This window comes from Streptomyces sp. NPDC060035 (assembly GCF_042736635.1).
GTDB lineage: Bacteria > Actinomycetota > Actinomycetes > Streptomycetales > Streptomycetaceae > Streptomyces.
Genome location: NZ_JBHWVO010000009.1, coordinates 228,278 through 278,835, shown reverse-complemented (window position 1 = coordinate 278,835; position 50,558 = coordinate 228,278). Strand labels below are relative to the sequence as shown.

General features: G+C 70.4%; 42 protein-coding genes, 6 tRNA genes, 1 pseudogene and 1 riboswitch (1 of these 50 cut by a window edge). Of the genes and pseudogenes, 20 read left to right on the top strand and 29 right to left on the bottom strand.

Annotated features, from left to right (window positions below):
- Positions 1-582 precede the first annotated feature (582 nt).
- From ACFWBQ_RS17455 to ACFWBQ_RS17440, 4 genes are all read left to right on the top strand, one after another.
- On the top strand, positions 583-2,076 hold the full coding sequence (locus ACFWBQ_RS17455; protein WP_385489151.1) for a sporulation protein: 1,494 nt from the start codon (positions 583-585) through the stop codon (positions 2,074-2,076).
- Positions 2,077-2,210: 134 nt separating this feature from the next.
- Positions 2,211-3,467, top strand: coding sequence for an L-2-hydroxyglutarate oxidase (gene lhgO, locus ACFWBQ_RS17450; RefSeq protein ID WP_385489148.1), 1,257 nt, complete (start codon positions 2,211-2,213; stop codon positions 3,465-3,467).
- Complete coding sequence (gene trmB / locus ACFWBQ_RS17445) at positions 3,460-4,287, top strand: tRNA (guanosine(46)-N7)-methyltransferase TrmB (protein ID WP_385489146.1); 828 nt, start codon at positions 3,460-3,462, stop codon at positions 4,285-4,287. The genes lhgO and trmB overlap by 8 nt, the downstream gene beginning before the upstream one ends.
- 157 nt (positions 4,288-4,444) lie before the next feature.
- The gene (locus ACFWBQ_RS17440) at positions 4,445-5,947 is read left to right on the top strand and encodes a PrsW family intramembrane metalloprotease (protein WP_385489143.1); all 1,503 of its coding nucleotides are present in this window, start codon (positions 4,445-4,447) and stop codon (positions 5,945-5,947) included.
- Positions 5,948-5,960: 13 nt separating this feature from the next.
- On the opposite strand, the gene ACFWBQ_RS17435 is transcribed toward ACFWBQ_RS17440, so the two are convergent.
- The 5 genes from ACFWBQ_RS17435 to ACFWBQ_RS17415 all read right to left on the bottom strand — a co-directional run bounded on the left by ACFWBQ_RS17435 (position 5,961) and on the right by ACFWBQ_RS17415 (position 10,774).
- The gene (locus tag ACFWBQ_RS17435; protein ID WP_385489140.1) at positions 5,961-6,905 is read right to left on the bottom strand and encodes an aldo/keto reductase; all 945 of its coding nucleotides are present in this window, start codon (positions 6,903-6,905) and stop codon (positions 5,961-5,963) included.
- A gap of 207 nt (positions 6,906-7,112) precedes the next feature.
- Positions 7,113-8,153 carry a M23 family metallopeptidase gene (locus ACFWBQ_RS17430; RefSeq protein WP_385489138.1) on the bottom strand — a complete coding sequence of 347 codons (1,041 nt, stop codon included), beginning with the start codon at positions 8,151-8,153 and terminating at the stop codon, positions 7,113-7,115.
- A gap of 11 nt (positions 8,154-8,164) precedes the next feature.
- A riboswitch (cyclic di-AMP (ydaO/yuaA leader) is annotated at positions 8,165-8,317 on the bottom strand.
- A gap of 234 nt (positions 8,318-8,551) precedes the next feature.
- Positions 8,552-9,709, bottom strand: a complete 1,158-nt coding sequence (locus tag ACFWBQ_RS17425; RefSeq protein ID WP_385489135.1) for a PP2C family protein-serine/threonine phosphatase — start codon at positions 9,707-9,709, stop codon at positions 8,552-8,554.
- Positions 9,710-9,840: 131 nt separating this feature from the next.
- Positions 9,841-10,587, bottom strand: coding sequence for a MerR family transcriptional regulator (locus ACFWBQ_RS17420; RefSeq protein WP_385489132.1), 747 nt, complete (start codon positions 10,585-10,587; stop codon positions 9,841-9,843).
- A gap of 113 nt (positions 10,588-10,700) precedes the next feature.
- Positions 10,701-10,774 (bottom strand) — tRNA-Met (locus ACFWBQ_RS17415).
- 214 nt (positions 10,775-10,988) lie between these two features.
- On the opposite strand from ACFWBQ_RS17415, the gene ACFWBQ_RS17410 reads away from it, so the two are divergent.
- From ACFWBQ_RS17410 to ACFWBQ_RS17395, 4 genes are all read left to right on the top strand, one after another.
- Positions 10,989-11,303: a hypothetical protein gene (locus tag ACFWBQ_RS17410; protein ID WP_385489129.1), complete on the top strand. Its 315-nt coding sequence runs from the start codon at positions 10,989-10,991 to the stop codon at positions 11,301-11,303.
- Positions 11,304-11,532: 229 nt separating this feature from the next.
- Positions 11,533-12,918, top strand: coding sequence for an FAD-binding oxidoreductase (locus ACFWBQ_RS17405; RefSeq protein WP_385489127.1), 1,386 nt, complete (start codon positions 11,533-11,535; stop codon positions 12,916-12,918).
- Between the two features lie 206 nt (positions 12,919-13,124).
- Entirely contained in the window at positions 13,125-13,295 is a 171-nt protein-coding gene (locus tag ACFWBQ_RS17400) for a hypothetical protein (protein WP_385489124.1), read from the top strand.
- 111 nt (positions 13,296-13,406) lie between these two features.
- The gene (locus ACFWBQ_RS17395; protein ID WP_385489122.1) at positions 13,407-13,628 is read left to right on the top strand and encodes a hypothetical protein; all 222 of its coding nucleotides are present in this window, start codon (positions 13,407-13,409) and stop codon (positions 13,626-13,628) included.
- Here ACFWBQ_RS17395 and ACFWBQ_RS17390 read toward each other — a convergent pair.
- Positions 13,625-14,395: an SDR family oxidoreductase gene (locus ACFWBQ_RS17390; protein WP_385489119.1), complete on the bottom strand. Its 771-nt coding sequence runs from the start codon at positions 14,393-14,395 to the stop codon at positions 13,625-13,627. The genes ACFWBQ_RS17395 and ACFWBQ_RS17390 overlap by 4 nt on opposite strands.
- 107 nt (positions 14,396-14,502) lie before the next feature.
- Between ACFWBQ_RS17390 and sigJ the strand changes: the two genes are divergently transcribed.
- Positions 14,503-15,387 carry an RNA polymerase sigma factor SigJ gene (gene sigJ / locus ACFWBQ_RS17385; protein ID WP_385489117.1) on the top strand — a complete coding sequence of 295 codons (885 nt, stop codon included), beginning with the start codon at positions 14,503-14,505 and terminating at the stop codon, positions 15,385-15,387.
- Between the two features lie 78 nt (positions 15,388-15,465).
- Here sigJ and ACFWBQ_RS17380 read toward each other — a convergent pair whose 3' ends face one another.
- From ACFWBQ_RS17380 to ACFWBQ_RS17335, 10 genes and pseudogenes are all read right to left on the bottom strand, one after another.
- A complete protein-coding gene (locus ACFWBQ_RS17380) occupies positions 15,466-16,809 on the bottom strand; it encodes an ABC transporter substrate-binding protein (RefSeq protein ID WP_385489114.1) in 1,344 nt (447 codons plus the stop codon).
- A 441-nt stretch (positions 16,810-17,250) separates the two neighbouring features.
- Complete coding sequence (locus tag ACFWBQ_RS17375; protein ID WP_385489111.1) at positions 17,251-17,538, bottom strand: hypothetical protein; 288 nt, start codon at positions 17,536-17,538, stop codon at positions 17,251-17,253.
- A gap of 106 nt (positions 17,539-17,644) precedes the next feature.
- Positions 17,645-17,718 (bottom strand) — tRNA-Lys (locus ACFWBQ_RS17370).
- Between the two features lie 92 nt (positions 17,719-17,810).
- Complete coding sequence (locus tag ACFWBQ_RS17365) at positions 17,811-19,367, bottom strand: amino acid permease (RefSeq protein ID WP_385489108.1); 1,557 nt, start codon at positions 19,365-19,367, stop codon at positions 17,811-17,813.
- A 61-nt stretch (positions 19,368-19,428) separates the two neighbouring features.
- Complete coding sequence (locus ACFWBQ_RS17360) at positions 19,429-22,548, bottom strand: FG-GAP-like repeat-containing protein (RefSeq protein ID WP_385489105.1); 3,120 nt, start codon at positions 22,546-22,548, stop codon at positions 19,429-19,431.
- A 271-nt stretch (positions 22,549-22,819) separates the two neighbouring features.
- Positions 22,820-25,126: a DEAD/DEAH box helicase gene (locus ACFWBQ_RS17355; RefSeq protein ID WP_385489102.1), complete on the bottom strand. Its 2,307-nt coding sequence runs from the start codon at positions 25,124-25,126 to the stop codon at positions 22,820-22,822.
- A gap of 198 nt (positions 25,127-25,324) precedes the next feature.
- Positions 25,325-25,882, bottom strand: coding sequence for a hypothetical protein (locus tag ACFWBQ_RS17350; RefSeq protein ID WP_385489099.1), 558 nt, complete (start codon positions 25,880-25,882; stop codon positions 25,325-25,327).
- 194 nt (positions 25,883-26,076) lie between these two features.
- Positions 26,077-26,448 (bottom strand): annotated as a pseudogene (locus tag ACFWBQ_RS17345) (fluoride efflux transporter FluC); the annotation flags it as partial.
- Entirely contained in the window at positions 26,445-26,951 is a 507-nt protein-coding gene (locus tag ACFWBQ_RS17340) for a fluoride efflux transporter FluC (protein WP_385489097.1), read from the bottom strand. The gene ACFWBQ_RS17340 and the pseudogene ACFWBQ_RS17345, both read right to left, overlap by 4 nt.
- Positions 26,948-27,298, bottom strand: coding sequence for a metallopeptidase family protein (locus ACFWBQ_RS17335; protein WP_385489188.1), 351 nt, complete (start codon positions 27,296-27,298; stop codon positions 26,948-26,950). Before ACFWBQ_RS17335 ends, ACFWBQ_RS17340 begins: the two co-directional genes overlap by 4 nt.
- A 145-nt stretch (positions 27,299-27,443) precedes the next feature.
- On the opposite strand from ACFWBQ_RS17335, the gene ACFWBQ_RS17330 reads away from it, so the two are divergent.
- The 4 genes from ACFWBQ_RS17330 (at position 27,444) to ACFWBQ_RS17315 (ending at position 29,341) form a co-directional block, all read left to right on the top strand.
- Positions 27,444-28,976, top strand: coding sequence for a metallophosphoesterase (locus tag ACFWBQ_RS17330; protein WP_385489094.1), 1,533 nt, complete (start codon positions 27,444-27,446; stop codon positions 28,974-28,976).
- A gap of 80 nt (positions 28,977-29,056) precedes the next feature.
- Positions 29,057-29,129 (top strand) — tRNA-Glu (locus ACFWBQ_RS17325).
- 38 nt (positions 29,130-29,167) lie between these two features.
- A tRNA-Asp gene (locus ACFWBQ_RS17320) sits at positions 29,168-29,242 on the top strand.
- A gap of 22 nt (positions 29,243-29,264) precedes the next feature.
- Positions 29,265-29,341, top strand: a tRNA-Phe gene (locus ACFWBQ_RS17315).
- A 38-nt stretch (positions 29,342-29,379) separates the two neighbouring features.
- Here ACFWBQ_RS17315 and ACFWBQ_RS17310 read toward each other — a convergent pair.
- The 3 genes from ACFWBQ_RS17310 to ACFWBQ_RS17300 all read right to left on the bottom strand — a co-directional run bounded on the left by ACFWBQ_RS17310 (position 29,380) and on the right by ACFWBQ_RS17300 (position 31,386).
- Positions 29,380-30,225 (bottom strand): cytochrome c biogenesis CcdA family protein, encoded by an 846-nt coding sequence (locus ACFWBQ_RS17310; protein ID WP_385489091.1) that lies wholly within the window; start codon positions 30,223-30,225, stop codon positions 29,380-29,382.
- Complete coding sequence (locus tag ACFWBQ_RS17305; RefSeq protein WP_385489089.1) at positions 30,222-30,977, bottom strand: DsbA family protein; 756 nt, start codon at positions 30,975-30,977, stop codon at positions 30,222-30,224. The genes ACFWBQ_RS17310 and ACFWBQ_RS17305 overlap by 4 nt, the downstream gene beginning before the upstream one ends.
- 61 nt (positions 30,978-31,038) lie before the next feature.
- Positions 31,039-31,386 carry a hypothetical protein gene (locus tag ACFWBQ_RS17300; protein ID WP_385489086.1) on the bottom strand — a complete coding sequence of 116 codons (348 nt, stop codon included), beginning with the start codon at positions 31,384-31,386 and terminating at the stop codon, positions 31,039-31,041.
- Between the two features lie 189 nt (positions 31,387-31,575).
- Here ACFWBQ_RS17300 and hrpA point away from each other — a divergent pair, with 189 nt between their 5' ends.
- The 3 genes from hrpA to ACFWBQ_RS17285 all read left to right on the top strand — a co-directional run bounded on the left by hrpA (position 31,576) and on the right by ACFWBQ_RS17285 (position 36,170).
- A complete protein-coding gene (gene hrpA / locus ACFWBQ_RS17295) occupies positions 31,576-35,496 on the top strand; it encodes an ATP-dependent RNA helicase HrpA (RefSeq protein WP_385489083.1) in 3,921 nt (1,306 codons plus the stop codon).
- A gap of 115 nt (positions 35,497-35,611) precedes the next feature.
- Positions 35,612-35,686, top strand: a tRNA-Asp gene (locus ACFWBQ_RS17290).
- Positions 35,687-35,828: 142 nt separating this feature from the next.
- On the top strand, positions 35,829-36,170 hold the full coding sequence (locus ACFWBQ_RS17285; RefSeq protein WP_385489081.1) for a DUF6274 family protein: 342 nt from the start codon (positions 35,829-35,831) through the stop codon (positions 36,168-36,170).
- A 611-nt stretch (positions 36,171-36,781) separates the two neighbouring features.
- Here the strand turns inward: ACFWBQ_RS17285 and bldC are convergent.
- A complete protein-coding gene (bldC, locus tag ACFWBQ_RS17280; RefSeq protein ID WP_003949541.1) occupies positions 36,782-36,988 on the bottom strand; it encodes a developmental transcriptional regulator BldC in 207 nt (68 codons plus the stop codon).
- A 664-nt stretch (positions 36,989-37,652) separates the two neighbouring features.
- Positions 37,653-38,498, bottom strand: coding sequence for a hypothetical protein (locus tag ACFWBQ_RS17275; RefSeq protein ID WP_385489079.1), 846 nt, complete (start codon positions 38,496-38,498; stop codon positions 37,653-37,655).
- 176 nt (positions 38,499-38,674) lie between these two features.
- Here ACFWBQ_RS17275 and ACFWBQ_RS17270 point away from each other — a divergent pair, with 176 nt between their 5' ends.
- Together ACFWBQ_RS17270 and ACFWBQ_RS17265 are read left to right on the top strand one after the other, a co-directional pair.
- Entirely contained in the window at positions 38,675-39,757 is a 1,083-nt protein-coding gene (locus ACFWBQ_RS17270) for a Leu/Phe/Val dehydrogenase (RefSeq protein WP_385489076.1), read from the top strand.
- Between the two features lie 362 nt (positions 39,758-40,119).
- Positions 40,120-40,377 (top strand): DUF3073 domain-containing protein, encoded by a 258-nt coding sequence (locus tag ACFWBQ_RS17265; protein ID WP_376372000.1) that lies wholly within the window; start codon positions 40,120-40,122, stop codon positions 40,375-40,377.
- 129 nt (positions 40,378-40,506) lie between these two features.
- Here the strand turns inward: ACFWBQ_RS17265 and purM are convergent, their stop codons facing one another.
- Together purM and purF are read right to left on the bottom strand one after the other, a co-directional pair.
- Positions 40,507-41,574, bottom strand: a complete 1,068-nt coding sequence (gene purM / locus ACFWBQ_RS17260) for a phosphoribosylformylglycinamidine cyclo-ligase (protein WP_385489073.1) — start codon at positions 41,572-41,574, stop codon at positions 40,507-40,509.
- A gap of 60 nt (positions 41,575-41,634) precedes the next feature.
- Positions 41,635-43,161 carry an amidophosphoribosyltransferase gene (purF, locus tag ACFWBQ_RS17255; protein WP_385489070.1) on the bottom strand — a complete coding sequence of 509 codons (1,527 nt, stop codon included), beginning with the start codon at positions 43,159-43,161 and terminating at the stop codon, positions 41,635-41,637.
- Between the two features lie 719 nt (positions 43,162-43,880).
- On the opposite strand from purF, the gene ACFWBQ_RS17250 reads away from it, so the two are divergent.
- Together ACFWBQ_RS17250 and ACFWBQ_RS17245 are read left to right on the top strand one after the other, a co-directional pair.
- On the top strand, positions 43,881-43,973 hold the full coding sequence (locus ACFWBQ_RS17250) for a putative leader peptide (protein ID WP_385489067.1): 93 nt from the start codon (positions 43,881-43,883) through the stop codon (positions 43,971-43,973).
- A 198-nt stretch (positions 43,974-44,171) separates the two neighbouring features.
- A complete protein-coding gene (locus ACFWBQ_RS17245) occupies positions 44,172-45,638 on the top strand; it encodes a sulfatase (RefSeq protein ID WP_385489065.1) in 1,467 nt (488 codons plus the stop codon).
- A 22-nt stretch (positions 45,639-45,660) separates the two neighbouring features.
- Here ACFWBQ_RS17245 and ACFWBQ_RS17240 read toward each other — a convergent pair whose 3' ends face one another.
- The 6 genes from ACFWBQ_RS17240 to purL all read right to left on the bottom strand — a co-directional run.
- Positions 45,661-46,494 (bottom strand): META domain-containing protein, encoded by an 834-nt coding sequence (locus ACFWBQ_RS17240; protein WP_385489062.1) that lies wholly within the window; start codon positions 46,492-46,494, stop codon positions 45,661-45,663.
- A gap of 31 nt (positions 46,495-46,525) precedes the next feature.
- Entirely contained in the window at positions 46,526-47,329 is an 804-nt protein-coding gene (locus tag ACFWBQ_RS17235) for a sterol carrier family protein (protein WP_385489059.1), read from the bottom strand.
- A gap of 51 nt (positions 47,330-47,380) precedes the next feature.
- Complete coding sequence (locus ACFWBQ_RS17230) at positions 47,381-48,673, bottom strand: hypothetical protein (RefSeq protein ID WP_385489057.1); 1,293 nt, start codon at positions 48,671-48,673, stop codon at positions 47,381-47,383.
- A 44-nt stretch (positions 48,674-48,717) separates the two neighbouring features.
- Positions 48,718-49,542 (bottom strand): M23 family metallopeptidase, encoded by an 825-nt coding sequence (locus tag ACFWBQ_RS17225; RefSeq protein ID WP_385489054.1) that lies wholly within the window; start codon positions 49,540-49,542, stop codon positions 48,718-48,720.
- Between the two features lie 25 nt (positions 49,543-49,567).
- Positions 49,568-50,092: an ArsR/SmtB family transcription factor gene (locus ACFWBQ_RS17220; protein ID WP_385489051.1), complete on the bottom strand. Its 525-nt coding sequence runs from the start codon at positions 50,090-50,092 to the stop codon at positions 49,568-49,570.
- A 106-nt stretch (positions 50,093-50,198) separates the two neighbouring features.
- On the bottom strand, positions 50,199-50,558 hold the final stretch of the coding sequence (gene purL, locus ACFWBQ_RS17215) for a phosphoribosylformylglycinamidine synthase subunit PurL (protein WP_385489048.1). Its footprint extends 1,890 nt past the window's final position; 360 of the gene's 2,250 nt are visible here — the last part of the coding sequence; its start codon lies off the right edge, out of view; its stop codon occupies positions 50,199-50,201.

The window sequence follows — 50,558 nt, the reverse complement described above, 5'->3', positions numbered from 1 at the left end:
TCCCGGGGGGCGGGCCCCCCCCCCGTCGGGGCGGCCCGACGTGTCCGGCCCCTGCCTGCCTGCCCTTCAACGCACAGTCCGGGAGGTGTTCGCCACCTCCCGGACCGGTTCGCCGCCCGCGGGGATTGGGGCGGCGGTCTCCCCCAGCCCGCTGAGTCCAGTGCAGCGGGCCGACCCACGCAGCACCCATGGAAGTGCTTCCGCACAGGCCGGACCAGAGCGCACGGCCGGGCGCACGGCCACACACCAGGAGCACGGCGGACACGTCCGCCGCCGCACCGCGGCCCCGCTCGGCGCACCGCCCGCACCCCAGGCGCGCGTCCGGCACCCGGACGGGCAAGGGCCGCACAGTCCGCCCGGACGCACAACATTCCCGCCATACGGACGTCTGCCCCTTAACGGTAGGGATGCGGCGAACTACGCTGGGTTTACTGATGTTCTCGGCAGGGCGGCATATTCCACGGGGCTCGGCCAAATGCGTGTGCGGCCGGAGTGCCCGGGACCGTACCTGGGGAGAACACGGTACGAATGCCGCGCGCCTCACGGTGACGCGGCTGCCGTCTGTGTGTCGAGGGGTGGCGCATGTCCAGGGAGCAACGCGGGCCGAACGAGAAGCTCGGCACAGTTCTCGCCCTCGCGGGAATCAGTAACGCCGGGCTCGCCCGGCGGGTCAACGACCTCGGAGCGCAGCGCGGTCTGACACTTCGCTACGACAAGACCTCGGTGGCCCGCTGGGTCGCCAAGGGCATGGTGCCGCAGGGTGCCGCGCCCCATCTCATCGCCGCGGCGATAGGGGCCAAACTCGGCCGCCCCGTGCCGCTGCACGAGATCGGGCTCGCGGACGCCGACCCGGCGCCGGAGGTCGGGCTGGCCTTCCCGCGCGATGTGGGTGAGGCCGTGCGGTCGGCGACGGATCTGTACCGGCTGGATCCGGCCGGGCGCAGGGGCGGCGGGATCTGGCAGTCGCTGGCAGGCTCCTTCGCCGTGAGCGCGTATGCGACGCCCGCGTCCCGATGGCTGATAACCCCCGCCGATCCGTCGGTCGCGCGGGACTCGACGACAGCCGAGGCCGCGATCCTCGGCGCCCCGGGCGCACCCGGGGCGCAGGGCGGGGTGCCCGTCCAGCCGGGTCCGGACACGTCGTCCGACGCCTCGCCCCTGCGCGTCGGCCACAGCGATGTCGCCAAGCTGCGCGAGGCGGCCCAGGACGCCCGCCGCTGGGACTCCAAGTACGGCGGAGGGGACTGGCGTTCCTCCATGGTTCCGGAGTGCTTACGCGTCGACGCAGCACCTCTGCTCCTCGGTTCGTACAGCGACGAGGTGGGCCGGGCGCTCTTCGGCGCATCGGCCGAGCTGACCCGGCTCGCCGGGTGGATGGCGTTCGACACCGGTCAGCAGGAGGCCGCGCAGCGCTACTACATCCAGGCACTGCGGCTGGCCCGGGCCGCCGCCGACGTACCGCTGGGCGGATACGTACTGGCGTCGATGTCCCTGCAGGCGACCTACCGCGGCTTCGCCGACGAGGGCGTGGACCTGGCGCAGGCGGCGGTCGAGCGCAACCGCGGGCTCGCCACCGCCCGGACCATGAGCTTCTTCCGCCTCGTGGAGGCGCGCGCCCATGCGAAGGCGAGCGACGCACCGGCCGCGGGGGCGGCACTCAAGGCGGCCGAGAGCTGGCTGGAGCGCTCCCGGGCCGGCGATGCCGACCCGTCGTGGCTCGGCTTCTACTCGTACGACAGATTCGCCGCCGACGCCGCCGAGTGCTATCGCGACCTGAAGGCCCCGCGGCAGGCGCGGCGCTTCACCGAACAGGCCCTGTCCAAGCCGACCGAGGAATTCGTCCGCTCCCACGGGCTGCGGCTCGTCGTGTCGGCCGTCGCGGAACTGGAGTCGGGCAACCTGGACGCGGCGTGTGCGGCCGGGACGCGGGCGGTCGAGGTGGCGGGGCGCATCTCCTCGGCGCGCACCACGGAGTACGTACGCGATCTGCTGCACCGCCTCGAACCGTACGGGGACGAACCCCGCGTCGCCGAGCTCCGGGAGCGGGCCCGTCCGCTTCTGGGGGCCCCCGCCTAGGCGCAACGCCGTAACGCCCCGGTATGCCCGGACCCGGGGACGGCCTCGGGGCCATGACGCGCCACGCCCCTGGCTCCGCTGGTTTGAGCCCGTTGTCAGTGGGTCAGTGCACTATCGGGGTGGGAGGTGGCGTGATGATGACGCACGCGGCGTACGACTGCGATGTGCTGGTGATCGGCGGCGGGATCGTCGGTCTGTCGACCGCGTACGCGATCACGCGCACCGCGCCCGGCACCCGGGTCACGGTGCTGGAGAAGGAGTGGGGCCCCGCCCGCCATCAGACGGGGCGCAACAGCGGGGTGATCCACAGCGGCATCTACTACCCCCCTGGCTCCCTCAAGGCGCGCTACGCCGTGCGGGGCGCCGCGGAGATGGTCGACTTCTGTGCGCAGCACGGCATCGCGCACGCCGTGACCGGCAAGCTGATCGTGGCGACCGGCAGCGGCGAGCTGCCCCGCCTGCACAGCCTGGTCCAGCGGGGGCGGGAGCACGGACTGCCGGTCCGGGAGCTCGGCCCCGCCCAGATCGCGGAGTACGAGCCGCAGGTCCGCGGGCTCGCGGCGATCCGGGTCGGGACGACCGGGGTGTGCGACTTCGGGGCGGTGGCCGCACGGCTCGCGGCCGAGGTGAGCGGGGCGGGCGGGCAGGTCCGGTTCGGCGCGGAGGTCGTCGCTGTGGACCGGCGCCCCTGGGGTGTGGCCGTGCGGACGGCCGACGGGCAGGTGGTCCGCGCCCGTGTGCTGGTCAACTGCGCGGGGCTGCACTGCGACCGGGTGGCACGGCTCGCGGGCGACGACCCCGGGGTGCGGATCGTGCCGTTCCGCGGGGAGTACTACGAGCTGGCCAGGCCGGAGCTGGTGCGTGGCCTGGTCTATCCGGTGCCGGACCCGGCGTTCCCCTTCCTCGGGGTCCATCTGACCCGGGGTGCCGACGGCGCGGTCCACGTCGGGCCGAACGCGGTGCCGGCGCTGGCGCGCGAGGGATACGGCTGGCCGGTCGTCCGCCCCCGCGAACTGGCGTCCACCCTGAGCTGGCCGGGTTCCTGGCGGATCGCCCGGCAGCACTGGCGGTACGGGGCGGGCGAGGTGCACAGATCGCTGTCGAGAAAGGCGTTCACCCGGGCCGTCCAGCGACTGCTGCCCGAGGTGACGGAGGACGATCTGCGGCCGTCCCCGGCCGGGGTCAGGGCCCAGGCGGTGCTGCGGGACGGCACGCTGGTGGACGACTTCCTGATCCGCGAGGCGCCGCACACCGTGCACGTACTGAACGCACCGTCGCCCGCGGCCACGGCCTCACTGCCCATCGGGAGGGAGGTGGCGCGACGGGCTCTGCTGCGGGCTCGCGCGACGGGCTGGAAGCCGCCCGCCGTAGAATCGGGGCATTGTGTCTGAGTCTGTGAACCCCACCCCCAAGACGCCCGGCGTCCCCGCGGACGCGGATGCCGAGGCACTGCGCGCCGCCTCCTTCGAGCGGCAGCGCAGGCTGCGCCAGGAGCCGCGCTTTCCCGGCGGACCCGCTGCCGACCCGGCAGGATCGCACCACGAGCGCCGGATCCGCAGCTTCCAGCCGCGCCGCAGCCGGGTCACCGCGGGCCAGGAGGACGCCCTCCAGCGGCTGTGGCCGAAGTGGGGCCTGGACATCGACGGCCTCCACGTCCTCGATCTGCCCGCGCTGTTCGACGGTCTCCCGGTGGTCCTGGAGATCGGCTTCGGCATGGGCGAGGCCACCGCGCAGATGGCGGCCGACGACCCCGGGACCGGGATTCTGGCCGTCGACGTGCACACCCCGGGCCAGGGCAATCTGCTCGGTCTCGCCGACCGGGCAGGTCTGTCCAACATCCGGGTCGCCAACGGTGACGCGATCATCCTGCTGCGCGAGATGCTGGAGCCACAGGCGCTGGACGGGCTCCGGGTGTACTTCCCCGACCCCTGGCCCAAGAAGCGGCACCACAAGCGCCGGCTCATCCAGCCCGAGTTCCTCGATCTGGTGGCGCAGCGGACGAAGCCGGGCGCGGTGATCCACTGCGCCACGGACTGGGAGCCGTACGCGGAGCAGATGCTGGACGTGCTGACGGCGCACCCCCTGTTCGAGAACACACAGGCGGACGGCGGCTACGCGCCACGTCCCGCGTTCCGGCCGCTGACCCGCTTCGAGGGGCAGGGCCTGGACAAGGGACACGTCGTGCAGGACGTGCTGTTCACCCGCCGGTGAGCCGGCGGGACTACTTACGTACCCCCGGTTGCCGCCGGTTGCCCCGGGGCGCAGCCGATTGCTCCGGTTGCCGCCGGGGGTCGCTGATCAGCCACTGAACGGTGCCGGGCGCTGGGCACCATGGCCAGGTGTCAGTCCTCCTCGTTAGGGTCATCGGGTGTCCGAGGGGTTCGTACAGCACCAGCAGCCGGCCGTCCCGGTTCTCGAGGAGCAGCGGCTCGACGAGTTCCTGGGCGCCGTCCCGGAGCGTGGCCAGTGGCGTTACCGGCCGCGCCGCGTCGGCATGGTGTGGCGCAGCAAGACATTCCGGGCCGGCACGGTGATCGTCGTGCTCGCTCTGTGCGGTCTGCTGATCCTGTCCATGGTCCGCGAACAGACCGGCACCGAGGGGTTCCTGGTCGGGCTGGGGCTGGCCGTACTGCCCGTGCCGCTGCTGATGGCGGCGTTCCGCTGGCTCGACCGGGTCGAGCCCGGACCCTGGCGCAATCTGCTGTTCGCCTTCGCCTGGGGGGCGTGCGCCGCCGCACTGGTGGCGATCATCGCGAATACGTTCGCGACCCGCTGGATAGCCACGGCCACCGCCGACCCGGCAAGCGCCGACACCCTGGGGGCCACGGTGATCGCCCCGGTCGTCGAGGAGAGCGCCAAGGCCGCCGCCGTTCTGCTGATCTTCCTGTTCCGCAGACGGGAGTTCAGCGGTGTCGTGGACGGCATCGTGGTCGGCGGATTCACCGCGACCGGCTTCGCCTTCACCGAGAACATCCTCTACCTGGGCACCGCCTTCGGCGAGGACCAGCAGCTGGGCACCACGGGCCTCGCGTCGGTGACGGCCGGGACCTTCTTCGTACGGGTGGTGATGTCGCCGTTCGCGCATCCCCTGTTCACGGTGCTCACCGGTATCGGTTTCGGAGTCGCCGCGCTGGCCGGGCGGCGCCACCGGGTGCGCCGGATCCTGCTGCCCTTGCTCGGCCTGCTCCTCGCCATGGGCATGCACGCCCTGTGGAACGGCTCGTCGACCTTCGGCCCCTACGGCTTCTACGCGGTGTACGGGGCGTTCATGATGCCGGCCTTCGGCCTGGTGACCTGGCTGGCCATCTGGACGCGACAACGCGAACTGCGCACCCTGGCCACCGAGCTGCCCGTCTACGCGGCGGCCGGCTGGCTGACTCCCGCCGAGCCACTGGCGCTCGCCTCGATGCGGGCCAGGGGCATGGCGCGCGACATGGCGCGGCACTGGCACGGAATCCACGACCGGACCAGGGGCAAGGCCGCGGCACAGGCGGTCGCGGAGTACGAGGCGTTCGCGACGTCCCTGGCGGTGCTGCGCCGCAGGGCCCGCCGCGACACACCCGGCCCGGACTTCGCCGAGCGCGAGCAGGAGCTGCTGCACCACCTGTGGCAGCGCCGGGAAGTCGCGGGCCCTGCCCTGACGTACGCGGCCCGTGCGACGGGCCGGTTCCGCGCCCACCGCGGCCCGGCGCCCATGGGCCCGGCCACGGTCCCGTCCCCCCGCAGGTTCCCGCAGCCGGATGCGTACCCGCAGCAGCAGCCCGCCCCGTACCCGCAGCAGGTCCCCGCACCGCACCGGCACTACGGCGGGTACAACCCGTATCTGGACGACGGCCACCAGCAGGGCAGCCGCCCCGTACCCCCCGCGTAGCCACGGCGAGGCGTCAGGCGGATGCCTCCGTGAGCTCCGCCAGCTCCTTGTCGGTCAGCTGCAGGCCGGCCACCGCCACCAGTGCGGGCAGCTGAGCGACCGTGCGGGCGGACGCGATCGGCGCGGCGACGGTCGGCCGGGCGGCCAGCCAGGCCAGCGCGACCGTGGCGATCTCCGCGTCGTGCTCCTGGGCCGCCTTGTCGAGCGCGGCGAGCACCTTGCGGCCGCGTTCCGACTCCAGGTGCCGGGCCGCACCATCGGCCCGCGCGCTCTCGACCGCCGTGCCGGGCCGGTACTTGCCGGTGAGGAAGCCCGAGGCCAGTGCGAAGTACGGGACGGCGGCGAGTCCTGCCGCGGCCGCCGTGTCCTGGAGCTCGCCCTCGTAGGTGCCGCGCGAGACGAGGTTGTAGTGCGGCTGCAGCGCGACATAGCGGGCGAGGCCCTCGCGCTCGGAGAAGTCCAGGGAGGCCCGGAGCCGCTCGGGGCTGATGTTGGAGGCGGCGATCTCACGCACCTTGCCCTCCTTCACCAGCTGGTCGAGCGCGGTGATGATCTCCTCGACGGGGACGGTCTCGTCGTCGAAGTGTGTGTAGTAGAGGTCGATGTGGTCGGTGCCGAGCCTGCTCAGCGAGGCCTCGGCCGCACCCTTGATGGTCGCGCCGGAAAGTCCCTTGAATTCGGGGTGGGCGCCGACCTTGGTGGCGACGACGATGTCGGCGCGGTTGGAGCGGGACGCCAGCCACGTGCCGATGATCGTCTCCGACTCGCCGCCCTCGTTGCCCGGGGCCCAGGCGGAGTACGAGTCGGCGGTGTCGATGAAGTTGCCGCCGGCCGCGGCGTACGCGTCCAGGACGGCGAAGGACCCGTCCTCGTCGGCCGTCCAGCCGAAGACGTTGCCGCCGAGTGCGAGCGGGAAGACCTGGAGGCTCGAGGAACCGAGTGTGCGCAGTGAAGTCATACCTGGAACAAACCAGTCCGCTCAGGCGACTATTCCTGTGACTGCGGGTCACCGGCAGACCGGCGGCCCTGGCGTCGGGGGGTGTGCGTCAGGGCCGCCGGGGTTCAGTGGGCCGTCCGCCTGCGCACTCGCACGGCGGAGGATCGGCAAGGGCTCGACCGAAGCTCCGAGGAGACTTCGGATCGAGAGACCCTTGCCGAGGAGACGTCAGATCGTGAGGCCCTTGCCGCGCAGCCAGCTCATCGGGTCGACGCCCGAGCCGTCCGCGGTGTGGACCTCCAGGTGGAGGTGAGGACCCGTCACATTGCCGGTGGCGCCGACGCGGCCGATGGTGTCGCCCGTGGTGACCCGCTGGCCGGCGGTGACGTCCATCGAGGACTGGTGGCAGTACCAGATCTCCGTGCCGTCGTCGAGCTCCAGGACCGTGCGGTAGCCGTACGAACCCGAGTAGGCGGCCGACTTCACCGTGCCGCTGTGCACGGCCTTGACCGGGGTGCCGGTCGGGGCCGCGAAGTCGAGACCGGTGTGGTAGCCGGAGGACCACATCGAACCGGCCTGGCCGTAGGTCGAGGTGATCGTGTACGAGGATGTCGGGATGGCGTAGCTGGCGGCGAGCTTGGCAAGACGCTCGGCCTCCGCCTTCTTCTTCGCCGCGACTTCCGCCGCCTTCTTCTCGGCGGCGGCCTTCGCCTCGGCCTCGCTCTGCTGCTTCGCGGCCTGGGCCGCGGCCTCCTCGGCTGCCGCCTTCTCCTCCGCGGCCTGGGACTCGGCCTCGGCTCCGGCCTGCTGCTGCTCGGCCTGCTGGAGGATGCGGGCACGCAGCGCCTCACCGGCGTCGGTGGTGCCCTGCTCGGCCTCGGCGGCCGTGATGCCGGCAGTGGTGAGCGGGGAGGACGCGGCGACGGTCCCGTTGTCGGCGTCGGAGTCGTCGGACAGGAAAGCACTCACGCCGGGAAGGGACTTGGCGTCGGGGAGATTGTCCGCGATGGAATCGGGAAGAGAGATGGAGACCGGCGGCTTGCTCTGCGCGGTGGCCATGCCACCCGCACCGACGGCCGCGATGACGCCGACGCCGAGGACGGTGGAGCTACGGGCGAGGCCGCGCTGCTTGGCTACACGGTGCCTGCCGCGTACGGGACGGATGGACTCCTCGGTGGGGTTCCATTCCTCCCACGTCCTGTCCTCGTCACCGACGATGTCGGACCTGAAGGGTGACGGGGCCTCGGGGGCAGGCTGATTGGACGCCACGTGGGCGCACTCCTTTCCTTCCTTCTCGCCTACCGGGTTAGCTGACGGGTTCGGAGCAGGAAGGTCTCCTACGGGCCTCTCTGTCTCTCACGAGACACAGGTGACCGATTCACCCCATGTAGGTGGTTCCCCGGTTCCCTTGCGGAATTCGGCGCTCGCGCACGGTGCCGCCTCTTGCGACGACTGGGACAACCGCGCTGCGTTATCGAACGTTAATAGACACCCGGGTCCGATTCCAAGCTGTTGCCGTTGATCATTCCCGACTTTGACGTGGACTTTCAGGGAATTAACGGCCCGAATCGGGCGAGTTGAGCACCCCCCGCCCAGCCATCAGTTTCTGACGTTGCGTCAAATGTTATGCGGAGCGGTGTCCTTCGACTACACACCGTGGCAACGGCTCATCCATCGCCCCGCCCCACGATCTTCACAGTCGTCCGACGCTCCGGCTGCCCCCGGGCCGGCCGGCCGACCGCGAGCAGTGCCATGTCGTCCGTGGAACGGCCGCCCGTGTGCAGCCGTACGTCGTCGGTGAGCGCGGAGAGCAGTTCGTCGGGCCCCGGGAAGATCCGGCCGCGCAGCCGGGCCGCAGGATCGTAGAAGGCCCCGTCCGCGTCCCGCGCCTCGGAGAGGCCGTCCGTGAACACCAGGAGCGTCGCCCCGGCCGGCAGCTCCCACTCGTCCGACCGGTCCGGCCACACCCCCAGGTCCATCCCGATCGGCAGCGCGGGCACGGTCGGCGCCAGCACCTCGAGCGCCCCGTCCGCGTGCAGCAGGATCGGCTCCGGGTGACCGCGGTTGACGATCCGCAACGTGCCCGAACCGGCCGGGATCTCGGCGAGCACAGCGGTGACGAACCCCTCCATGGAGTCGAGCCCGCCGCGCCGAGTCCCTTCCCGCGCCAGCGCCCGCTCCAGCCGCTGCGCCACCCCCTCCAGCGACAACTCCTGCTCGGCGGCCTCCCGGAACGCCCCGATCACCACGGCCACCGCCTCCACGGCGGCCAGCCCCTTGCCCCGTACGTCCCCGACGACCAGCCGCACCCCGTGCGGGGTGTCCGCGACGGCGAACAGGTCACCGCCGACGAACTCGTCCGCCTGCGCCGCCTCGTACCGCGCCGCGACCAGCAGCCCGCCGATCCGGTCGTTCGGCGTCGGGAGCACCGCGCGCATCGCGGTCTCCGCGATGACCCGGGCCGAGGCCAGCTGGTCGTTGCTGCGCCGGACGACGCCGTTGATGACGAGGGCGAGCACGGAAACGGTGACCAGGGTGAGCAGCTCGGTGACCGGGGCGACATCCGAGATCGTGCCGTCGTCGATCCGGATGGCCAGGACCGTCAGAATCGCGGCCACACCCGTACGGATCGTGCTCGCCAGCGAGAAGAACGGCGCGGCGATCAGCGGGGCCGCGGCGAACAGGGGGACGGCACTGACCGCGGGCGGCGTGGCGAGGTCGAAGACCAGCCCGCCCACGATCATCAGGGCGGGCAGCATACGCACGAACCGCCGGGCGCGGGCGCCTCCAGCAGCTCCGCCGCGCCCTTTCTCCCGCTTCCCCACCTGTGCACTCCTGCCCGGTCCGCCCACGGCTGCGGACGGTACCGCGCTCCGCCCAGGCTGGCCGGAGCCGCGCCGTGCGGCGACTCGTCATCGGCCAAAGGGAGGAGCGCCCCAGCGCCGCACTCCGATGGTCAGTCGGAGAGCGTGCCCTGCGCGTAGATCGTCAATGCATCCCGTACGAAGACGGCGGTGCCGTCTCCGTACCGATCGTAGTTCTTCCCGTAGCGCGGATCGGCGGCGTACATCTCTCCGAGGCCGATCACGTACGACCGGGTGGCCGTCATGGTCACCGACAGCCACGCACAGTGCCGCCGCGCGATGTCCTGCACCGTCTCGCTGCCCGGGTCCATGCCCGCGGCCCTGGCCTGCCCGTAGTCACGGGCGATGGCCTCGTGCACGCCCTGGAAACTGTCGCGCTCCGCCCGGCTCAGCGAACGCCACCACCGGTCGCCCTTCTCGTACGCCTCCCTTCCCCAGCGGTCGGTGACCTCCTGCTCGTACACCGTGTGATCGAAGCCGTCGAACACTTCCTCGGCCATGAGCTCTCTTCCCTCCTCGGTCTTGTGGAGAGTGGTCCGCACCGAGGCGATCTGCCGCCCGATGCGCTCCCGCTCCTGCTCCAGCAGGCACAGATGGGCCCGGAGCGCCACGGAGGTGTCCCGCTGCCCCTCCAGTACGTCCTTGATGGCGGGCAGCGAGAGACCCAGCTCCCGCAGCAGCAGAATGCGCTGCAGCCGGACAAGGGCGTCCTGGTCGTAGTAGCGGTAGCCGTTGGACCCGATCCGGCTCGGCACGAGGAGACCGAGATCTCCGTAGTGCCGGAGCGTGCGGCTCGTGGTGCCGGCCTTTCTGGCGATTTCCTGGATGGACCACTCCATGCCGTGAACGCTAGATCTTTACGTTGCGTCAAGGTCAAGCACGGCAGCTGTGGCGTACGGCGGCATACGACAGAGGCCCGGATCCTCAAAAGGATCCGGGCCTCTGTCTTCAGTAGCGGGGACAGGATTTGAACCTGCGACCTCTGGGTTATGAGCCCAGCGAGCTACCGAGCTGCTCCACCCCGCGCCGTTGTGAGTGCAACACTACGCCATCCGGGAGGGGGTCCCGACCACGTACGCCGGCGACCCCCGGCCCACCGCCCCGGCAGGGGCGTCCTCCGCACGGCAAAGGACGTCAACGCGTCGTATAAATCAGGCAGTTGCCATGAGTGGCGCTTTACCCAAAGATGTTGCCGCATCTCCCCGATCTTGCGTCACCGCCTGCCTGGAGGGCCCCCGACATGACCACACCACTCAGACCTGCCCGCACTGCTTCCCCTTCCCCGGCGCCGTCACCCCTGCGCGGATCCCTGATCAGTGGAGTCCTCGGCGGCGTGTTCGGGGCGGTGATGAGCGCCGCCGTCAACTACCTGGTCATCGGCATGCCGGGCAGCGCGTCGGTCAACGCGGTGAACCACGCGATATCGGGTCTGATCAGCGGGTTCCTGGCAGGGTTCATCGGGCTGATGATGCACATGCGCAAGGCGGCGGCAGCGCCGGAGGCCGACGCGGTCGCGGCGGAGAACACCGGGGCCGGGTCCGCCCGGAACGCCTGACTCCCCGGCCCGCCCGGAGGCATCTGCGGCACGGTGCGTATGCCCCCGTATGCGCGGGCGGGCCGGAATGCGCACCCCCGCAACCGGCGGGACGCTGGACCTATCAGTCCTGCGGTGTCCGCTTCCGCTTGCGACCGAGGTTGCCGGAGCGCCGGCGCACACCCGCACCGAAAGTCCGGCACAGGCGGACCGGGCAGCGTGCGGCACGCGTTACGGCAAGGAGACGGTCATGGACGGCAGCACACTCGAAACGATGAGGACCGAACTACGCGGCCCGGTCATCGGCCCCAGTGACCCGGAGTACACGCAGGCCCGCACGATCTACAACGCCATGATCGACCGGAGACCGGCGGCCGTGGTCCGGTGCCACGACACGGCGGATGTCATGGCAGCCGTCGACTTCGTACGCACGCACGGCCTCGAGGTGGCCGTGCGGGGCGGCGGGCACAGCGGCCCGGGTCTCTGCCTCGTCGAGGACGCCGTCACGGTCGACCTGTCGCCGATGCGCGGCGTACGCGTCGACCCGGCCACCCAGACCGCACAGGTCGACGGCGGCGCCAAGCTGGGCGATCTCGACCACGCCGCCCACGCGTTCGGCCTCGGCACCCCGGCGGGCATCATGTCCACGACGGGAGTAGGAGGCCTCACCCTCGGTGGCGGACACGGCTACCTCACCCGTAAGTACGGCCTCACGGCGGACAATCTGGTGTCCGCGGACGTCGTCCTGGCCGACGGCAGCTTCGTCACGACGAACGCGAGCGAGAACGCCGACCTGTTCTGGGCCCTGCGCGGCGGCGGCGGGAACTTCGGCATCGTCACGTCGTTCGACTTCGAGCTGCACCCCGTGGACACCGTGGGTGTCGCCATCACCGTGTGGCCGATGGACCTCCTCCCCGACGTGATGCGGTGGTACCGCGAGTTCCTGCCGCAGGCGCCCGACGACCTGTACGGCTTCTTCGCGTCGCTGACCGTCCCGCCCGGCCCCCCGTTCCCCGAGGAGATCCACGGACAGAAGATGTGCGGCGTCATCTGGTCCTCGACGGCGGACCCGGACGCCCTGGGCGAGACCCTCGCGGTCGTGAACGAACCGGGAAAGCCCGCCTTCCACTTCACGACGCCGATGCCCTACCCGGCCCTGCAGGCCCTGTTCGACGAGCTGATACCCACGGGCCTCCAGTGGTACTGGCGCGGCGACTTCTTCGACCGGATCACGGACGAGGCCGTCGACGTACACGCCAGGTTCGCGGAAGCTCTCCCCACCGGCCTGTCGACCATGCACCTCTACCCCGTCGACGCGGCCGCGAGCCGTGTCGGGGCCGACGACACCGCATGGGCCTACCGCGACGCCGTGTGGTCCGGCGTCATCGCCGGCATCGACCCCGACCCGGACAGCGCAGAGGTGCTGCGCCAGTGGGCCGTGGACTACTGGGAGGCGCTGCACCCGTACTCCATGGGCGGCGGGTACGTGAACTTCCTCGGCGCCGGCGAGTCCCAGGACCGGGTCCGGGGCACCTATCGCGGCCACTACGACAGGCTCGCGGAGATCAAGCAGGCCTACGACCCGCACAACCTCTTCCACGCAAACCAGAACATCGGGCCCAACCCGGGCCACTGACCCTCACATCGGCCACGGCAATACAGAGGGAAAGCCGTGCTCCGAGGGTTACAGTCTGCATGCACCGCATGATGATCCGGCCGCCCCCGGAGCGGCGCGACACCGGAAGCGGCACATCGTCGCCGTACCGGTCGGGACCAGTCCGGCATCACACCATCGGCTCGGTCACGGGGCTCTCACCGCACACCTACGTACAAGGACACTCGATGACCGACATGCCCGCACGCACGACGCAGCGGCACTCCAACGGCACGGCCGCGGACACGGGCGCGCAGCTCGCCGCCCCGGGCACGGCCGTCCCCCTTCCTTCACCTCAGTACGCGGGCCTGTTCATCGAGCCCGATCTGCCGCCGCTCCTCGACGAACCGAGTGAGTGACTGTCCGGAGTGAGCGGCGGGCCGGGGTGAACCGCGGAGCCGGGTGAGCAGCGGGGCACGGTGAGCCACGGTCCCGAGTGACCGGCCGGGCCGCATGGTCGTTGGGAGACCATGCGCATCCGTATCGCCGTCGTCGCCCTCGCAGCGGCCCTTCTGCTCGCCGCGTACCTCTCGAGCATGCCGTCCGAGGCCGAGACCGAAGCGGCCTGCCAGCGTGCCCTCGACAACACGTCGACCGCCACCCTGCGGCCCGACATCTGTCTGGACGTGGCAGGCGACACGTACCGGACGTTCCTCCTGATGTACGCGTTGCGGGCGGAGGGCCTCGACTAGGACCTGCCCACGCGCTCCGCCAGGAAGTCCTCCCACGTCCGCCCGCCCACATCGGTCCCGTCGAGAGACAGATTCTCGCCGGCACGGTAGGCGCGGCCGGCCTTTCCCGGCATCCGGACGGGCAGCGTCATCCGGCGCTTGCCCCGTGCCCGCAGATAGCCGTGGATCAGGCCGGACATGTCGTACACCGTGGGCCCGGTCAGGTCGGGCACCCGTCCGGCGGGCACACCGAGCGCCAGTTCCACGAGCCGGGCAGCCACGTCGTGCGGATCGACGGGCTGGAGCCTGAGCCCGCCGGGGACGGGAACCACGGGCAGCACGGCCATCTTCCGTACGACGGCCAGGGTCAGGTCGTGGAACTGGGCGGCACGCAGCACCGTCCACGGCAGGCCGGACCCGGTCACGGCCCGTTCCGCTTCCAGCTGCGCCCTGAGATAGCCCAGCGGGACCCGGTCCGCCCCGATGACCGAGATGTACACGAGGTGCCGCACCCCGGCGTGCGAGGCGGCCCGCACCAGGTTCCGGGTCGCCTCGTCGTCGCTCTTGGGGCCGCCCGCGAGGTGCAGGACGATCTCGGCGCCGTCCACCGCGGCCTGGACGCCCTCGTTCTTGAGCAGGTCACCGGTCACGTACTCGATGCCCTCGTCCCCGGACTCGTGAGGGTGCCGGCTCAGCACCCGTACCTCACAGCCCGCCTGCCGCAGCAACGGCACCACGAGGCGCCCCAGGGTGCCCGTGCCGCCGGTGACCAGGATGGGTGATGTCATGATCTCTCCAAACTCGGGTGCGGCCCGGAAGCCGTCCTCCCGGGTCACATCAACCCTGTTTCGTGGGTCTACTGCTATGACCCGCCGCGAGGAAGGAATGTGACCGGGTGGACGAGCACGAATGGCTGACGGATCGTTTCGAGGAGCACCGTCCCCGGCTGCAGGCGGTGGCCTACCGCATGCTCGGCTCGGTGAGCGAGGCCGACGACGCCATGCAGGACGCCTGGCTCCGCGTCGGCCGCGCCGACACCCGAAGCGTGGAGAACCTCGGCGCGTGGCTGACCACGGTGGTGGCGCGCGTGTGCCTGAACATGCTGCGCTCGCGCGAGCACCGGCGTGAGGACCCGCTGGACGTGCACGTGCCCGACCCGGTCATCAGCCCCGTGTCCGGGGGCGACCCCGAGCAGGAAACGCTGCTGGCCGACTCGGTCGGGCTGGCACTGCTGGTCGTGCTCGAGACACTGGCACCGGCCGAACGGCTCGCGTTCGTGCTGCACGACATGTTCGCGATGCCGTTCGCGGAGATCGCCCCGATGATCGACCGGTCGCCCGCCGCGACACGCCAGCTCGCGAGTCGCGCACGCCGCCGGGTACAGGGGCAGGCCCCGGTCCCGGACCCCGATCCCACGCGCCAGCGCGAGGTCGTCGACGCCTTCTTCGCCGCCGCCCGCGACGGCGACTTCGACGGACTCGTCGCCGTACTGGACCCCGCCGTCGTCCTGCGGTCCGACGGCGGAGGCGCCCAGGCCCGCCACACGGCCGTCCTCACCGGGGCGCACACCGTGGCCTCACAGGCGCTGACGTTCGGACAGCTCTCCCCGTTCGCCCGGCCGGCGCTGGTCAACGGAGCAGCAGGTGTCGTGGTCGCCGCGCACGGGAAGCCGTTGTCGGTCATGGGCTTCACCGTCACGGACGGGAGGATCATGGCCATCGACGTACTGTCCGACCCGGAACGACTGCGCAGGCTCGATCTGACGGTCCTGGACGACTGACGGGAACGGCAGAGCGCCCTGCTCGCGGCCGGGCGCCCTGCTCGTGGTCGGGTGAGTGGCCGGGTGAGTGGCCGGGTGTCAGCTGCCCTGCTGCTGCTTCCACTCCGCCTGAGCCTCGTTGAGCCGCTCGGCCAGGGCTCCCAGGAACTCCTCGGCGCTCATCTTGCCGAGCAGTACCTTCTGGAAGTTCGCCTCGCTGTCCGCCTTGGACAGGGTGTTCCAGTCGGGCAGGTAGTACGGAAGCTGGACGATCTTGGTGTTGCCCGAGAACAGCGCCTCCGCGCCGAGCTTCGTGGTCTCGGCCTTGTCGATCCAGGCGTCCCCGGCAGCTTCCTCGTTGGCCGGGATCAGGCCCGCCGACTCACTGAACTTGGAGTTCGCTGCGTGGGAGGCGGCGAACTCGATGAACTTCCAGGCCGCCGCCTTGTGCTCGGACGACTTGAACAGGCCGAGACCGGAGACCGGGTTGGAGACCATCACCCTGGTTCCGTCGGCCAGTTCGGGCTGCGGGATGCCGCGGAACTTGTCGGCGCCGAGCGTGCCCATGTGGTCCTGGTAGGAGCCCAGGTTGTGGTTGAGCATGCCGATGTCGCCGGAGTCGAACTGGGCGACCATCTTGGTGAAGTCGTTGTTGAGGTCGGCCGCGGGAGTGGCCTTCTTGTACAGGCCGACGTACTTCTCCAGCGCCTCGACGTTCTTCGGGTCGTCGACCGTCGTCCTCTCCCCGGCCGCGTCCCAGAAGGAGTCGATGCCGGACTGCCCGTACATCGCGTCCAGCGCCTGGGCGATGGAGCCGGGGCCGCCGCGGATCGTGTACCCGAACACGTTCTTCTTCTTGTCCGTCAGCTTCGCGGCGGCCTTGTAGAACTCGTCCCAGGTGCCGGGCTCGCCCAGGCCGGCCTTCTCGAACAGGTCGGTGCGGTAGTACAGGACGCCGTTGGTGGCGGAGATCGGCACCGTGTACATCGCGTCCCGGCCGCCGGCCGACTTCACGTTCTCGATCATCGCCTCGTTGAGCTTGCCGCTGAGGCTGCTCTTTGCGAACCGCTCGTCCAACGGCTCCAGCGCGTCCTGCGCGGCGATGCCGGCGACCATCGCCGCCCCCACACCACCGACGTCCGGCAGACCGCCGCCCTGGATGGCGGTGTCGTACTTGGACTGCGCCTCCGTGGATGCCAGGCCCACGTACTCCACATCGAGATCCGGGTTGGCCTTCTCGAAGTCGGCGATGATCTCCTTCCAGACCGCTGTGCGGACCCCTCCGTTCTCGTCCCAGAAAACGATGCTTCCGGTACCCGTGCCTTCGCTGCCCGTCGCGCCGGCCATACCGCTGCCGTCGTCACCGCAGGCGGTGGCGGTCAGAGCCAGGGCGGAAACCAGGGAGATCGCGGAGGCGAGGCGGCGGCTGCGGTGCTTGCTCATGGTCGGCTCTCTTCTCTGAGTGCTCACTGTCAGGGATCCCCGGGGCGAGCGGGATGCCGCAGGCCGAAGCCGTACGGGACGCGCTCGGGGCGCCGTCGGGGGAATCGGATGGTGGTCTGTCAGCCCCGCGCGGCAGGCGACGTCCACGTCGCACAGGGCCCCGGCCGTCTGCCCGAACCGGCCGGAGGCTTCGGCGCCTGCTCGCGGCGCAGCCGTCCGGTGCGGGAGGGGACCGGGCTCGGGCCTGTCTGCATGGCAGATCTCAGATCTCTCGTATCGCGTCTCATATATGACATACGAAGAACAACGCGATGAAGGTAAGTCGGCCTCGTGCCGCCGTCAATGCACTGGACAAAAGAAGTTCCCGCGGGCCCGGGAGAGGTACGTGCCTGCGGGAACGTCAGACACCGGGCCGGGAGCAGGAACACGAAGCCCCTCCGCTCACGCACGGCCGGGTCCTACCGGGCCTCCGGACACACCCGCCGACGACAGCGCGAAGCGCCGGCCCGACTCCGGGGCGGGCCCGTGGGACGGGACTCCGCTGTCGCGGCGGCGGCAGCGTCGACGGGCGGCTTCGGCGGGGTGGTTGGGTTCGGCGGGGTGGTTGGGTTCGATGTGGCGGCCGGTGTGCTGGTTGCGGGCACTCAGGACGCGAGCGGGTGGGCGGGGATCGCTCAGCGCGCGGAGCGCGGCCCCTCCGTAGCGCCTGCCGTCGGACCATCCGCTCACGCATCACTCATGCCAGAGGCCGGAAACGACGGAGCGCCCCGACCGGCCGAAGCCGATCGAGGCGCTGAGCCGCAGGTCAGAGGGTGTTCCCTCGCCCCGCATCAGGTAGGCCGTGTGGGACTCGAACCCACAACCAACGGATTAAAAGTCCGCTGCTCTGACCAATTGAGCTAACGGCCCCTGAGCGATCACCCCCCGAGCATAGCCCGCCCGGACCCGGCAGCCGATCGGGTATCGGGTGCCGGGCCCTGTCGTGCCGGGGGCCGGGTGAGTCAGCCCTCCGTTTCGTCCGCAATCGCGGCCTTGTGATCCGGATCGGCCGGTTTCAGGAACCAGTGGCGGGCCGATGCCAGCCACCAGGTGGCTGCGAAGCCGAGCACCACCAGGACGGCCAGCGGGGCGTAGTTGAAGGTTTCCCAGGTGACGGGGGACACCTGGGGCAGCATGAACAGCACCGTGATCACGGCGACCCAGGCCACCGCGACGATGCCGATGGGGCGGGACCAGCGGCCCAGGTGCCAGGGGCCCGGGGTGAAGTCGTCGCCGCGCAACAGGCGGAGCAGGGTGGGGATGACGTAGGCGATGTAGAGGCCGATGACCGCGATGGACGTCACGGCCGCGTACGCGGTGACGTTGATCAGGTACGGGAGTCCGAGCGCCAGGGCGCCCAGCGCGGCCAGCCAGACCGCCGCGACGGGGGTGCGCGTGCGGGGGCTGACCGTGTGCCAGACGCGGGAGAAGGGCAGGGCTCCGTCGCGCGAGAAGGCGTAGATCATGCGGCTGTTGGCGGTGACCGAGGCCATGCCGCAGAACAGCTGGGCGCCGATGACGACGAGCAGCAGGAGCTTGCCGGTGGTGGCGCCGAGCGCGTCCAGGAGGATCTGGGCGGGTGGTGCGCCGGTCGGGGAGCTCAGCGCGCCGTCGTACGACTGGATGGCGAAGGTGAAGCCGAGCAGCAGCACGAAGCCGGCGATCCAGGAGGTCCAGATGGACTGCACGATGCCGCGCGGGCCCGCCACGGCCGCGTCGTGGGTCTCCTCCGTCATATGGGCGGAGGCGTCGTATCCGGTGAAGGTGTACTGAGCCATCAGCAGGCCGATCATCACGACGTAGAAGCCGCTGCCCCAGCCGGTGTTGTTGACGAACTCGGTGAAGACGAACGACGCCGACTGGTGCGAGTCGGGTACGAAGGTGAGGGCGCCGACGATGACGGCGACACCGACGACGTGCCACCAGACGCTGACGTTGTTGAGGACGGCGACGATGCCGACGCCGAAGGTGTTCAGCAGCCCGTGCAGGACCAGGATCGCGGCGAAGAGCAGGATCGTACGGCCGGGCGTGATCTCGAAGCCGAACTGGAGGTTCAGGTACGCCCCGAGGAAGGACGCCGCCCCGAAGTCGATCCCGGCGGTGACGGCGACCTGGCCGAGCACGTTGAACCAGCCCGCGAACCACGCCCACGCCGCCGCAGAGCGCGGCGGGGCGAGGCGGTGGGCCCAGAAGTACAGGCCGGCGGACGTCGGGTACGCCGAACAGATCTCCGCCATCGCCAGGCCGACGAACAGCGTCATCAGGCCGACGCCGACCCAGCCCCAGGTGATGAGGACCGGGCCGCCGGTGTTCATGCCGAACAGGTACAGCGTCAGGCAGCCGGAGAGCACCGAGATGATCGTGAACGAGACGGCGTAGTTGGAGAAGGCGGACATCCGGCGCGCGAGCACCTGGGTGTAACCGAGCTGGGCCAGCCGCTCCTCGTCCGTGGTGGGGGCGGGGGGACCTGATGAGACATCCGGTGGGGGCTTCGCGACCGCTGCTTCGTCGTTTGTCATGCCCCCAGCGATGCCCTCGCCGGGGGCACGGCATGCGCCCCTCACCCCACCCGTTGCCCCGCTAGAAGATCGCGGGGTAGGTGTTCCAGCCCGGCCCCACCTTGGCCCGCGCCACGAACGTGCCCGTCCCCGTGCCGTTGTACCGCCAGAGCACCCCGGCCTTGTCCCTGGCGAGCAGGTCGTTCCTGCCGTCACCCGTGATGTCACCGACGGCCGCGATGGCGTTGTACGCCTGCCAGCCGGAGCCGATCCGCACCTTGGGTGCGACCCTGCCCTTGCCCGTTCCGGCATAGCGCCACAGCACCCCGGCGCTGTCGCGGACCAGCAGGTCACCGAAGCCGTCGCCGGTCAGATCGCCCGCTCCCACGACCGTGAGTCCCTTCCAGCCGACCCCGATCTGGGTACGGGCCTTCAGCCTGCCCTTGCCGTCGCCCGGGTACAGGAAGAGGTCGCCGGTGGACTGCTGGCGGGCCAGCAGGTCCGCGATCCGGTCGCCGTTGATGTCACCGGGCGCGAACATGTCGTACGACTTCCAGCCGGAGCCGATCGTCACGTACTCCCTGGGAAGGTCGTTGCCGTCGTCCCCACACGTGCCGTCCAGCCGCATCAGCGTGCCGTCGTTCTTCGCGGCCAGGTAGTCGTTGCACCCGTCACCGGCGAGGTCGCCGGTCGGAAGGATCCTCTTCGCGGCCGTGTCCTCGAAACCCCAGTAGGCGTTGAGCGGGCCGACCGTGCCGGGGAGCTTTCCCCGGCGCTGCCCGAGCATGCCGTCCTCCACGGCGACGAAGAGATCACCGAGCCCGTCCCGGCCGAAGTCCCGCCAGGCGGGGGCGCCCTGGCTCAGGGCGACCTCGCCGCTGCGGACCAGCGCGGCGCCGTGACCGTCGGCCGGCTGCACGGTCAGTCTCCAGCCGTAGCGGCCGTTGACGGCGAGTGGGCCGCCGTCGGTGCGGCCGTCCCAGTTCGCCGGGAGCAGGCCCCGCACCTCGCCCCCCGTGACCGTGCGGACCACCTTCCCGGTCCGCAGGTCCGTGAACACGGCCGCCCAGGAGGCGGCGGGCTTGGAGAGCTTCGCCTCGTACATCCAGGGATGCTCCCGGCCGGGCTGGCCCGCCCAGGACTCCACGCCGGCCGACAGCGGCTGGGTAGGTACCCCGGTCGGCACGATGTGCACCCGCTGCCCGGCGTCCACGTAGGCGAAATGGCCGCCGTACTTGTCCACCGTCCACGCCACCCGCCGCTGCGGGTTCTCCGTCGCGGGCAGGTCCCCGACCACGCGGGTCACCGCCGCGCCGGTCGCCGCCGAGGACACCAGGTCGGTCAGCACCAGCTTTCCGGCCGCCTTGTCGTGGCGTACGAGATATCCGTCCCCCAGGAGTGCCTCGCCGACGGGCACGACCTGCGACTTGCCCGTCGTACGGTCGAACACCCCGGCGCCGCCGGTACCCGCGCACGTCCAGTACAACCAGCGTCCGAGTGCCTGCAGTTCGTCCGGGGCGCAGTTCGATCCGAGGGAGAGTGTCGCCGTGGTCCGGCGCGTGGCGAGGTCGTACGAGGTGACCGTGCCCGGCGTCGTCCCGGCGCTCCACAACGTGCCGTCCCATACGGCGGATGCCACAGGCGTCCTGGTCAGTACCTTCTCGGCGCCGGCACTCCGGTAGACGATCTGCTGATTCGAGACCTGGTGCGTGTAGACGGTGTAGGCGCCGTCGGTGTCGGTGATCGTTCCGCCGGAGAGGCCCGTACGGAACGAGACCGTACGGGATATGTCCACTTCATCACCACCTGACGCATGCCGCCTCAGGAACACGGGTTCGCCCGCCGAAGTGCCGTGGATCGCGTAGCAGTCCGGGTCCTGCGGTCCACATTCGGTCTCGAACGAGATGAACGAGTCGGACGCGGGTCCGTAGGTGGGAGTTCCCTGGACCGCGAGCTCCCGCTCGGTGCCTTTACGAAGCGATACCGGACGGGAGACGGCGGTCAGCCTGCCCGCGGCAAGGCCGATTCCCTCCAGCCCCACCGGCAGTGCGGACAGGTCGACCGCACGGGTGGCCTGCGGAACCCCGTCCGGCCCCTCCACGACGCGGTACATCCCCCACATGGTGTCCGTCGCGTAGCCGGTGGCTCCGCCGACGACCGCGGCGGAACCGTCCTGGGCCGCCGCGATCTCCGTCCTGGCGTTCTTGAGCACCTGCCGGGGCGCGCCACCGTCGAGAGGCGTGGCCATCAGGGAGCTGCCCCCCTTGTTGTGCAGCAGCCAGTCGCCGACGACGGCGAGGTGGTAGCCACTGCGCTCGGTGGGCGCCGGTGAGGTGAGGACCTTCGGCGTGGCCCCCAGGTCCGAGCGGGGAACCACGCTGATCGTGGAGTCCGCGCCGTACGAGTACCAGACCACGTACCGGGGCGTCAGAAGGTATCCGGGCGCGACCCCCTGTATGCGGGCGGAGCTACCACTCAGGTGCGCGGTCTCGAGGTCGACCAGCGCCATCCGGCCGACCCCCTCGTGGATGAAGCGCAGCAGGACGCCGTTCTCGTCGCCTGCCGCGGCCGTCGAGGACAGCCAGTACGTGGCGCCCTCGGGGAGGCCGGTGACCGTACGGTCCCGCGTCGTGCCGTCCGCCCGTACGTCGAGGAGGTGTGCCTCGGGAGTCGCCGTGGTGGTCGTCCCGCCGGATTCCGTGGTCACCAGTTTCACGGCGACGACCGTGTGCCCGTAGACGCCGGAGAAGGTGAGTCCCTCGGGGATCGTCACGAACGTCGTGGTGCCCGCCACCATGTCGCGCAGCTCGACCTCGTCCGCCCGCTGATAGGCGATCGTGTCGGTTCCGGTCCCGTACACCCGGTTGACGGTGCCACTGCCCGTCGGGCCCGCGGGGAAGTGGGCGCCGTCGGAGAAACGCGTCCAGCGGTAGCCGACCGCGCCGGATGCGCGGTTGAAGACGCCCAGTTCGCCCACGCCGTCCGCCTCGCGGGCACCGCCCGTGGAGACGAGGTTGAAGGGCTGCACGGAGCCGCGCAGCGTGGCCGGCACCACCACGGGGTCGGCCGCTGCGGCCGTCGCGGCCGGGGCAGCGTTCCGTGCCGCCTGCGGAGCACCGGCGGCCGCCGGTGACAGGCCCGCGGTGACGGACAGTACGAGTGATGCGGCGATGACGCCGGAGCTGAGGGCACGGTGGGCCACTCGGGTTCCTCCCCTGGACTGATGAGCACGCAGGCATGGAGGAGGAAGGAAAAGCGGTCATCGGAACTGAACGGCTTCCGGGCGCATTCGGCCGCTCGGGCCTGCCCCCCTGCACGTACCCCCCACGCGAGTGGACGGATCCTAACAGGATCTTCACAGAGATGGGGGGAAGTTTCGAACCCGTTCAACACCGCAGGGCCGTACAACACCGCAGGGCCCGTACAACACCGAAGTGTCGTACGGGCCCTGCGGATCAGTCGGTCAGCGACGGTCAGCCGTTGCGCTTCCAGCGCGGCTTGTCGTCACGGCGGCCGAAGGTACCGGTGCCGGTACCCGTGCCGGTGCCACCGCGGTGGCCGGCCGGACGGTCGGAGCCGCCACCGGCGCGGAAGCCGCTCGAGGGACGGTCGTCGCGGCGGTCACGGTTGACCGGACGGTCGCCGCTGCCGGAGCGGAAGCCGCTCGAGGGACGCTCGTCACGACGGTCACGGTTGAACGCCGGGCGGTCGTTGTCACGGTTGAACGCCGGGCGGTCGTTGTCACGACGCTCGAAAGGACGGCCACCACGGTCGTCACGACGCTCGCCGCCACCGGAGCGGAAACCGCCCGAGGGACGCTCGTCACGACGGTCACGGTTGAACGCCGGGCGGTCGTTGTCACGACGCTCGAAAGGACGGCCACCACGGTCGTCACGACGCTCGCCGCCACCGGAGCGGAAACCGCCGGACGGACGGTCGTTGCTGCCGCGGAACGACGGACGGTCGCTGCTGCCGCGGTAGCCGTTGCCGCCGGCGGGACGGCCACTGCGCTCGCCGACACGGTCGTTGCTTCCGCGGTATCCACCACGGTCGCCACCGCGGTCGCCACCACGGTCGTCACGGCGGCCGTAGTTGCCCCGGTCGTCGCGACGGTCGTCGCGCGCGGCCGGCTGCTCGGGGACGGACACAGCGGCGATGAGCGCGGCCTCGGCCTCGGCGGCGACCTCGGCCACCGCTGCCTCCGGGTCGTCGCCCCGCTCGCGGGCGGCACGGGCGACCAGGCGGTCGGCCTCCTCGCGCAGCTCGACGGCGCGGCGCTGGATGCGCTCCAGCTGCTTGGTGAGGTCGGCGGCCTCGCGCTCGGCCTGCTTGGCCGCGTTGTTCGCGGAGTCGGCCTGGACCTCGGTCAGCGAACGGGCGCCGGTGATCTCGGCGACCTCCGGCTCGAAGACGCCCGCGCCCTGCACGATGTGGCGCGAGGCGTCGACGCCCGCGTCCTCCATGAGGCGGAAGATCTGACGGCGCTGGTGCGGCAGCGCCAGCGAGACGACGACACCGGACTTGCCGGCGCGGGCGGTACGGCCCGAGCGGTGCAGGTAGTCCTTGTGGTCGCCGGCCGGGTCCACGTTCAGGACCAGGTCGATGCCGTCGACGTGGATGCCGCGGGCGGCGACGTCGGTGGCGACGAGCGCGTTGACGAGGCCCTTCTTGAAGTCCTCGAGCACACGGGTACGGGCGCCCTGCGTCATGCCGCCGTGCAGCGCGTCGGCCTTCACGCCGGACTCGATGAGCTGCTCGGCGATACGGTCGGCGCCCAGCTGGGTGCGGACGAAGATGATCGTGCGGCCCTTACGGGCGGCGATCGCGGCCGTGACCGGCGCCTTGTCCTTCGGCTTCACGACGAGGACGTGGTGCGACATGGTCGAGACGTTGCCCTGGGCGCTGTCGACCTCGTGGGTGACCGGGTTGCTCAGGTAGCGCTTGACGAGCGTGCCGATCTCGTTCTCCATGGTGGCGGAGAAGAGCATGCGCTGGCCGCCGCCGGGGATCTGGTCGAGCAGCTCGGTGACCTCGGGCAGGAAGCCCAGGTCGGACATCTGGTCGGCCTCGTCGAGGACCGCGACCTGAACGTTCGCCAGGGAGCAGGCGCCGCGGTTGATGATGTCGCGCAGACGGCCCGGGGTGGCGACGAGGACGTCGACACCGCGCTCCAGCGCGTAGATCTGGTTGCTCATCGACGTACCGCCGCAGACGACCTTCATCTTCAGGCCGAGGACGTCGCCGTAGGGCTGCAGTGCGTCCGCGACCTGCATCGCGAGCTCACGGGTCGGCGTGAGGATGATCGCGCGGGGCTTCTTCTTCTCGGTGTGACCGCCGGCCAGCGAGGCCAGGGTCGGCAGACCGAAGGAGAGCGTCTTGCCGGAGCCGGTACGGCCGCGGCCGAGGATGTCCTTGCCGGCCAGGGCGTCCGGAATGGTCGCTGCCTGGATCGGGAAGGGGGCGGTCACACCGTTCTGAGCGAGCTTGCGGACGATGCCGTCCGGCAGTCCGAGCGAGGAGAACGTGACGGTCGGCTCGGCGTCGGCGGCGTCCTCGATGACCTCGGAGGCCTCGTCGGACGCCTCTGCGGCGTCGGCGGGGACCTCTGCGGCGTCGGCGGGGACCTCTGCGGCGGCAGGGGCCTGGGGCTCGGCGGGAGCCTCCACGACGGCCTCAGCGGCCTCGGGAGCCGCGGCCACTACGGCCTCGGCGAGCTCCACGAGCTCGTTGTTCTCGACGTTCTCGGGCATGACGGTGTTCTCAGAACTGGAAATTGACATGCGAAATGCGAAACCTTCCGGAGTCTCGGCACGCGCCCATAACTCCGTGATTCGCAATTTCGACCGCCTCAATGCGGTCCAGCCACGGCAAGGGAGAGTACGCGCCACACGGCGCTCTTCTGTGTCGGCGCCGGGCAATGGGATCAAGCGATCTACTACCATACGCACCCTCCCCCACTTTGCGCAAACCACACCCACTCACACCCGCGTGACCTGCGGTGATGTCTCCGGAGTGGGCGACGCCTCCACTCTCTCCCGCACGCCCAGCGCATCATCGCGGAACCGTGCGGCGGGCGAAGCGGAGGGCTCCTCCGGCGGCTGTGAAGGATCGGGGTCGGGAGCGGGCGGGGGCTGCTCCGGAGTCACCGGCGGGGGCGGCGGCTCGCCGGGTCCCGGGGTGCTGGGCTCCGGGGTGGACAGATGCCCGCCCAGGGTCGGCACCGGGGTGCCGGGGGCGGGTGCCGGACGGGAATCCCCCGCGGCTGCGGACGAGGCTGCCCCGGACGCGGCCGGGGCCGGCTTGCGGGCGCCGTGCCGTTCGGACTGCGCCCCGGCGTGGCCACCGCCGCCGAAGCCGGCCCGGCCCGAGCCGGGCCCGGTGTCACCGCCCGGCTCGGCCGACGCCCCCTTCTGCCCGGCCGGACGCGAGGGAACCGGTTTCCCGGCGTCCCCGCCGACGCTCATACAGCCTGTGGACACGGCGATCGTCAGCGCGGTGACGGCTGCCCAACGGACGGGGGCGGACAACTGGCGCACGGGGTGGCACCTCCGGGGCGGGAGACTGCGGAGCAGGGAACAGATCGGGGGCGATGTGTTCAACTCCCCCGACCCCGCCGGGGACACGCGCGGACACAACACCCGCACACGCCCCGGGCGCTCCCGGGTCACCCGCCGAAGCCGCCGAAGCCCGCCGAGCCACCCGAGCCCGCCGAGCCCGCCGAGCCCGCCGAGCCATCGAAGCCCCCTGCGAGTTCCGCGCCCAGGAACACAGCCCCGAGCCCCACCAGCAGGGACGCCACCACATTGGCCGCCGCCAGGAAGCCCCGGCCGGTCTCGGCCAGCCGCAGCGTCTCGTACGAGAACGTCGAGTACGTCGTCAGCGCCCCGCACAGCCCCGTACCCAGCAGTGCGTACGTATGTGCGGATACAGCGGCCCCCGTCAGCACCCCGAGCAGCAGGCTGCCCGCCGCATTGACGGTGAAGGTCCCCCACGGGAACACGTACGGCAGTCCCGCCCCGTGCCGGGCCTGCACCGCACGGTCCGTCAGATAGCGCAAGGGCGCACCGACGGCACCTCCGATGACGACCAGCAGCCAGTTCACGCTGCCCGCGCCCGCCGGCGCCCGTCCACCAGTACCCGCGTGAGCGCGGCCGCCCCCCACACGGCCCCGAGCGCCGCCAGGACCGTCGCCAGCGCGTACGCCATCGCCACGAACACCTCCTGACGCACCATCAGTTTCGACACGTCGGCGGCGTACGTCGAGAAGGTGGTGAACCCGCCGAGCACCCCGACCCCCAGGAACGGCCGTACCAGCGGATGGGTGACCGTCCCCCGCTCGGCGACCAGCACCATCAGCACCCCGATCAGGGCGCAGCCCGTCACATTGACGACGAAGACGGCCCAGGGGAACGCCCCCTCGGCAGCCGGCCACGTCAAGGACGCCGCGTACCGGGCCGTGGCACCCAGCGCGCCCCCCGCCGCGATCACCGCCGGAACCTGCCACCTACCGGCCCCCTCGGTCTCCGCGCGCTGCGCAGGTACGGAGAGATCGACGTCCGGGTCGATGACCGGCCGGCGGCCGGGGGCGGGCTCCTGCGTGCTCACCCGTACCCCAGCGCGTGCAGCCGCTCGTCGTCGATGCCGAAGTGGTGGGCGATCTCGTGGACCACCGTGACCTCGGTCTCGGCGACGACGTCCTCGCGCGACTCGCACATCCGCAGCGTCGGCCCGCGGTAGATGGTGATCCGGTCCGGCAGCACCCCGGCGTACCACTCACCGCGATCGGTGAGCGGCGTGCCCTCGTAGAGCCCCAGCAGATCGGGATCCCCGGGCTCCGGTTCGTCCTCGACGAACACCGCGACGTTGTCCATCAGCCGCATCAGTTCCGGCGGGACCCGGTCAAGAGCCAGGCTCACCAGCTCTTCGAACTCCTCGCGCGTCATCTCCAGCACCCCGCCATTGTCACGTACGAGCGGTCGCAGCGGGCGGGCCGCACCGGCCGGATCGGCAGCCCGCACCGTCCGGACAGCCACCCGCCCGGCCCACGCCTCCCACGCGGTCCGCATGCCCGGCATCCAACCGGGGCATACGGGCCCAATGGCCCGCGACCCGTTCCGCGCCGCAGTCGTCCGCATCCGGCACCACTACAGCGCCCGCTCCACCGCCCCCGTCAGCACGCTCGCCGCCGCCCCGCACCCGTACACACGCGTGCTCGGCCTGCTCGCCGTCGTCGTGCTGGGGGCCTGGCTGGGGCTGCTGATCGTCGGCAGTGTGCGTACGCCGGTGGGGCCCATGGACACGACCATGACCCTGCGCCCCTCACTCAGCGGCGGCACCAAGATCAACGTGTCGCCGCTCGGCGCCCTGGAACTGAAATCCCACATCGCCCCGGTCCGGCTCGACGTCGACGTCGACCAGCTGGATCCGGAGCGCTCCCAGGACCTGGTCAAGCACCCCGAACGCCTCTCCGGCCTCCAGGACGAGGTCACCGGGGACGTCGCCGCCGGCACCCGGGAGCTCGCCGTCCGCTCCTGCGTGGCCGTCGTCTCCGGTGCCACCGCACTCGGCCTCGCCGTCTACCGCCGCCCGCGCCGCGCACTGGCCGCCGGAGGGCTCGCACTGGGCCTCCTGGCCGCATCGGGCGTCAGCGCGTACGCCACCTGGAATCCGAAGTCCGTCCTGGAGCCCAAGTTCTCCGGGCTCCTCTCCAGCGCCCCCTCGGTCGTCGGTGACGCCCGCTCGATCGTCACCGAATTCGACGTCTACCAACAGGAACTGGCCCGGCTCGTCACCAACGTCACCAAGCTGTACGACGCCACGTCCACGCTCCCCGTGTACCGGCCGGACCCCGCCACCATCCGGGTCCTGCACGTCTCCGACGTCCACCTCAACCCCGCCGCCTGGCACATCATCGACTCGCTCGTCGAGCAGTACGAGATCGACGTGATCATCGACTCGGGCGACACGATGGACCACGGCGCGGCTGCCGAGAACGGCTTCCTGGACCCCATTCGCGACCTCGGCGCGCCCTACGTGTGGGTGCGGGGCAACCACGACTCCGACATCACCCAGGCCTACCTGAAGAACCTCAAGAACGTGCACGTCCTCGACGAGGGCAGCGCCGTGAACGTCGCCGGCCTGCGGATCGCGGGTACGGGTGACCCCCAGTTCACCCCCGACCGCTCGCGCCCCACCGGCGGCAGGGCGGCCGAGGAGCTGGCGGGCATGCGGCTCGCCTCCGCACTGCGCGACCAGCAGCGGGCAGGCACCCCGGTCGACATCGCGGTGGCCCACGACCCGAACGCGGCACGGCAGACCGACGGCACCGTTCCGCTCGTCCTGGCCGGCCATGTGCACCACCGGGTGAACGAACTGCTGAAGCTGGGTACGCGACTGAAGGTCGAGGGCTCCACGGGCGGCGGCGGGCTGCGCGCCGTGCAGAACGAGAAGCCGGAGAAGGTGCGCGCCTCGGTGCTCTATCTGGACCGCGCCACGCGGCACCTGCAGGCCTGGGACGAGATCACCCTGGGCGGTCTGGGCCTGACGACGGCCGAGGTCAGCCGCCATCTTCCGGAGGAGAACCTGGCGAGTCCCTCGCCCTCCCCGACGCTCCCCACGCCCTCTCCGTAAACCGTTTTGGCGATACCTCCCCGCATCCCATATGCTTCTCACGTCCCCGACGCGCTGGAAAGCGCGCAGGTGGGCCCTTAGCCCTCATCGTCTAGTGGCCCAGGACGCCGCCCTTTCAAGGCGGTAGCACGGGTTCGAATCCCGTTGGGGGCACGCTTTACTGTGTGCGAGACTCGTCTCGCACATTGCTTGGTCCTGTGGAGCAGTTTGGAGTGCTCGCCACCCTGTCAAGGTGGAGGCCGCGGGTTCAAATCCCGTCAGGACCGCTGCAGCCCGTACGAGCTGCGTGGCTGGGTAGCTCAGTTGGTACGAGCGATCGCCTGAAAAGCGATAGGTCGCCGGTTCGATCCCGGCCCCAGCCACCACCCGAAGGCCCCGTCCGATGGACGGGGCCTTCGTCGTGTCAGGCCACTTCCTCTTCCTTCCGTCCGTTGCGCCGCCGCCACGCCTGCCCCCCGAGGATCAGCAGCACCACCGACGCCACGGCTCCCAACGCCAGTGCGTCGGGCACCCGTCGGCCGATGCGCTGGGCCCACTGCTCGACGGCGAACGAGTCGTCGACGTCCAGCAGCCCGGGCAGCGCGGTCGTCCCGTCGTACAGGAGGAAGAGCACCCCGAGTCCGGCGAAGAACAGACCGGAGAGCAGGGACGTGGTGTGCAGTTCGAAGCGGCCTGCTCGCAGGGTCCGGCCACGCAGCCAGGCCCGGCGGCCGAGATCGAAGCGTTCCCAGAGCAGCGCGAGCACGAACAGCGGAACGGCCATGCCCAGCGCGTAGACGGCGAGCAGCAGTCCGCCGTAGACGGGGCTGCCGCTGACGGCCGCTACGGTGAGGACGCTGCCGAGGATCGGGCCCGCGCAGAAGCCGGCCAGCCCGTAGACCGCGCCCAGGGCGTAGACGGAGAGCGCGGTCGTGGGGCGGATCCGGCCGCTGAGGGCGGCGATCCGGCGGGAGGCGAAGCCCAGGCCCACGATCTGCGCGAGGCCGAGCCCGATGATCAGCCAGCCCGCACCGAGGACCAGGGCATCGCGGTGCCCGTGGAAGAGCCGTCCGGCGTACGAGCCGGCGGCGCCGAGCGGTACGAGGGTGGTGGCGAGGCCGGCGTAGAAGATGCCGGTGCGGGCCAGGAGCCGTGAGGCGGAGTCGATGGAGTAGGCGAAGAAGGCGGGGAGCAGCAGCGCGCTGCACGGGCTGACGAGGGCGAGCAGCCCGCCGAGCAGGGCCGCGAAGTATCCGATGTCCGGGGTCACTTCGCGGGGTCCCCGGCGCTGCCCACATTGGCTGCCTCGGCCGCTGCCGCTTCGATCGCCCGGGTGAAGACGGCCATCGGCTGGGCTCCGGCCACGGGGCGGCCGTTGATGAGGAACGACGGAGTGAACGTGGCGCCGATTCCGTACGCCTCTTCCTGGTCCCTGCCGACCGCTTGCGCGGCGGCCTTGCTGTCGGTGTCGCGCACGAAGCGGTCGAGGTCCTTGACGCCGGCCTGCTGGGCGATGGCCCTGAGGCGGTCCTTGCCGAAGCCCTTCTCCTTGGCTCCCTCGGCGTACGCGGCCCGGTGGAAGGCCCGGAAACGGTCCTGCTGTCCTGCCGCCCAGGATGCGCGTGCGGCGGCCTCGGACTCCTTGCCGAAGATCGGGAAGTTGCGCCACTCGATGCGCAGGGTGCCGTCGCCGACGTACTTCTTGATCAGTGCGGGTTCGGTGTCCCGGGCGAACTTTCCGCAGTAGCCGCACTTGAAGTCGGCGTACTCGATGACGACGACGGGGGCGTCGGTGCGGCCCTGGGCCAGCTTGTCACCCGCGTCGCGCCGGGCCAGTTCCGCCAGTTCCGCGTACATGTCGGCGTCCGGTTCCGCGCTCGTGCCGGCGGCGGTGGTGCCGGAGGCGGCGCCGTCGGGGGCGGTGGCCCGGTAGGAGACGTAGCCGAGCAGTCCTGCGGCGAGGACGACGACGGCGCCGAGGGCGAGCGGCTTCTTGGATGTCGGGCGGGTGGGCGTGGGCATGCGGCACTCCGTGCTGGTGCGTGGGGGTTCTGCGGGAGAAGGAAGAGGGAGGCGGCTCCGCCTACACCCTCAGCACGGAGAGTTCGACGGGTGTGGGTGTGGCGGGACCCGGACCGCGTACGGCGAGCCGCACCGGCAACGGGACCCGGCCCCGGTCGGTGGCGGGCAGGCCCCCTGCGGCGGGACCGGGCGCCTGGTCGTGCGGGGCGCGGGTCCGGGCCGGGAGGACGGGGTCGGTGCCGTCGTGGTCCCTGTTCCGGTCGCAGCCCGGTATGCCCGTGTTCCCGGCGGCGCTCACGGCCCGGACGGTGCCCGTGCCGGTGTCCACCGCCGTCGCCGCGGGCGCGCAGAACAGCCCCAGTACGACTGCGAGCACTGCCGTCAGGCAGCACCACCGCGCACGGGACATGGGACCGCCTTGGGCGAGGTACGGATGATCAGTTGCCCGAAATGGTACGTGCTGTGATCCCGCGCGCCCTCTCGGTCACCGACGCGGTGCCCGATCGCTCCACCGGCCGTGTGACGGAACCCGCGTGAAATGCGGTCGTGGGGAATTCGTTCGCCACTCTTCGTGCCCGGGTGAGATCCTGGGATCCGTATGTCTACTTCCTTTGCCGATCTCCAGTCCCAGCTCGGGCAGCTCTCACTCCGCGACGCGCACCGGCTCGGCCGTCGTCTCGAGGGTGCCCGCCGCATCCGTAAGCCCGAGGACCGACAGTCCGCGCTGGACGAGATCGCGGCCGAGGCCGGAAAAGCAGCCGGGCGGCTCGCAGGACGCGCCGCCCGGATGCCGGTCCTGTCGTACCCGGAACAGCTCCCGGTCAGCCAGAAGAAGGACGAGATCCTGGAGGCGATACGCGACCACCAGGTCGTGATCGTCGCGGGTGAGACCGGCTCCGGCAAGACCACGCAGATCCCCAAGATCTGTATGGAGCTGGGGCGGGGCGTCCGGGGCATGATCGGGCACACCCAGCCCCGCCGGATCGCGGCCCGTACGGTCGCCGAGCGGGTCGCCGACGAGCTGAAGACCCCGCTCGGCGAGGCCGTCGGCTGGAAGGTGCGTTTCACCGACCAGGTGAACCCGGACGCGACGTTCCTGAAGCTGATGACGGACGGCATCCTGCTGGCCGAGATCCAGACGGACCGCGAGCTTCTCGCGTACGACACGATCATCATCGACGAGGCCCACGAGCGGTCACTGAACATCGACTTCCTGCTGGGCTATCTGGCCCGGCTGCTGCCCAAGCGCCCCGATCTCAAGGTCGTCATCACTTCGGCGACCATCGACCCGGAGCGCTTCGCCAAGCACTTCGGCGCGGCGCCGATCGTGGAGGTCAGCGGGCGTACGTACCCGGTCGAGGTGCGCTACCGGCCTCTCCTCGAAGAGGACAGCGAGGACTCCGACCGCGACCAGATCACCGCGATCTGCGACGCCGTCGACGAGCTCCAGTCGGAAGGGCCCGGCGACGTCCTGGTCTTCCTCTCCGGCGAGCGGGAGATCCGCGACACCGCGGACGCGCTGAACAAGAGGAATCTCAGACATACCGAGGTGCTCCCCCTCTACGCGCGCCTCTCGCACGCCGAGCAGCACCGCGTGTTCCAGCGCCACACAGGCCGCCGGATCGTTCTGGCAACGAATGTCGCGGAGACCTCGCTGACGGTCCCCGGCATCAAGTACGTGATCGACCCGGGCAACGCCCGTATCTCCCGCTACAGCCACCGCACCAAGGTCCAGCGGCTGCCGATCGAGCGGATCTCGCAGGCCAGCGCCAACCAGCGCAAGGGCCGCTGCGGCCGTACCTCGGACGGCATCTGCATCCGGCTGTTCTCCGAGGACGACTTCCTGACCCGTCCGGAGTTCACCGACCCGGAGATCCTGCGCACCAATCTCGCCTCCGTCATCCTCCAGATGACCGCGGCAGGTCTCGGCGACATCGAGAAGTTCCCCTTCATCGACCCGCCGGACCACCGCAACATCCGCGACGGCGTGCAGCTCCTCCAGGAGCTGGGTGCGCTGGATCCCGAGGAGAAGGATCCGAAGAAGCGGCTCACCCCGCTGGGCCGCAAGCTCTCGCAGCTGCCCGTGGACCCGCGCCTGGCCCGCATGGTCATCGAGGCCGACACGAACGGCTGCGCCCGCGAGGTCATGGTGATCGCCGCGGCGCTCTCCATCCAGGACCCGCGCGAGCGGCCCTCGGAGAAGCAGACGCAGGCCGACCAGCAGCACGCCCGTTTCAAGGACGAGACGTCCGACTTCCTGGCGTTCCTGAACCTGTGGCGCTACATCCGGGAGCAGCAGAAGGAGCGGGGCTCCTCCAGCTTCCGCCGGATGTGCAAGCAGGAGTACCTGAACTTCCTGCGCATCCGGGAGTGGCAGGACATCTACGCGCAGCTGCGTACGGTCGCCAAGCAGATGGGCATCCAGCTCAACGAGGAGGACGCGCCGGAGCAGTCGGTGCACACCTCGCTGCTGGCCGGCCTGCTGTCGCACATCGGGCTGAAGGACACCGAGAAGAACGAGTATCTGGGCGCCCGCAGCGCCAAGTTCGCGATCTTCCCCGGGTCCGCGCTGTTCAAGAAGCAGCCGCGTTTCGTGATGTCGGCGGAGCTGGTCGAGACGTCCCGGCTCTGGGCGCGGGTCAACGCGAAGGTCGAGCCGGAGTGGATCGAACCGCTCGCCCAGCACCTGCTGAAGCGCACCTACAGCGAGCCGCACTGGGAGAAGGACCAGGCGGCGGTGATGGCGTACGAGCGGGTCACGCTGTACGGAGTACCGATCGTCGCCCAGCGCAAGATCAATTTCGGCCGCATCGACCAGGAGGCGTCCCGCGATCTGTTCATCCGGAACGCCCTGGTCGAGGGCGACTGGCGTACGCACCACCAGTTCTTCCATGACAATCGCAAACTGCTCGGCGAGGTCGAGGAGTTGGAGCACCGCGCCCGGCGCCGCGACATCCTCGTGGACGACGAGACGCTCTTCGATTTCTACGATCAGCGGATCCCGGAGCACATCGTCTCGGGGGCGCACTTCGACTCCTGGTGGAAGCACAAGCACCGCGAGGAGCCGGACACGCTCGACTTCGAGCGCTCGATGCTCATCAACGAGAAGGCATCCGCGGTCACCAAGGACGACTACCCGGACTCCTGGCGGCAGGGGAAGCTCAAGTTCCGGGTGACGTACCAGTTCGAGCCGGGGGCGGACGCGGACGGCGTGACCGTCCACATCCCCCTCCAGGTGCTCAACCAGGTCACCTCCGAGGGCTTCGACTGGCAGATCCCGGGGCTGCGCGAGGAAGTGGTCACCGAGCTGATCCGCTCGCTGCCCAAGCCGATCCGCCGGCACTACGTCCCGGCCCCGAACTACGCGACGAAGTTCCTGGACCGGGCCGTCCCCCTCCAGGAGCCCCTGCCGCTCACGCTCGCCCGTGAGCTGCAGCGGATGGTCGGCGTCCCGGTCACGGCCGACGACTTCGACCTCTCCCGCATCCCGGACCACCTGAAGATCACCTTCCGGATCACCGACGAACGGCGCCGCAAGGTCGCCGAGGACAAGGACCTGGAAGCACTGAAGGTCCGGCTGCGCCCGAAGGCCCGTCAGGCCCTCTCCCAGGCCGCGGCGGCCACCGCGGGCCCCTCGGGCGAGTCCATCGAGCGTTCGGGCCTCACGGACTGGACGATCGGCACCCTGAACCGGATCTTCGAGACCCGGCGGGCCGGCCAGCCGGTGAAGGCGTACCCGGCGCTGGTCGACCAGGGCGCGACCGTCGCCGTACGGCTCTTCGACACCGAGGCCGAGCAGCAGCAGGCGATGTGGCGCGGCACCCGCAGGCTGATCCTGCTGAACATCCCGGTGAACCCCGCGAAGTTCGCCTCGGACACGCTCACCAACCAGCAGAAGCTGGCCCTGTCCCGCAATCCGCACGGCTCCATCCAGGCGCTCTTCGACGACTGCGCGACGGCTGCCGCGGACCGGCTGATCGCCGCGCACGGCGGCCCGGCCTGGGACGAGGCGTCCTTCCGGAAGCTGTACGACAAGGTGCGCGCGGATCTGGTGGACCTGACCGTGCGCACGATCAAACAGGTGCAGCAGATCCTGGCGGCCTGGCAGGCCTGCGAGCGCCGGCTGAAGGCCACGAACAGCATGGTCCTGATCAACAACGTCACGGACGTACGGGACCACCTCGCCCGCCTCGTACCGCCGGGGTTCGTCACCGCGACCGGACTGCGCAGGCTGCCCGACCTGATGCGCTACCTGGTCGCAGAGGACCGCCGGCTGCAGCAGATGCCGACGAACGTCCAGCGCGACACCACGCGCATGGAGAAGGTCCACGAGATGCAGGACGAGTACGCCTGGCTGCTCGAACAGATGCCGCAGGGACGGCCGGTGCCGCAGGACGTCCTGGACATCCGCTGGATGATCGAGGAGCTGCGGGTGAGCTACTTCGCGCACGCCCTGGGCACGGCGCAGCCCGTTTCGGACAAGCGGATCGTGAAGGCGATCGACGCGGCGGCACCGTGAATCGACCCCTTTCAGCGCCGTAACGGGTCCGCCACCATGGGTGAGTTCGACCTGGCCCTCGGACCTCCTGTAGAGTCTGTTTTCGCAGCCAGCCGCAAGGCAGCCGCGAAAACCTGGTCCTGTGGAGCAGTTTGGAGTGCTCGCCACCCTGTCAAGGTGGAGGCCGCGGGTTCAAATCCCGTCAGGACCGCATAGGACGAAAGCCCGGATCCAATGGATCCGGGCTTTCGTGCGTCTTGACGTCGCCATCCGTCCCGGGTAACCCCTTAGAACAGAGACTGCCCCTGTTTCCTTCGGCGCGGGGCAGCCCGGCCCACCGGGAGGTCGCACGCATGTCTGCGCCCGCGGCACGGCACGAGACCCGCGCGCTGCTGCGCGCCCACCTGGCGGCCTCATCCGGCTACCGGCACCTCACCAGCCACTGTCCGATCTGCCATCGCCTGCTGCGGCTCGCCATGGAGCCCGTGACGGCCCCACAGGCGCCGTACGCAACCCCGGGGCACGGCAGTGCCCCTGAACCGACCGGCGCGTCCGAAAACTCCGCCCAAGCCCCCGAGAGGGGTGCCGGCGCGGCACCCGCACCCCCCGCCCCACCGACGCCGGACGGGAACGGGCCAGGGGCCGGAGAGGGGAACGAGGGTGGGGGCGGCGACGAAGGCCCTCGCGCGACCTGACCATCGGCCGCCGTCATCCGCCTCCGGGCGGTGAAAGGCCTTTAGTTGGCCGGGCGCACCGTTGGCAAGACAGGGCCGGTGTGACGGGAGTCACCGAACGGGTTTTGAGAAGTGGGGACTTTACTCCCTTCCTACAACTAGCGAATTTAATATGTGCAATTGCACTGCTCATGAGGCACATCCCGGACCGTTCCGTCCGAGCTGCCCCACGACGTCCGGGACCCACCCGAACAGGCCCGAACAGGCCCGCCCACAGTCATACGCCGACCCTCGCGGAAACCGACCCGTCGGCCCGTTCGGGCGCCCACGGAGTGGCAGGCAGGCAAACGGGCGGAGGAGCGGGCGGAGCGGACGGACAGGGGCGGACGGGCAGGCAGGGACGGACAGCCGGGCAGAGGCGCGCAGGGGGAGACCGGCAGGCGGACGGACATGCGGGCATAAAAAAAGATCGCGCTGGACCCGGCGGAGTCCAGCGCGATCAAACGACGCACCCTTATTGCGCAGGTATGACGCCCGTTGGGGCAGGCGTCCGTCGTGTGGAGCTATAGGCGGGCACTGAGGGTTGGGGGACCCGGCAGTAACCCTGTTATGGCTGCGGCGGCAGGGGTGTGTCAGGCCTCGCTGCGCTGCTGCGGAATACCCGCAAGCAGTGCGCGGACCTCTGCCTCGCGGTACCGGCGATGTCCACCGAGCGTGCGGATGGACGTGAGCTTGCCAGCCTTGGCCCACCGGGTGACCGTCTTCGGGTCCACGCGGAACATCGTGGCAACCTCAGCCGGGGTCAGCAGCGGCTCGGCATCAGGGGTGCGAGCGGTCATGAGCGGCCTCCTCGGGAGAACCGAACCATCTCGGTTCTTTCCTCTAAATTCTGCACCTTGACCCGCGTTGCCCGAAATGGCGGACGCGGGCCGAGTCGGTTATAGGACGAACGGCTTGTCCTCGGCACTACAACTACACCATCCGTCCAGCCACGTCGGCCAAACCGATGGAATTGCCCTCCCAGGTGTTCATCAGCGACGGAAGCCGATGGACCATGCCATAGCGGACAGTCACGCCCCAGTAACGATCAGTCACAGGACGATCAGGAGTCATCAGAAGTCGTCAGACCCCCCATAGCGTGCAATGTCGAGCATTCCACCCATAGTTGGGCGAACAGAGTCCTCCCCGGACTCCTTGTCCTATTTTGGCATGAGGAGTAGGGAAGGACGCAAGGGCCCCGTAAGTGCTATCCATCACGCTTGAGGCAAAGGCCCGGTTCAGGACGTAGGTCCTGGGCCTCGCGGAGCAGCCTCCCGCCCCGCATGTCACACGCGTCACACAGGTTGCGGGTTCACGGCTCGTCAGTTCCCCTCAGGGCATCCCGTTCACCTCCGCCCGGCACCTTCGGCATCCGCCTATGCCGGACACCTCACGGGATGTCTCTTCCCTGCCGATCACACCCCTATGCGACGGTTGGTGTGATTTCACACAGGTTGGGAGTCGTCAGTTGGCGGACTGCCGGTCCCGTACCGCCCGCCACCGCTCGGCGAGACGCCCGTACGCGACACCCGCCGCGTCGCTGTCGCCGGCCCGCAGGGCCGCGATGCCCTCGGCCACATCCGCTGCCGACCGGTCGCCGGCGAGCTGCTCACGGGGCAGCGCGTGCACCAGGCCGCCGTAGTCCAGTTCCACCAGGGCGCGCGGATGGAACTCCTCGAGCCATCGGCCCACATCCACCAGGCCCTCGGTCAGCGGCCCTTCGTCGACCGTCTCGCGCAGCGTCCTGAGCGCCCGCGCCAGCCGCCGCCGCGCCTGCACCATCGGCGTCCGGTAGCGCAGCAGGGGCTGGGCACCGTCGGCATCCGCCTCGACGTACTCGCGCTCCTCGTCGTCGAACAGGACGAACCAGCGCACCGGGACATGCCACACCGTGGTCCGGATCCAGGGCCGGGCATCCGGGTTCCGCTCCGCCCACCGCTCGTAGTCCGCGATCGCCTGCCCCCGCACCACCGGGGGCAGCACCGCGTCCAGCACCGTGGCCGGAAACAGCCCTCCGAGTTCTTCCAGCGCCAGCCAGCCACGCATCCGGGTCCGCCACGGACAGACGCACACCGCCCCGTCCAGCTCCGCGACGAAGGCGTCCCCGCTCTCGTGCACGGGCACCCCCACCGGCGGGGTGGGCACCAAGTCCGCCAGCGAGCGACGCAGTTCGTCCTGTGCCGTGGGGAGGACGGAACGCTGCGCGTAGCGCGCCCAGTGGCTGCGTTCGGGCTCCCGGAAGGCGGCCAGCGGCTCGTACACCCGCAGGTAGGACGTGTAAGGGACGAGCACTGAAGACACCACCGACATGCAGCAAATCGTGTCACGCCGATACTCCGCCAGGGGGTGATCCTCGGCACTGAAACAGATCTACGTGTCCCGAGGACTTACGCTCTTGCCCAGCCGGACCGGCCGTGCCGGTCGGTCCGGGGCCCTCCCCACCTTCAGGAGGGTCTTCCGCCGCTTCGTACTTGGGAGTCACCACAGTGACCAATCTGACCGACGGCGTCCTGCACACCCTGTTCCACTCGGATCAGGGAGGCCACGAGCAAGTCGTGATCTGCCAGGACCGTGACAGCGGCCTCAAGGCCGTCATCGCCCTCCACTCCACCGCCCTGGGCCCCGCCCTCGGCGGCACCCGTTTCTATCCGTACGCCTCCGAGGAGGAGGCCGTCGCGGATGCGCTGAACCTGTCACGCGGCATGTCGTACAAGAACGCCATGGCCGGCCTGGACCACGGGGGCGGCAAGGCCGTCATCATCGGCGACCCGGACACGATCAAGTCCGAACAACTGCTCCTGGCCTACGGCCGGTTCGTGGCCTCGCTCGGCGGTCGCTATGTGACCGCCTGTGATGTCGGTACGTACGTCGCCGACATGGACGTCGTCGCCCGGGAGTGCCGCTGGACCACCGGCCGCTCCCCCGAGAACGGCGGCGCGGGGGACTCCTCCGTCCTCACCGCGTTCGGCGTCTTCCAGGGCATGCGCGCCTCCGCCCAGCACCTGTGGGGCGACCCCACGCTGCGCGGCCGCAAGGTGGGTGTCGCGGGCGTCGGCAAGGTGGGCCGCCACCTGGTCGAGCATCTGCTCGGCGACGGCGCCGAGGTCGTCATCACGGATGTGCGCGAGGACTCCGTACGCCGGATCACCGACCTGCATCCCGAGGTCGCCGTGGCCGCGGACACCACCGCGCTGATCCGTACCGAGGGCCTCGACATCTACGCCCCGTGCGCACTCGGCGGAGCGCTGAACGACGACACCGTGCCCGTGCTCACCGCCCAGGTGGTGTGCGGCGCGGCCAACAACCAGCTCGCGCACCCGGGTGTCGAGAAGGACCTCGCCAACCGCGCGATCCTGTACGCACCCGACTACGTGGTGAATGCCGGTGGCGTGATCCAGGTCGCCGATGAGCTCCACGGTTTCGACTTCGACCGGTGCAAGGCGAAGGCTGCAAAGATCTTCGACACCACGCTGGCCATATTCGCACGTGCGAAGGAGGACGGGATCCCGCCGGCCGCTGCGGCCGACAGGATCGCCGAGCAGCGCATGGCCGAGGCCCGTCGGCGCTGACACGTCACCCGATTCACCCGATGGCAATCGGCCCGTCACCGGACTGTGCAGTGCCGGTGACGGGCCGGTGGCGGCCCGGTGCCCGGCTGGTGCCCGGCCGGTGCGCCGGGCGGGGAGACAAGACTCACCCCGGTCGGCGGGTCGGTCGTCCGCAAGAGGTTAAAATCGCGGTTGACCAGCGAGGACGGGCTCCTCGCCGGTCCTGTACCGAGGCACGTGATGCGGGCGGCGTACCGTATGGCCGAGGAAGCAGGTACCGTTAAAGCCACGGGCGCGGTCTCTCAGCCGAGAGTCCGTCCTGAAACATGAACGCGTGTCAAGACTCTGGGGCCGTCGAGCCCCGTCACCGAGGGGGTCGAGCCATGGGGCGCGGCCGGGCAAAGGCCAAGCAGACTAAGGTCGCCCGTCAGCTGAAGTACAGCAGCGGCGGGACTGACCTGTCGCGTCTGGCCAATGAGCTGGGCGCATCACCTTCGAGTCAACCACCGAACGCTGAGCCGTTCGAGGACGACGACGAGGAAGATGACCCGTACGCACAGTACGCGGATCAGTACAACGACGACGAGGACGCGGACGAGGACGAACAGTCCGGTCCGTCGTCACAGCGCCGCGGCGCTTGACCTCGCGCTGACACATCAACCCGGTCCGGGCCTGCCCGGACCGGGTTCTGTGCTGTCCCGGTGCGGACGGCTGGTGCTGCCCCCGCCCTACGCCGGTCCGGTGTGTGCCGGACCGGCGTTCGTGGCGTTCTACCGTGCGTAGCTGCCGGTCAGCTCGGCGCCCGTGGTGTGTGCACCGCGGGCGGTGATCTCACCCGCGACCCAGGAGTCGACACCCCGGTCGGCCAGGGTCGTGAGCGCGGCGTCCACCGAGTCGGCGGGGACGATCGCGATCATGCCGACGCCCATGTTGAGCGTCTTCTCGAGCTCCAGCTGTTCGACCTGTCCGGCCTTGCCGACCACGTCGAAGACGGCGCCGGGCGTCCACGTCGAACGGTCGACCGTGGCGTGCAGCGAGTCCGGGACGACCCGGGCCAGGTTGTTGGCCAGGCCGCCGCCGGTGACGTGGCTGAAGCCGTGCACCTCGGTCGTACGGGTCAGCGCCAGACAGTCCAGGGAGTAGATCCTGGTGGGCTCCAGGAGCTCCTCGCCGAGCGTCCGGCCGAACTCCTCGATCTCACGGTCCAGGGCCCAGCCGGCCCGGTCGAAGACCACGTGGCGCACGAGCGAGTACCCGTTGGAGTGAAGACCGGACGACGCCATCGCGATCACGGCGTCACCCTTACGGATACGGTCCGGGCCCAGCAGCCGGTCGGCCTCGACCACGCCCGTACCGGCGCCCGCGACATCGAAGTCGTCGGGGCCGAGCAGGCCCGGGTGCTCGGCGGTCTCGCCGCCGATCAGCGCGCAGCCTGCCAGGACGCAGCCTTCGGCGATGCCCTTCACGATGGCCGCGACACGCTCGGGATGCACCTTGCCGACACAGATGTAGTCGGTCATGAAGAGCGGTTCGGCACCGCAGACGACCAGGTCGTCCACGACCATGCCGACGAGGTCGTGGCCGATCGTGTCGTACACGCCCATCTGCCGGGCCAGATCGACCTTCGTGCCCACGCCGTCGGTGGCGGAGGCAAGCAGCGGGCGCTCGTAGCGCTTGAGTGCCGAGGCGTCGAAGAGGCCGGCGAATCCGCCGATGCCCCCCAGGACCTCGGGGCGCTTCGTCTTCTTCACCCACTCCTTCATCAGCTCGACGGCGCGGTCACCGGCTTCGATGTCGACGCCCGCCGCCGCGTAGGAAGCACCTGTTGTCTCAGACATTGCCCGGGATCTTTCGTGTGGGAATACGGGGCTGGTGGGGAGGGAGCCGGTCGGTCCGGATCACGGACGACGCAGCGCGTCGGCCGCCGCGGTCGCGGCCGGGCCGGCCGCCAGCTCGGTCTCCAGCAGCTGCTTGCCGAGCAGCTCCGGGTCCGGGAGCTCCATCGGGTATTCGCCGTCGAAGCAGGCGCGGCACAGATTCGGCTTGTCGATCGTCGTCGCCTCGATCATCGAGTCGAGCGAGATGTACGAGAGCGAGTCGGCACCCATGGAGGTGGCGATCTCGTCGACGGACATGCCGTTGGCGATCAGTTCGGCGCGGGTCGCGAAGTCGATGCCGAAGAAGCAGGGCCACTTCACGGGCGGGGACGAGATCCGGATGTGGATCTCGGCAGCGCCCGCCTCGCGGAGCATCCGGACCAGAGCGCGCTGGGTGTTGCCGCGGACGATCGAGTCGTCGACGACCACCAGGCGCTTGCCCTTGATGACTTCCTTGAGCGGATTCAGCTTGAGGCGGATACCCAGCTGGCGAATGGTCTGCGACGGCTGGATGAAGGTCCGGCCGACATAGGCGTTCTTGACCAGTCCGGCACCGAACGGAATTCCGCTCGCCTCGGCGTAGCCGATGGCCGCGGGAGTGCCCGACTCCGGCGTCGCTATGACCAGATCGGCCTCGGCCGGGGCCTCGGCCGCCAGCTTCCGGCCCATCTCCACCCGGGAGAGGTAGACGTTGCGCCCGGCGATATCGGTGTCGGGGCGGGCCAGGTACACGTACTCGAAGACACAGCCCTTGGGCTTCGCTTCTGCGAAGCGGGAGGTGCGCAGGCCGTTCTCGTCGATGGCGACGAGCTCGCCCGGCTCGATCTCGCGAACGAAGCTGGCACCGCAGATGTCGAGGGCGGCGGACTCGGAGGCCACCACCCAGCCACGCTCCAGACGGCCGAGAACCAGGGGGCGGATGCCCTGCGGGTCACGGGCGGCGTAGAGGGTGTGCTCGTCCATGAAGACGAGCGAGAAGGCGCCCTTGACCTCGGGGAGCACCTTTGCGGCGGCCTCCTCGATGGTGAGCGGCTTGCCGTCGTCATCCGTCTGACCGGCGAGCAGCGCGGTCACCAGATCGGTGTCGTTGGTCGCTGCCACCTGGGTGGCACGGCCGTCCTTGCGGGGAAGGTCGGCGACCATGTCGGCGAGCTGGGCCGTATTGACCAGGTTGCCGTTGTGACCCAGGGCGATCGAGCCGTGCGCGGTGGCACGGAACGTCGGCTGCGCGTTCTCCCACACCGAGGCACCGGTGGTGGAGTAGCGGGCATGACCGACCGCGATATGGCCCTGGAGAGATCCCAGAGACGTTTCGTCGAAGACTTGCGAGACCAGTCCCATGTCCTTGAAGACCAGGATCTGGGACCCGTTGCTCACTGCGATGCCCGCGGACTCCTGTCCACGGTGCTGCAGGGCATACAGTCCGAAATAGGTGAGCTTGGCGACCTCTTCGCCCGGAGCCCAGACACCGAAGACGCCGCAAGCGTCCTGGGGGCCTTTCTCTCCGGGGAGCAGGTCGTGGTTGAGTCGTCCATCACCACGAGGCACGGCACCGAGTGTAGGCGAGATCGACCACCGGTCCGAATTGGGGAAGCGTCGCGCACGACCTGCGGGAGCACCTCGGACGTGGCCGGGAGGGGGCCCGACGGGCCGCTGCGGGTGACACCGAGCGATCACTCGGAGTGATCACGGCCGGATCGCCGGACCGGCATCCTGCGGGCGCGGGGCAGTCGGTGCCCGGACGAGCGGCTGGTTACCGGCCGGTTCAGGTCATCGGCCGAGGGGACGGCAAAAGGCTCGGCCGTGGCGCTCGGTGAGCCGGACCGCAGGACTGGACGGGCGCGAGCCGGACGCCCGTTTCGTGGTGAGCCTCACACTGAAGGGCGCGGCCGAGAGGTCTGCGAGCCGGCCCTAGGACCCCAGGAGCCGATCCGGACGACGACTGGGCGCCGGCCCGGAGGTCCGCGCGGCGGCCCGATGACGGCTGGCACGGGCCAGCAGGTCCGCGCGGCGGCCCGGACAACGGCGGGAGGTCAGCTCCGGGGTCCGCGCGGCGACCCGGACAACGGCGGGAGGCCAGCTCCCGGGTCCGCGCGGCGACCCGGACAACGGCGGGAGGCCAGCTCCCGGGTCTGCGCAGCGGCCCGGACAACGCCGGGAGGTCAGCTCCCGGGTCCGCGCGGCGGCCCGGGCGATGCCCGTGCGGACTGTCCGCAGTTCGAGACCGGCGTTGACAGGCTCATGGTCCGTTGGCAGGCTCCTGCCTCATGCAGCCCTTCGGTGATCTTTCGGTCACGCTCGTGGAGCGCCGCCACGTCGATCTGGGACGTGTCGCGAGCGCCATCTGTCGCTGCGTCTGAGCCTGCCGTGCTCCCGGGGCCGTAGGCCCCCGGTCCCGAACCTGCGGGACGTATGAGCCGATTTCTCGCTTTCCTCGCTTTCTGCCCGCTCACGGCCGAGTGCGTGCCCGCGCGCCCCCACCCCTGACGGGCTCCGTCGCGTTCATCCACCTCGTGCGCCTGCTCCGACCGGCGCCCGGGGCTCGCCCTGGAGACTTCATGCCCCCTCGCGATTCGAACACCAGTTCAGACCAGCGATCCGACTCACCTCTGAGCCGGCGTGCCTTCACCACCGCGGTGGGCGCGACCGCCGCCACTGCGGCCGTCGGAGTGCAGGCCGCCTCACCGGCCGCCGCGGCTCCCCGGCCGGCCTCCGACGACGCGACGCGTGAGCAGCCGTTCCGTGCCGCCCGCGGCAAGCACTCCCGGCGGCCCAACATCCTGTTCATCCTCGGCGACGACCTCGGCTGGGCCGACCTCTCCTCGTACGGGTCCCCGCACATCCGGACCCCCAACCTGGACAGGCTCGGCCGCCAGGGCGTGCGGTTCACAGATGCGTACGCCGGGTCCGCCACCTGCTCCCCCACCCGGTTCAGCCTCTACACAGGGCGCTATCCGGGCCGTACGAAGGGCGGACTCGCCGAGCCCATCGCGGACAGGTCGGTGGGACTCGAACCGACCCACCCGACGCTCGCTTCGCTGCTGCGCGGCGCCGGCTACTCCACCGCGCTGATCGGCAAGTGGCACTGCGGCTATCTGCCCGACTACAGCCCGACCAGGTCCGGCTGGGACGAGTTCTTCGGGAACTTCGGCGGGGCGCTGGAGTACTACTCCAAGCTCGGGCTCGGCGGTGAGTACGACCTGTACGAGGGCGACGCCGAGTACAAGGACCTGCGCTACTACACCCGGATCCTGACGGAGCGCGCGAGCGAGTACGTCCAGCGCGACCACGACGCGCCTTGGCTGCTCAACCTGAACTTCACCACTCCGCACTGGCCGTGGATCGCGGACGGCGACACCGAGGAGAGCGCCGAGATCGTCCGGCGCATCAAGGCCGGCGACGGAAGCGCGCTGTGGAACGCCGACGGCGGCTCGGTCCAGAAGTACACCGAGATGGTCGAGGATCTGGACCGCTCCGTCGGCGAGGTGCTGAAGGCCCTGAAGCGGTCCGGTCAGGAGGAGGACACCCTGGTCTTCTTCGCCAGTGACAACGGCGGCGAGCGGTTCTCCTACAACTGGCCGCTGTCCGGCAACAAGAGCTCGCTCCAGGAGGGCGGCATCCGTGTCCCCGCGGTGCTGCGCTGGCCCGCCCGCATCGACGGTCACCAGGTCAGCGACCTGCCGGTGTTCTCGCCCGACTGGACCGCGACGCTGCTGGAGCTCGGCGGGGCCCGGCCGGACCCTGCTTATCCGCTGGACGGCACCAGCCTCGCCGGATACCTGCTGCGCGATGAGGAACCGAAGGAGCGCGATCTGTTCTGGCGGGTGCGTGGGGAGCGGGCGCTGCGGCGCGGGGACTGGAAGTACTACCGGGGGAAGTCCGGCGCCGATCAGCTGTTCAAGCTGGCCGACGACCAGCGGGAACAGGCGAACCGGGCAGCGGCCGAGCCGAAGCTGCTGGCCGAGCTGCGGGCGTCGTGGGAGAAGACGAACGCCGGTCTGCTCCCGTATCCGACGGGTTCCTGATCCTGCGGCCCCGCGCGAGGGCTCAGCCCTTGGCTGCCGGGGCCGACGCGCCGAGTCCCTTGCCGTTCTCCGCGGTGAGGGACAGGGAGCGGTGCCCGATCGTGTACGTCGTCTTCCCCTTGAGGACGCCGAGCAGCGTGCGCTCCAGCTCCATCTCGGGCCCCGGGCACATCTTCCGCGTCGAGGCGAGCGGGCCGAAGGTGATCGTGGAGCCCGCGACCGTCGCCTTGCCGTGGAAGGAGTTGCAGCCGAGGCTGCCTTCCACGGAACCGTCCGTGCGGAAGGTGAGGTGCGCCCTGCCCTCCGTACCGGCGGGCAGGGAGGTGGTGGTGCTGCCGGACACCAGCCCCGTGACCTTCCAGGCGGTGCCGGTCAGCGGTGCCGGAGGCTCGGCGGCGAGAGCGATGGAGTCGCCCTCGGCCGTGGTCAGGGTCAGGGTCCTGCCGGCGCCCCGGCCCGTGACGGCGGCCTCGAGTTCGCCGTTGAAGGCACCGCCCATCGCCTTCTCGAACTGCTGGAGATCCTCCTCGCAGCCCATCTCGGTGGTGGTGCCCTGCCCGACGGTGACCGTGTCGCCGTCGATGCGGACGTCCGCGGTGAAGCGGTTGCAGCCCAGATTGCCGCTCGCCCTGCCCTGGGAGTCGATCTCGACGTGGGCACCGGCCGGAGCTGCGGTCTTCTTCCCGCCGACGGTGAGGGAGGACACGCTCCAGTGAACCCCGGTGACGGGCAGGTCGGTCCGCACGGTTCCGCTGCCGTCTCCGGATCCCGCTCCGGAGCCCGACTCCGTACCGCAGGCGGCAAGGGTGAGGAGGGCCAGGACGCTGACAGCCATACGTTGTCTGTGCATGGTCATGGGACGGATCGAGTAGCCGATCCGGTTCCCCTCAGCCCATCAGCGGGAGCAGATGGGCGAGGTCGGCCCGCTCACCACTGGCGCCGACCTGCGCATCGTCGAGCGCCCGCGCCCACTGCGTTCGGCCGGTGGCGAGACGGATCCAGGTGAGCGGATCCGTCTCCACGACGTTGGGCGGGGTACCGCGGGTGTGCTTGGGGCCGCCGATGCACTGGACGACCGCGAAGGGCGGGATGCGCACCTCGACGGACCCCCCGGGCGCCTTGTCGGCGAGGGCGTCGGCGAGCAGCCGGGTGCAGGCGGCGAGCGCCTGACGGTCGTACGGGAGGTCGAGGCCGGTCGCCCGGTGGAGGTCGTCCGTGTGCACGACGAGCTCGACGGTACGGGTGACCAGGAAGTCGCCCAGCCGCATGGTGCCCGCCCGGGTCGTCACCAGCCGGTCACCGGCCGCGGCGGGCACCAGCTCCGCGAACCGGGCGGCGGTCACGTCGTACAACGCGTCGAGGTCGGGCCACTCTTCGGCCAGTGCGCGGGTGGCATCGGCAATCCCTCCGGCGCGCCCGGCCGTGGAGAACGGCCACTCCAGCAGGGTGAGCCCGGGCTTCGGTCCGCCGGCCGGCTCGGGCAGCTCCAGGCTGTGACTGACACGCCCGAGGGCCATCGTCATGTGCGCGGCGAGGTCCCGTACGGTCCACTCCCCCAACCGGGCGGGCCGGGCGAGCTGTTCGGGCGTGAGGGTGCGCACGGCTTCCCGCACGTGGCCGAACTGGGCCAGGACCGCGGCGAGAGTCCTGGAGTAGTCGTACGCGCGCATGCGCTTCTTGGCCGGTGGCATAGGGGCGAGACTAACCGGCGCCTCCGACGGTCCTCTCACGTAGCACCCGGCTCAACTCCGTGCGAAGTCCCTCTTCTCGGGGAAGGTGACGCCGGTGCAGCCGCGGCGTTCGGTCGCGTCGTCGACGTATGCCCGGAACAGGGCTTCCAGCCGGTCGGCGACTATGCGGTCGTACGGATAGGACAGCCACATCACATGCACGGCGGGCCGGCCTCCGCAGACGGAGGACGCCCACCAGACGCCACCGGAGTCCGTGCCCGCGGTGCCCGGCGCAAGCTCCGTCGGCCCCAGGTTCTCATCACTCACAAGCCCCCGCGTCCCGTCGCCGACGTACGTCTCGGCCTTCACCCACCAGGGCAAGTACTTCAGCACGTCCCCCAACTTCTGCGGGTAGTTCGAGGTCTTCACGAAACCGGGGAAGATCCTGCGGATCTCCTTCTCCCCGACCGCCAGCACGCAGGCGTCATGGTCGCTCGCCCTGCCCGCCGGAGCGGCCAGCGCCCGGTCGGGGAGCCGGCCCCGGTCCTCCGTGGTCAGGAAGCGCCGGTACCAGGCGCAGGTGCCGCCCGTGCTCGCCGGATCGCCGAGCTCCAGCTTCGGCTCGGCCAGGGTGGCGGGAAGCTCGGGGAGGTCTGTCTTGCACCCCGTCCGCCCGGCAGCCCGGTCCACCGCCTGATGCGCCAGGCCGGCGAGCGTGCGGCGGTCCCCGGACGTGACGGGCTCGAGGTACCGGGCGACGGCCGTCGCCTCTATGGAGGAGACCGCGCCCCCCTTCCCGCACAACGCCCGGGCCGTCACCTTGTACTCGTCGTAGTCGCCCAGCCTGCCGTCTCCGAGCGGGTGCGGGAGAGCGTGGCGCACCACGACGGCCGGCTCGTCGGCCGTGTACGGGGCGCGGAAGGGCCGGTCGGTCTCTTCGTCGATCCCGGTCCCGTCCTCTTCGGTCTCCTCCATGTCCGGGTCCACCGCATGCCGGACGAGGGCCAACGAGAAGTGCCCGTAGGTCGTCCCGGGATCGCCGACCCGGTAGACGACACAGCCACTGGACCGCCGCTCGATGTCGGCTTCGTGCTCGTCGGAGAGCTCGACCCGGTCGATCCCTCCGCCGTTCAGCCCGAGGACGGGGCCGGGATCGATGAGACCGCCGCACGCCTCGGTGATGCGCTCGCGGCTCTCGGACCGGTCACGGAGGTCGATGAACTCCATGGCGAAGGCCCAGCCACTGAGCCCGATACCGGCGACGGCAAGCACGCACAGCAACGTGTTGAAGGCGTTGCGCCACGGCCCACCGTCGGGCCGTTCCCGTACAGCGCTTGCCTGTTGCGCACTGCTTCGATCGTCCACCGTCGCCCCCCGTACGGCCCCAGGCGTAAACGATCTCCAAGCTATCAGCCGCTACTGACAGCCTCGTCGGCCGTGAATACCTCGCCGTCGGCCGGTACGCCGATGCCCCGCCAGGTGAACGGGATCCCCCGTGCCACATCGAGATCGGGGTGATCCATCAGCTGGAAGTGCACATGCGGCTCGGTGGAGTTGCCGGAGTTCCCGCACCGGGCGAGCTGCTGTCCCTCCCGTACGGCGTCCCCCGCCCTCACCTGGAGAGAGCCGCGCCGGACGTGGGCGTACACGGCGTACGTACTGTCGCCGAGGTCGAGCACGAGGTGGTTGCCGACGATCCTGCCCGCGCCGGCCATGTCGCGGACGGACGCCTCGATCAGCATCAGATACGCGAGTGCCGGTCCGGAGTTCCGGCTGAGGTGATCGCGCTGCCCGTCGCTCGCGTGCACGACCGTGCCGTCCGCCACCGCGAGGAGCGGGGCGCCGAAAGCCGGGAAGTCGCGGTTCGGGCGAACGACGGGCCACAGCCGGCGGAAGGCCGGGCGGTTTCCCTCTTCCGGTTCGGCGACGATGTCGATCGCGTACGTCTGCCCGTAGCTGTGCGTGCCGTGGCTGGGCACCTTGTCCGCCGGGCTGTTGAGCGCGGTCCAGCGGCCGGTGACCGGCGGACCGACCTCGACAGCGGGCCGTGCCTTCGCCAGGCCCGCACGGCTGCGGCGGCTCACCAGGAGACCGATGGTGAGCGCCACCGCCGCAGGCACGAACGTCAGCCCGTAGGGGACGAGCGGATCCGTGAAGACGCTCACCAGCACCAGGGCGACGAAGGCGATCCAGCAGCAGCGGTACAGGATCATGGCGGCTTTGCGTACGGACATGACGTTCCCCTCGCAGCGTGTTCGGTCAGGGCCGGGCGGCCGTGAGCACCACCAGCAGCGGCACCACCCGGGTCGCCGGCACCTCGTAGCGCCCGCGTCCCGTCGTGTGGAGCCAGCCCCCGCCGGTGAGCAGGCGCAGGTGGTGGTAGATCTGACCGGTCGTGCCTGTCTCGTCCAGCTCGGCCAGCTCGGCAGCGGTACGCCTGCCGCCGAGGATCTCGCGGAGCAGCCGCAGCCGTACCGGATGGCCGAGCGCGGCCAGCGGTTCGGCGGCTTCCGCCCAGTCGGGGCGGTCCTCTTCAGAACCCAGGAGCCCTGCGGTGAGCGCGCCGTACTGCCACTCGTACCGCTCATCCGTCGGCAGCCGCACCGCGCCCGTGAACAGCACCCCGCCGTCGGCAGCGGCGTCCCCGACCTGTTCGAGCTGGTCCTTCAGCCCGGCCAGCGCCCAGAAGTCGCCCTCGCCCAGACTCGGCGACCTGCCGTCCGCCACCTGCTCCAGCACCGCCAGTCGGCGTTCCAGCTCGGCGACGCGCTCCTCAAGCTCCACAGCACACACCTTACGTAATTACGTAATCATCATCAAGGGATATCGGGCGGGAACACCGAAGCCCCCGTCCGGTCGACCCGGACGGGGGCTTCGGCACAGGCGGAAATCAGGCGAACAGACCCTCCAGGGTCCCCTCGTGCGCCGTACGCAGCTCGCTCAGGGGAATGGTGAACTCGCCCTGGATCTCGATCTCCTCGCCGTCCACGACACCGATACGGGTCACGGGCAGGCCCCGCGCCCCGCACATGTCGTTGAAGCGGAGCTCCTCGCTGCGCGGAATCGAGACGACCGCGCGCCCCGCCGACTCCGAGAACAGGAAGGTGAACGCGTCCAGACCGTCCGGCACGACCAGCCGGGCACCCTTCCCGCCGCGCAGGCAGGACTCGGTGACCGCCTGGATCAGACCGCCGTCGGAGAGGTCGTGCGCCGCGTCGATCATGCCGTCGCGGGAGGCCGAGATCAGGAT

Excerpts from the sequence above, each read along its gene's own strand:
- ACFWBQ_RS17405 (WP_385489127.1), top strand. The coding sequence starts at position 11,533 with ATGGACGGCAGCACACTCGAAACGATGAGGACCGAACTACGCGGCCCG.
- ACFWBQ_RS17390 (WP_385489119.1), bottom strand. The coding sequence starts at position 14,395 with ATGACATCACCCATCCTGGTCACCGGCGGCACGGGCACCCTGGGGCGC.
- ACFWBQ_RS17410 (WP_385489129.1), top strand. The coding sequence starts at position 10,989 with ATGACCACACCACTCAGACCTGCCCGCACTGCTTCCCCTTCCCCGGCG.
- bldC (WP_003949541.1), bottom strand. The coding sequence starts at position 36,988 with ATGACCGCTCGCACCCCTGATGCCGAGCCGCTGCTGACCCCGGCTGAG.
- ACFWBQ_RS17245 (WP_385489065.1), top strand. The coding sequence starts at position 44,172 with ATGCCCCCTCGCGATTCGAACACCAGTTCAGACCAGCGATCCGACTCA.
- ACFWBQ_RS17285 (WP_385489081.1), top strand. The coding sequence starts at position 35,829 with ATGTCTGCGCCCGCGGCACGGCACGAGACCCGCGCGCTGCTGCGCGCC.
- ACFWBQ_RS17355 (WP_385489102.1), bottom strand. The coding sequence starts at position 25,126 with ATGTCAATTTCCAGTTCTGAGAACACCGTCATGCCCGAGAACGTCGAG.
- ACFWBQ_RS17380 (WP_385489114.1), bottom strand. The coding sequence starts at position 16,809 with ATGAGCAAGCACCGCAGCCGCCGCCTCGCCTCCGCGATCTCCCTGGTT.
- hrpA (WP_385489083.1), top strand. The coding sequence starts at position 31,576 with ATGTCTACTTCCTTTGCCGATCTCCAGTCCCAGCTCGGGCAGCTCTCA.
- ACFWBQ_RS17330 (WP_385489094.1), top strand. The coding sequence starts at position 27,444 with ATGGCCCGCGACCCGTTCCGCGCCGCAGTCGTCCGCATCCGGCACCAC.
- ACFWBQ_RS17250 (WP_385489067.1), top strand. The coding sequence starts at position 43,881 with ATGCAGCCCTTCGGTGATCTTTCGGTCACGCTCGTGGAGCGCCGCCAC.
- ACFWBQ_RS17395 (WP_385489122.1), top strand. The coding sequence starts at position 13,407 with ATGCGCATCCGTATCGCCGTCGTCGCCCTCGCAGCGGCCCTTCTGCTC.
- lhgO (WP_385489148.1), top strand. The coding sequence starts at position 2,211 with ATGATGACGCACGCGGCGTACGACTGCGATGTGCTGGTGATCGGCGGC.
- purM (WP_385489073.1), bottom strand. The coding sequence starts at position 41,574 with ATGTCTGAGACAACAGGTGCTTCCTACGCGGCGGCGGGCGTCGACATC.
- ACFWBQ_RS17365 (WP_385489108.1), bottom strand. The coding sequence starts at position 19,367 with ATGACAAACGACGAAGCAGCGGTCGCGAAGCCCCCACCGGATGTCTCA.
- ACFWBQ_RS17400 (WP_385489124.1), top strand. The coding sequence starts at position 13,125 with ATGACCGACATGCCCGCACGCACGACGCAGCGGCACTCCAACGGCACG.
- ACFWBQ_RS17240 (WP_385489062.1), bottom strand. The coding sequence starts at position 46,494 with ATGACCATGCACAGACAACGTATGGCTGTCAGCGTCCTGGCCCTCCTC.
- ACFWBQ_RS17225 (WP_385489054.1), bottom strand. The coding sequence starts at position 49,542 with ATGTCCGTACGCAAAGCCGCCATGATCCTGTACCGCTGCTGCTGGATC.
- ACFWBQ_RS17235 (WP_385489059.1), bottom strand. The coding sequence starts at position 47,329 with ATGCCACCGGCCAAGAAGCGCATGCGCGCGTACGACTACTCCAGGACT.
- ACFWBQ_RS17455 (WP_385489151.1), top strand. The coding sequence starts at position 583 with ATGTCCAGGGAGCAACGCGGGCCGAACGAGAAGCTCGGCACAGTTCTC.
- ACFWBQ_RS17265 (WP_376372000.1), top strand. The coding sequence starts at position 40,120 with ATGGGGCGCGGCCGGGCAAAGGCCAAGCAGACTAAGGTCGCCCGTCAG.
- ACFWBQ_RS17300 (WP_385489086.1), bottom strand. The coding sequence starts at position 31,386 with ATGTCCCGTGCGCGGTGGTGCTGCCTGACGGCAGTGCTCGCAGTCGTA.
- ACFWBQ_RS17275 (WP_385489079.1), bottom strand. The coding sequence starts at position 38,498 with ATGTCGGTGGTGTCTTCAGTGCTCGTCCCTTACACGTCCTACCTGCGG.
- ACFWBQ_RS17305 (WP_385489089.1), bottom strand. The coding sequence starts at position 30,977 with ATGCCCACGCCCACCCGCCCGACATCCAAGAAGCCGCTCGCCCTCGGC.
- ACFWBQ_RS17435 (WP_385489140.1), bottom strand. The coding sequence starts at position 6,905 with ATGACTTCACTGCGCACACTCGGTTCCTCGAGCCTCCAGGTCTTCCCG.
- ACFWBQ_RS17420 (WP_385489132.1), bottom strand. The coding sequence starts at position 10,587 with ATGGAGTGGTCCATCCAGGAAATCGCCAGAAAGGCCGGCACCACGAGC.